The 55,961-nt window shown below is 71.5% G+C and carries 52 protein-coding genes and 3 pseudogenes (1 of these 55 running past the window's edge); 25 read left to right on the plus strand and 30 right to left on the minus strand.

Annotation, left to right across the window (positions count from 1 at the left end; all coding sequences use genetic code 11):
• On the plus strand, positions 1 to 333 hold a 333-nt coding region (locus tag G412_RS0127595), incomplete at its 5' end, for an IS5/IS1182 family transposase (protein WP_028814902.1).
• Positions 334 to 348: 15 nt separating this feature from the next.
• Here G412_RS0127595 and G412_RS0127600 read toward each other — a convergent pair.
• The 3 genes and pseudogenes from G412_RS0127600 to G412_RS0127610 all read right to left on the minus strand — a co-directional run bounded on the left by G412_RS0127600 (position 349) and on the right by G412_RS0127610 (position 2,526).
• Positions 349 to 789 carry a hypothetical protein gene (locus tag G412_RS0127600; RefSeq protein ID WP_028814903.1) on the minus strand — a complete coding sequence of 147 codons (441 nt, stop codon included), beginning with the start codon at positions 787 to 789 and terminating at the stop codon, positions 349 to 351.
• Positions 790 to 829: 40 nt separating this feature from the next.
• A pseudogene (locus tag G412_RS36235) lies at positions 830 to 1,566 on the minus strand (ABC transporter permease).
• Between the two features lie 3 nt (positions 1,567 to 1,569).
• The gene (locus tag G412_RS0127610) at positions 1,570 to 2,526 is read right to left on the minus strand and encodes an ABC transporter ATP-binding protein (protein ID WP_028814904.1); all 957 of its coding nucleotides are present in this window, start codon (positions 2,524 to 2,526) and stop codon (positions 1,570 to 1,572) included.
• 108 nt (positions 2,527 to 2,634) lie between these two features.
• On the opposite strand from G412_RS0127610, the gene G412_RS0127615 reads away from it, so the two are divergent.
• The 3 genes from G412_RS0127615 (at position 2,635) to G412_RS0127625 (ending at position 5,742) form a co-directional block, all read left to right on the plus strand.
• On the plus strand, positions 2,635 to 3,807 hold the full coding sequence (locus G412_RS0127615; protein WP_028814905.1) for a sensor histidine kinase: 1,173 nt from the start codon (positions 2,635 to 2,637) through the stop codon (positions 3,805 to 3,807).
• Between the two features lie 4 nt (positions 3,808 to 3,811).
• Positions 3,812 to 4,462 carry a response regulator gene (locus tag G412_RS0127620; protein WP_028814906.1) on the plus strand — a complete coding sequence of 217 codons (651 nt, stop codon included), beginning with the start codon at positions 3,812 to 3,814 and terminating at the stop codon, positions 4,460 to 4,462.
• Between the two features lie 122 nt (positions 4,463 to 4,584).
• Positions 4,585 to 5,742 (plus strand): ROK family transcriptional regulator, encoded by a 1,158-nt coding sequence (locus G412_RS0127625; RefSeq protein ID WP_028814907.1) that lies wholly within the window; start codon positions 4,585 to 4,587, stop codon positions 5,740 to 5,742.
• Between the two features lie 32 nt (positions 5,743 to 5,774).
• Here the strand turns inward: G412_RS0127625 and G412_RS0127630 are convergent, their stop codons facing one another.
• The gene (locus tag G412_RS0127630; RefSeq protein ID WP_028814908.1) at positions 5,775 to 6,557 is read right to left on the minus strand and encodes a GntR family transcriptional regulator; all 783 of its coding nucleotides are present in this window, start codon (positions 6,555 to 6,557) and stop codon (positions 5,775 to 5,777) included.
• A gap of 137 nt (positions 6,558 to 6,694) precedes the next feature.
• Positions 6,695 to 7,576 (minus strand): RNA polymerase sigma-70 factor, encoded by an 882-nt coding sequence (locus G412_RS0127635; RefSeq protein WP_028814909.1) that lies wholly within the window; start codon positions 7,574 to 7,576, stop codon positions 6,695 to 6,697.
• Positions 7,577 to 7,706: 130 nt separating this feature from the next.
• Here G412_RS0127635 and G412_RS0127640 point away from each other — a divergent pair, with 130 nt between their 5' ends.
• The 3 genes and pseudogenes from G412_RS0127640 to G412_RS36240 all read left to right on the plus strand — a co-directional run.
• On the plus strand, positions 7,707 to 8,546 hold the full coding sequence (locus G412_RS0127640; RefSeq protein WP_028814910.1) for an alpha/beta fold hydrolase: 840 nt from the start codon (positions 7,707 to 7,709) through the stop codon (positions 8,544 to 8,546).
• Between the two features lie 281 nt (positions 8,547 to 8,827).
• Positions 8,828 to 10,477 (plus strand): alkaline phosphatase D family protein, encoded by a 1,650-nt coding sequence (locus G412_RS0127645; protein WP_078607440.1) that lies wholly within the window; start codon positions 8,828 to 8,830, stop codon positions 10,475 to 10,477.
• Positions 10,478 to 10,584: 107 nt separating this feature from the next.
• Positions 10,585 to 11,947, plus strand: a pseudogene (locus tag G412_RS36240) (GNAT family N-acetyltransferase); the annotation flags it as partial.
• On the opposite strand, the gene G412_RS38560 reads toward G412_RS36240, so the two are convergent.
• Entirely contained in the window at positions 11,927 to 13,180 is a 1,254-nt protein-coding gene (locus tag G412_RS38560; protein ID WP_078607441.1) for an aminotransferase class I/II-fold pyridoxal phosphate-dependent enzyme, read from the minus strand. The pseudogene G412_RS36240 and the gene G412_RS38560 overlap by 21 nt on opposite strands.
• Before the next feature lie 59 nt (positions 13,181 to 13,239).
• Here G412_RS38560 and G412_RS0127665 point away from each other — a divergent pair, with 59 nt between their 5' ends.
• Both G412_RS0127665 and G412_RS0127670 read left to right on the plus strand, forming a co-directional pair.
• The gene (locus G412_RS0127665; RefSeq protein WP_028814913.1) at positions 13,240 to 13,761 is read left to right on the plus strand and encodes an Lrp/AsnC family transcriptional regulator; all 522 of its coding nucleotides are present in this window, start codon (positions 13,240 to 13,242) and stop codon (positions 13,759 to 13,761) included.
• Between the two features lie 58 nt (positions 13,762 to 13,819).
• Positions 13,820 to 15,511: a DUF885 domain-containing protein gene (locus G412_RS0127670; protein WP_028814914.1), complete on the plus strand. Its 1,692-nt coding sequence runs from the start codon at positions 13,820 to 13,822 to the stop codon at positions 15,509 to 15,511.
• Between the two features lie 153 nt (positions 15,512 to 15,664).
• On the opposite strand, the gene G412_RS0127675 is transcribed toward G412_RS0127670, so the two are convergent.
• Entirely contained in the window at positions 15,665 to 16,171 is a 507-nt protein-coding gene (locus tag G412_RS0127675) for a rhodanese-like domain-containing protein (protein ID WP_028814915.1), read from the minus strand.
• A 94-nt stretch (positions 16,172 to 16,265) separates the two neighbouring features.
• Between G412_RS0127675 and G412_RS0127680 the strand changes: the two genes are divergently transcribed.
• Complete coding sequence (locus G412_RS0127680; RefSeq protein ID WP_028814916.1) at positions 16,266 to 16,712, plus strand: Lrp/AsnC family transcriptional regulator; 447 nt, start codon at positions 16,266 to 16,268, stop codon at positions 16,710 to 16,712.
• On the opposite strand, the gene G412_RS0127685 is transcribed toward G412_RS0127680, so the two are convergent.
• From G412_RS0127685 to G412_RS0127700, 4 genes are all read right to left on the minus strand, one after another.
• On the minus strand, positions 16,702 to 20,283 hold the full coding sequence (locus tag G412_RS0127685; protein ID WP_028814917.1) for an AAA family ATPase: 3,582 nt from the start codon (positions 20,281 to 20,283) through the stop codon (positions 16,702 to 16,704). The genes G412_RS0127680 and G412_RS0127685 overlap by 11 nt on opposite strands.
• Positions 20,280 to 21,446 carry an exonuclease SbcCD subunit D gene (locus G412_RS0127690; RefSeq protein ID WP_028814918.1) on the minus strand — a complete coding sequence of 389 codons (1,167 nt, stop codon included), beginning with the start codon at positions 21,444 to 21,446 and terminating at the stop codon, positions 20,280 to 20,282. Before G412_RS0127690 ends, G412_RS0127685 begins: the two co-directional genes overlap by 4 nt.
• Positions 21,447 to 21,595: 149 nt before the next feature.
• Positions 21,596 to 22,222, minus strand: coding sequence for a YigZ family protein (locus tag G412_RS0127695; RefSeq protein ID WP_028814919.1), 627 nt, complete (start codon positions 22,220 to 22,222; stop codon positions 21,596 to 21,598).
• 30 nt (positions 22,223 to 22,252) lie between these two features.
• Entirely contained in the window at positions 22,253 to 22,807 is a 555-nt protein-coding gene (locus G412_RS0127700; protein WP_078607443.1) for a DoxX family membrane protein, read from the minus strand.
• A 205-nt stretch (positions 22,808 to 23,012) separates the two neighbouring features.
• On the opposite strand from G412_RS0127700, the gene G412_RS0127705 reads away from it, so the two are divergent.
• On the plus strand, positions 23,013 to 23,420 hold the full coding sequence (locus tag G412_RS0127705) for a CoA-binding protein (protein WP_028814921.1): 408 nt from the start codon (positions 23,013 to 23,015) through the stop codon (positions 23,418 to 23,420).
• A gap of 27 nt (positions 23,421 to 23,447) precedes the next feature.
• Here G412_RS0127705 and G412_RS0127710 read toward each other — a convergent pair whose 3' ends face one another.
• Both G412_RS0127710 and G412_RS0127715 read right to left on the minus strand, forming a co-directional pair.
• Positions 23,448 to 24,002, minus strand: coding sequence for a YbaK/EbsC family protein (locus tag G412_RS0127710; RefSeq protein ID WP_028814922.1), 555 nt, complete (start codon positions 24,000 to 24,002; stop codon positions 23,448 to 23,450).
• Positions 24,003 to 24,098: 96 nt separating this feature from the next.
• Positions 24,099 to 24,854 carry an acyltransferase gene (locus G412_RS0127715; protein ID WP_028814923.1) on the minus strand — a complete coding sequence of 252 codons (756 nt, stop codon included), beginning with the start codon at positions 24,852 to 24,854 and terminating at the stop codon, positions 24,099 to 24,101.
• 143 nt (positions 24,855 to 24,997) lie between these two features.
• Between G412_RS0127715 and G412_RS0127720 the strand changes: the two genes are divergently transcribed.
• Entirely contained in the window at positions 24,998 to 25,552 is a 555-nt protein-coding gene (locus G412_RS0127720; protein ID WP_028814924.1) for a gamma carbonic anhydrase family protein, read from the plus strand.
• 16 nt (positions 25,553 to 25,568) lie between these two features.
• Here the strand turns inward: G412_RS0127720 and G412_RS36245 are convergent, their stop codons facing one another.
• Together G412_RS36245 and G412_RS0127730 are read right to left on the minus strand one after the other, a co-directional pair.
• On the minus strand, positions 25,569 to 26,276 hold the full coding sequence (locus G412_RS36245; RefSeq protein ID WP_037650055.1) for a DedA family protein: 708 nt from the start codon (positions 26,274 to 26,276) through the stop codon (positions 25,569 to 25,571).
• Positions 26,277 to 26,420: 144 nt separating this feature from the next.
• The gene (locus tag G412_RS0127730) at positions 26,421 to 26,858 is read right to left on the minus strand and encodes a DUF4442 domain-containing protein (RefSeq protein WP_028814925.1); all 438 of its coding nucleotides are present in this window, start codon (positions 26,856 to 26,858) and stop codon (positions 26,421 to 26,423) included.
• A 109-nt stretch (positions 26,859 to 26,967) separates the two neighbouring features.
• Between G412_RS0127730 and G412_RS0127735 the strand changes: the two genes are divergently transcribed.
• Together G412_RS0127735 and G412_RS0127740 are read left to right on the plus strand one after the other, a co-directional pair.
• The gene (locus G412_RS0127735) at positions 26,968 to 27,966 is read left to right on the plus strand and encodes a DUF8017 domain-containing protein (RefSeq protein WP_028814926.1); all 999 of its coding nucleotides are present in this window, start codon (positions 26,968 to 26,970) and stop codon (positions 27,964 to 27,966) included.
• Between the two features lie 35 nt (positions 27,967 to 28,001).
• Positions 28,002 to 29,342 carry an MFS transporter gene (locus G412_RS0127740; protein WP_106964178.1) on the plus strand — a complete coding sequence of 447 codons (1,341 nt, stop codon included), beginning with the start codon at positions 28,002 to 28,004 and terminating at the stop codon, positions 29,340 to 29,342.
• Here G412_RS0127740 and G412_RS0127745 read toward each other — a convergent pair.
• On the minus strand, positions 29,304 to 30,149 hold the full coding sequence (locus G412_RS0127745) for a spermidine synthase (protein ID WP_028814928.1): 846 nt from the start codon (positions 30,147 to 30,149) through the stop codon (positions 29,304 to 29,306). The two genes, G412_RS0127740 and G412_RS0127745, sit on opposite strands and share 39 nt — an antisense overlap.
• Before the next feature lie 262 nt (positions 30,150 to 30,411).
• The gene (tuf, locus tag G412_RS0127750; RefSeq protein ID WP_028814929.1) at positions 30,412 to 31,599 is read right to left on the minus strand and encodes an elongation factor Tu; all 1,188 of its coding nucleotides are present in this window, start codon (positions 31,597 to 31,599) and stop codon (positions 30,412 to 30,414) included.
• 367 nt (positions 31,600 to 31,966) lie between these two features.
• Here tuf and G412_RS0127755 point away from each other — a divergent pair, with 367 nt between their 5' ends.
• Both G412_RS0127755 and G412_RS0127760 read left to right on the plus strand, forming a co-directional pair.
• On the plus strand, positions 31,967 to 32,692 hold the full coding sequence (locus G412_RS0127755) for a TVP38/TMEM64 family protein (RefSeq protein WP_028814930.1): 726 nt from the start codon (positions 31,967 to 31,969) through the stop codon (positions 32,690 to 32,692).
• Positions 32,693 to 32,942: 250 nt separating this feature from the next.
• Positions 32,943 to 33,818, plus strand: a complete 876-nt coding sequence (locus tag G412_RS0127760) for an undecaprenyl-diphosphate phosphatase (RefSeq protein WP_028814931.1) — start codon at positions 32,943 to 32,945, stop codon at positions 33,816 to 33,818.
• Between the two features lie 13 nt (positions 33,819 to 33,831).
• On the opposite strand, the gene G412_RS0127765 is transcribed toward G412_RS0127760, so the two are convergent.
• Positions 33,832 to 34,695 (minus strand): pentapeptide repeat-containing protein, encoded by an 864-nt coding sequence (locus G412_RS0127765; RefSeq protein WP_028814932.1) that lies wholly within the window; start codon positions 34,693 to 34,695, stop codon positions 33,832 to 33,834.
• A gap of 124 nt (positions 34,696 to 34,819) precedes the next feature.
• Between G412_RS0127765 and G412_RS40340 the strand changes: the two genes are divergently transcribed.
• Together G412_RS40340 and lnt are read left to right on the plus strand one after the other, a co-directional pair.
• On the plus strand, positions 34,820 to 34,993 hold the full coding sequence (locus G412_RS40340; protein WP_167546496.1) for a hypothetical protein: 174 nt from the start codon (positions 34,820 to 34,822) through the stop codon (positions 34,991 to 34,993).
• A gap of 173 nt (positions 34,994 to 35,166) precedes the next feature.
• Positions 35,167 to 36,753, plus strand: a complete 1,587-nt coding sequence (gene lnt, locus G412_RS0127775) for an apolipoprotein N-acyltransferase (RefSeq protein WP_028814933.1) — start codon at positions 35,167 to 35,169, stop codon at positions 36,751 to 36,753.
• Here the strand turns inward: lnt and G412_RS0127780 are convergent.
• Both G412_RS0127780 and G412_RS36250 read right to left on the minus strand, forming a co-directional pair.
• Positions 36,674 to 37,582 (minus strand): Gfo/Idh/MocA family protein, encoded by a 909-nt coding sequence (locus G412_RS0127780; protein WP_028814934.1) that lies wholly within the window; start codon positions 37,580 to 37,582, stop codon positions 36,674 to 36,676. The two genes, lnt and G412_RS0127780, sit on opposite strands and share 80 nt — an antisense overlap.
• A gap of 11 nt (positions 37,583 to 37,593) precedes the next feature.
• Positions 37,594 to 38,850 carry an FAD-dependent monooxygenase gene (locus G412_RS36250; protein WP_051338654.1) on the minus strand — a complete coding sequence of 419 codons (1,257 nt, stop codon included), beginning with the start codon at positions 38,848 to 38,850 and terminating at the stop codon, positions 37,594 to 37,596.
• A gap of 77 nt (positions 38,851 to 38,927) precedes the next feature.
• Between G412_RS36250 and G412_RS0127790 the strand changes: the two genes are divergently transcribed.
• From G412_RS0127790 to G412_RS0127800, 3 genes are all read left to right on the plus strand, one after another.
• Positions 38,928 to 39,539: a TetR/AcrR family transcriptional regulator gene (locus G412_RS0127790; protein WP_028814935.1), complete on the plus strand. Its 612-nt coding sequence runs from the start codon at positions 38,928 to 38,930 to the stop codon at positions 39,537 to 39,539.
• A 41-nt stretch (positions 39,540 to 39,580) separates the two neighbouring features.
• Positions 39,581 to 40,093 (plus strand): DinB family protein, encoded by a 513-nt coding sequence (locus G412_RS0127795; RefSeq protein WP_028814936.1) that lies wholly within the window; start codon positions 39,581 to 39,583, stop codon positions 40,091 to 40,093.
• 134 nt (positions 40,094 to 40,227) lie between these two features.
• A complete protein-coding gene (locus tag G412_RS0127800; RefSeq protein ID WP_078607447.1) occupies positions 40,228 to 40,731 on the plus strand; it encodes a flagellar biosynthesis protein FlhF in 504 nt (167 codons plus the stop codon).
• Between the two features lie 60 nt (positions 40,732 to 40,791).
• On the opposite strand, the gene G412_RS0127805 is transcribed toward G412_RS0127800, so the two are convergent.
• The 7 genes from G412_RS0127805 to G412_RS0127835 form a co-directional block, all read right to left on the minus strand.
• Positions 40,792 to 41,265, minus strand: coding sequence for a hypothetical protein (locus G412_RS0127805; RefSeq protein ID WP_028814938.1), 474 nt, complete (start codon positions 41,263 to 41,265; stop codon positions 40,792 to 40,794).
• 276 nt (positions 41,266 to 41,541) lie between these two features.
• Complete coding sequence (gene ung / locus G412_RS0127810) at positions 41,542 to 42,225, minus strand: uracil-DNA glycosylase (protein ID WP_028814939.1); 684 nt, start codon at positions 42,223 to 42,225, stop codon at positions 41,542 to 41,544.
• Between the two features lie 69 nt (positions 42,226 to 42,294).
• Positions 42,295 to 43,875 carry an ABC transporter substrate-binding protein gene (locus tag G412_RS0127815; RefSeq protein WP_028814940.1) on the minus strand — a complete coding sequence of 527 codons (1,581 nt, stop codon included), beginning with the start codon at positions 43,873 to 43,875 and terminating at the stop codon, positions 42,295 to 42,297.
• Positions 43,876 to 43,993: 118 nt separating this feature from the next.
• The gene (locus tag G412_RS0127820) at positions 43,994 to 44,761 is read right to left on the minus strand and encodes an SDR family oxidoreductase (RefSeq protein ID WP_028814941.1); all 768 of its coding nucleotides are present in this window, start codon (positions 44,759 to 44,761) and stop codon (positions 43,994 to 43,996) included.
• Between the two features lie 16 nt (positions 44,762 to 44,777).
• Positions 44,778 to 45,539, minus strand: coding sequence for a 3-oxoacyl-ACP reductase FabG (gene fabG, locus G412_RS0127825; protein ID WP_028814942.1), 762 nt, complete (start codon positions 45,537 to 45,539; stop codon positions 44,778 to 44,780).
• Positions 45,540 to 45,696: 157 nt separating this feature from the next.
• Positions 45,697 to 46,083, minus strand: coding sequence for a DUF3037 domain-containing protein (locus tag G412_RS0127830; protein ID WP_028814943.1), 387 nt, complete (start codon positions 46,081 to 46,083; stop codon positions 45,697 to 45,699).
• Positions 46,084 to 46,103: 20 nt separating this feature from the next.
• Complete coding sequence (locus tag G412_RS0127835) at positions 46,104 to 46,958, minus strand: HipA family kinase (RefSeq protein ID WP_028814944.1); 855 nt, start codon at positions 46,956 to 46,958, stop codon at positions 46,104 to 46,106.
• Positions 46,959 to 47,251: 293 nt separating this feature from the next.
• Between G412_RS0127835 and G412_RS0127840 the strand changes: the two genes are divergently transcribed.
• Genes G412_RS0127840 through G412_RS0127855 form a run of 4 tightly spaced genes read left to right on the plus strand, consistent with a single transcriptional unit; the run spans position 47,252 to position 52,188 of the window.
• On the plus strand, positions 47,252 to 48,742 hold the full coding sequence (locus G412_RS0127840) for an ABC transporter substrate-binding protein (protein WP_028814945.1): 1,491 nt from the start codon (positions 47,252 to 47,254) through the stop codon (positions 48,740 to 48,742).
• 13 nt (positions 48,743 to 48,755) lie between these two features.
• Positions 48,756 to 50,543 (plus strand): ABC transporter permease subunit, encoded by a 1,788-nt coding sequence (locus G412_RS36255; RefSeq protein ID WP_078607449.1) that lies wholly within the window; start codon positions 48,756 to 48,758, stop codon positions 50,541 to 50,543.
• Positions 50,531 to 51,508 (plus strand): ABC transporter ATP-binding protein, encoded by a 978-nt coding sequence (locus G412_RS0127850; RefSeq protein WP_028814946.1) that lies wholly within the window; start codon positions 50,531 to 50,533, stop codon positions 51,506 to 51,508. Before G412_RS36255 ends, G412_RS0127850 begins: the two co-directional genes overlap by 13 nt.
• The gene (locus tag G412_RS0127855) at positions 51,505 to 52,188 is read left to right on the plus strand and encodes an ATP-binding cassette domain-containing protein (protein WP_028814947.1); all 684 of its coding nucleotides are present in this window, start codon (positions 51,505 to 51,507) and stop codon (positions 52,186 to 52,188) included. Before G412_RS0127850 ends, G412_RS0127855 begins: the two co-directional genes overlap by 4 nt.
• Before the next feature lie 67 nt (positions 52,189 to 52,255).
• Here the strand turns inward: G412_RS0127855 and G412_RS36260 are convergent.
• From G412_RS36260 to G412_RS41825, 3 genes and pseudogenes are all read right to left on the minus strand, one after another.
• A pseudogene (locus G412_RS36260) lies at positions 52,256 to 54,028 on the minus strand (ABC transporter permease subunit).
• A gap of 6 nt (positions 54,029 to 54,034) precedes the next feature.
• Entirely contained in the window at positions 54,035 to 55,558 is a 1,524-nt protein-coding gene (locus G412_RS0127865) for an ABC transporter substrate-binding protein (protein ID WP_028814948.1), read from the minus strand.
• 382 nt (positions 55,559 to 55,940) lie between these two features.
• Positions 55,941 to 55,961, minus strand: the final stretch of a protein-coding gene (locus G412_RS41825; RefSeq protein ID WP_425274520.1) for a hypothetical protein. Its footprint extends 129 nt past the window's final position; 21 of the gene's 150 nt are visible here — the last part of the coding sequence; its start codon lies off the right edge, out of view; the stop codon is at positions 55,941 to 55,943.

Here is a 55,961-nt window from a genome sequence, read left to right on the forward strand (position 1 = left end):
AGGGTGGCACGGCCGGGTCCCGGACGCCCCCGGACACGGCCCGACCGGGTCGTCGCGGACAAGGGCTACTCGGCCCGGAAGATCCGTGCCTACCTCCGCCGGCGCGGCATCGCCGCGACGATTCCCGAGCGGATCGACCAGATCAACGGCCGCATCCGCCGTGGCAAGGCACGCTGCCGGCTCGACCGGACCGCCTACCGACGACGCAACGTGGTCGAACGCTGCTTCAGCCGACTCAAGCAGAACCGGGCCCTGGCCACCCGATACGACAAACGCGCCGTCCACTACCAAGCCATGGTCACCCTCGCCTGCCTCAGGCTCTGGCTCCCATGACTTTCCGGACAGCCCCTAGGGCGGATCGACCTCGGTGACAACCGCCATCAGCTCGTACGACGGGCCTTCCGCTTCCCCGAGCGCCAGTCCCAGCGCGATCCATCTGCCGTCGGCCCACCAGATGTGCAAGCAGTCGAACCTGGCGCTCAACTCCTCCCAGGGCGCCGGTATCTCCTCTCCCGCGATGCTCCGTTCCAGCAGACTCCAGAGGCTGAAGACCTGGGGCTCGCCCCATTTCGCCCGGAGCACGGCCAGCAGCGCGTCGTGCTCGGCCACGCACTGCTCCCGCATCTCCAGAGCCTCTGCGGCGTCGTCGTCCCCCAGCTGATCTGCCGCGCTCAGCTCCGCGGTGTGATAGCCGGGCCCGCTGAAACCGGTGTCCGACCTGCCGCGCTGTGCCGGAAACCCCTGTGCGCGCAGCAGGTCTATGAGGGCGAGATACCGTGCGGTGCTCATGTCGTCAGTAAACCTCCCTGCACTGACAACTGGCCGCCTGTCAGGCGTCGCGGCGCCGCAGCGCCCACCATCCGGCCAGCACCGCCGCCCCGGCCCACGCCGCGGTGACCGCGAGCCCCGTCCATGCCCCGAGGTCGCCATGCGGGTTCAGGTGCAGCACCTGCTGCCCCGCGCGGTCCGGCAAGTACTGGGCGGCTCCGCCGGCTATGTCCCGACCACGAACGAGACAATCAGGATGAAGGGGATGAGCAGGCTCAGCACTGCGACGCCGCTGCGCAGCAATGCGGTGAGGCCCGCGGCGAGGAGCGCCATGAGCGCGAGATAGATACCGCTGCCGACGCAGGCGCGCAGCGCGCCCGGGTCGCCGAGGCCGATGGCGTACTCCCCCATGAATGCCTGACCGGTCAGGAAGGAGGCGAAGCTGGTGGCGAATCCGACGGCGAGCGCGAGCCCGCCGACGACCGCCATCTTCGCCGAGTAGAAGAGGCCTCTGCGCGGTACCGCCGAGAGGGAGATCCGCAGGGCGCCGTTGAGGTACTCGGAGGACAGCGCCGTGGCTCCGAAGCTTATGGCGGCCAGCTGACCGAAGTTGAGGGCATAGAACGCACCGAAGACGGGGTCATATCCGTCGTTGTCAGCCTCGGCCTGGCCAACGGTGGCATAGGCGAGCACCGTGATGGCGAGTGTGACCGCGAAGACGGCTACGAGGGAACCGGCCGATGCCCGTACCGACTTGATCTTGATCCACTCGGAGTGGAGGACTGCGGTGGTCGACATGATTCAGGCCTCCTGGCCGGTGGTCGAGGGAGTGGCCGGGGGAACAGGGGTCGCGGCGGACGCGAACTCGGTCTCCTCGGCCGTGAGATCGAAATAGGCCTGCTCCAGCGTGGCGTGTTCGTCGGAAAGTTCGAGAATCGGAATGCCTTCGTGTGCGGCGATCACGCCGATCTCCTCGGCCCTCACCCCGTCGACGCCCCAGCGCCCGTCGTCGCCACGAACCGGCGTGTATCCCCTGCGCGTCAGGGCCTCGCCCAGTCGGCTCGACTCAGTGGTGCGCACCCGGACCCGGAGGCGGCTGCGGGCGTCGAGGAACTCCCGCATGGGGGTATCGGCGAGCAGCCTGCCCTTGCCCAGGACGACGAGGTGGTCGGCGAAGGAAGCGGTCTCGTTCATCAGGTGGCTGGAGACGAGCACAGTGCGGCCCTCACGGGCGAGCCGCTTCAGCAATTCACGGATCCAGACGATGCCTTCGGGGTCCAGACCGTTCGACGGCTCGTCCAGCATCACCACCTCGGGGTCACCGAGCAGCGCGGCGGCGATACCGAGCCGCTGCCGCATACCGAGCGAGAACGTCTTGATCCGCTTGCCCGCGAGCTCCGCGATGCCGGCCTCGTCCAGCACCTCGCCGACTCGGCGGGCGGATATTTTGTTGCTGACGGCCAGGGCCAGCAGGTGGTTTCGGGCGGTGCGCGAGCCGTGGGCCGATTGGGCGTCGAGCAGAGCTCCCACCTCGCGCAGCGGGTCGTCGATTCGCGTATAGGGGCGTCCGCCGATGGTGGCCGTGCCCGAGGTGGGCCGGTCGAGGCCGAGGACGAGCCGCATCGTGGTGGACTTGCCGGCGCCGTTGGGGCCGAGGAAGCCGGTCACCCGGCCGGGCCGCACACTGAACGTGAGCCGGTCCACAGCCCGCTTGGTGCTGTACTCCTTGGTCAATTCTCGTACGTCGATGCTGTTCATGGGTCCAGACTCGCTTTCGCCCCCTACCCGTGACCTCCCCCGTCCGTGGGGACCATCTCCCCCGTGCGGGGGAGCCGTTGCGGCGCGGACCGCTGACACGATGGCCGCATGCTCCGCTATTTCCGCCGGCTGACCCACGGGGTCACCTACACACGATGGCTGCACCTGTGCATCCCGGCCTTCCTCTTCAGTGTGTGGATGTTCATCTCGATGGACACGTGGTATGTGCCGGCGCTCGTGATGCTGCCAGTGGGCCTGATCCCTGCGGTACGGCTTGAGGAAGGGCTGCAGGCACAGCTGCTGTTGACGCCCGAGGAACGAGGCCGGCCCGACGCCGGGATCGCCGCCGCGGCGGCCGGCACCTGGACCGAGCGCCGACGGGTGGTGCTCTGGATCCAGGTGAGGCTGGCCCTCTCGGCCCTGGCCACGGTCATCACCGCATGGCTGCCGATCGTCACCGTCGATCTGCTCACCCTGTCGTTCCGCGGCGCCGGGGGAAACGTCGGGCTGCTGGGAAACCTTGAACCGCACTGGTGGTACGCGCTGCTCGCGCCGCTGCCCGTCCTGGTCATGCTCTCCTGCATGCCGGCTCTCGGTGACTTGGTCACCGCCATCGCCCGTCGACTGCTGGGGCCGTCCCCCAAAGAGCGGTTGCTGGCCCTGGAGGAGCGCACCGAGCAGCTCTTGGAACGTAATCGCATCGCGCGCGAACTGCACGACTCCATCGGGCATGCTCTTACCGTGGCCGTCGTCCAGGCGGCGGCCGCACGAACGGCGAACGACCCCGACTTCACCGAACGGGCGCTGACAGCGATCGAGGAAACCGGGCGTGAGGCGCTGGACGACCTGGAGCGGGTACTGCGCGTGCTGCGGGAACAGCGGACGCCGTCCACCCAGCGGCCGACCCTGGTCGAAGCAAGCCGTCTGTTCGACTCGGCCCGCGCGTCGGGGGTGAAACTCGACATCGGCGCGGCGGGGCCCCTGGCGAAGGTGCCCGGCCCGGTCTCGCGCGAGGGCTACCGCATCCTCCAGGAGTCGCTCACCAACGTGCTGCGCCACTGCGGTGCCGTCCCGGTCCGGGTCCGGATGTCCGTCGCGGACGACTGGCTGGAGCTGGAGGTGTCCAATCCGCTGTGCCCCTCGGCGGGTTCTCCCGGCGCCGGCAGTGGTCTGCGCGGCATCAGAGAGCGCGCCGCGCTGCTCGGCGGCAAGGCCAAGACCGGCCCGTACAACGGCGAGTGGGTGGTGCACGCGAGCCTGCCGCTGGACCGAATACGCTGATCGGATGCCGGTTACCGTGCTTCTGGTCGACGACGAGCCTCTTGTACGCGCGGGACTGCGCGCCGTCCTGGAGGCACAGCCCGATATCGAGGTGGTGGGCGAGGCCGCCGACGGCGCCGCGGTCATACCCCTCGTTCGCCGGTTGCGGCCCGACGTCGTCGCCATGGATGTACGGATGCCGCTGATGGACGGCATCGAAGCGACCCGGCTGGTGCTGCGCACCGTGGACTCGCCGCCGAAGATCCTGGTGGTGACCACCTTCGAGAACGACGAGTACGTGTACGAGGCGCTGCGGGCAGGAGCGGACGGTTTTCTGATCAAGCGGGCCCGGCCCTCGGAGATCGTGAACGCGGTGCGGCTGATCGCCGAGGGCGAGTCGCTGCTGTTCCCCGCGGCGGTCCGTGCCCTGGCCGCCGAGTACGGCAGCAACAAGGCACGTGCGGATCTCGACCGGGCCGCGCTCACCGAACGGGAGGAGGCGGTGCTCCGGCTGATGGCCCGCGGTCTGTCCAACGCGGAGATCGCCGAGCGGCTGATCGTCGGCACGGAGACGGTGAAGTCGCATGTCAGCGCGGTGCTGGCCAAGCTGGGCGCTCGCGACCGCACGCAGGCGGTCATCGCCGCGTACGAGTCCGGATTCGTCTCTCCAGGCTGACGGGAGCCCGTCTCCCGGCTGACGGGCTCCCGGCGCATCCGTGGACCGAGGCACGGCTCGCAGTGCTCCGAACCAACGAGTACGATCCGGCAGAACAAGCGCGCGAGCTGGGAGGACACACCGTGGGGCGGTTGACCGGTGGGGACCCCTCTCTGCTGCGGCGGATCAACTCCGCGGTGGTGCTGCACGCGCTGCGCGGCGCGGATTCCCCCACCCTCACCGACCTGACCCGCGTGACCGGGCTGTCCCGGCCCACGGTCGAGGGGGCCGTCGAAGGCCTCATGGAGACCGGGCTCGTCGTCGAGGCCCCGCCCGAGGACGTCGAGACGCGGCGGCAGGGACGGCCAGCGCGGAGGTTCCGGTTCCGCGCCGAGGCGGGATATCTGCTGGGTGTCGAGATCGGTCCGCATCGCATCGCCGCCCTGCTGTCCGGTCTGGACGGCCGCGTCATCGGCGCCGGTTCCCGCACGGTGTCCGAGAGGGCCTCGGCGGACGAGCGGCTGGAGCGGGTACGGGCCATGGTCGCCGACGTACTGCGCCGGGCCGGCGTCCCGCGCAGTTCACTGCGCGCCGTCGGGGTCGGCGCACCCGGCATCGTGGAGGCCGACGGGACCGTACGGCTGGGGACGGCGCTTCCCGACTGGACCGGTCTGGCGCTCGGTGAACGGCTCCGCCGGTCGTTCCGCTGCCCCGTACTGGTGGAGAACGACGCCAACGCGGCGGCGGTCGCCGAGCACTGGAAGGGCGCCGCCGTCGACTCCGACGACATCGTGTTCGTACTGGCCGGGCTGAGCCCCGGCGCCGGCTCACTGATCGGCGGGCGGCTGCACCGGGGGTTCGGCGGCGCGGCCGGTGAGATCGGAGCGCTGCATCTGCTGGGCCGGGAGGTCACGCCGGAGACGCTGCTGTCGACGACGGACGAGCCGGTGCTGCCACTGGACGAGCAAGCGGTGGCCACCGTCTTCGGGCGCGCCCGGCAGGGTGACTCCGCCGCGCAGGAGGCCGTCGAGCGGTTCATCCAGCGGCTGGTGCACGATGTGGCGGCGCTGGTCCTGGCGCTCGACCCCGAACTGGTCGTGATCGGCGGGTGGGCGGCCGGGATCGACGGCGTACTGGAGCCGTTGCGCGGCGAGTTGGCGCGGTACTGTCTGCGTCCGCCGCAGGTGGCGCTGTCGCTGCTCGGTGAGGCGGCGGTGGCGACGGGTGCGCTGCGCCTCGCTCTGGACCACGTCGAGGAGCAGCTGTTCGCCGTCGAGGGAACGGTGACGGCCCGCCGCTGAGCGCGACGGGCCGTACCGTACGACGGCGGATATCAGGAGGCTCTTCGCTCCTGGGTGTGGTGGCTGATCTCCAGGTCGCCCGAGTCACCGAAGGTGAGCCTGCAGGTGTCCGCGCGGTAGGTGGCCACGGAGACGGCGGCGGTCCGGCCCTCGGCGAAGTAACGCGTGGTGACGACGAGGACGGGCGCGCCCGGCAGGCGGTCGAGTTCCTTCGCGTCGTCCGCGCGGGCCGAGCCGAGCTCGACGGCGCGGTCCTGACCCTCCATGGCGAGGCGCTGCAGTTCCCGCAGCACGCTGCGCGCGCGGGCCGACCCCGAGGGCGACTCGATGGCCGCGAGGTCCGGCACGGACGCGGCCGGGACGTACAGCAGCTCGGCGGCGACCGGCTGGCCATGCGTGACGCGGATCCGGCGCACGGTGTGCACCTCGTTGCCGGAGTTGCCGGGGGCGCCGGAGTCGACGCCAAGCATGCGGGCCACCGCCGCCGGGGGCACGGCACTCATGCAGTCGACGGGCTGCCAGGTGTCGCCGGCGGCGCCCGGCCAGCCGTGCTGCGAGGTCCCGACGTCCACGCCCACGCGCGGCGGGGCGACGGTGGTGCCCACGCCGCGACGGCGCTGCAACCGGCCTTCGAGCTCAAGCTGTTCGAGCGCCTGGCGGAGCGTGGCGCGCGCGACGCCGAAGCGCGCGGCGAGTTCACGCTCGTTCGGCAGGATCTCACCGACCGCGAAATCGGAGTCGAGTGCCTCGCTGAGCACGGTCTTGAGGTGCCAGTACTTGGGCTCCGGCACCGTATCGAGCTGCGTGGTCCCCACCCTGATCCTCCGCAATCGGCCTGGTCCCGGGCGAGTTTCCACGCCCTTGTTTATTAAAGGTTCCTGCACTAACTCTGCGACCATAAGTCCGGGGTCTGCCTTGGTCAAGACCAATCAACGCAGGACAGGCGTCGCGTCTACGGGGCGAGTGAGGCGAGTTTGTCGGGGTTTCGCACGATATAGACACACTGGATGAGGCCGTCCGCGACATCCAGCTGGAATACCGCGTCGGGCTTTCCGCCGGACAGGACCAACAGCGCGGGTCCGCCATTGAGTTCCACGAACCGGAACTCGCTCTCGGGAATGGGCCGCCTGGCCGCCCCGACCAGGAAACGGCCCACCTTGTCGGCGCTCTCGATGACGCGCACGGGCGCCTTCGCCTTGCCGCCGCTGTCACCGACGAGCCTGACGTCCGGTGCGAGCAGCGAGAGCAGCGCGTCCAGGTCTCCTCCCGACGCGGCGGCGAGAAACCGTTCGGTGAGGTCCCGCCGTTCGGCGGGATCCACGTCGAAGCGGGGCCTGCGTTCCGCGACATGCCGCCGAGCACGTCCCGAGAGCTGCCGTACGGCCGATTCCGAGCGCTCCAAAGTGGCCGCGATTTCGCCGTACGGAAAGCCGAAAGCCTCACGCAGTACGAACACCGCGCGCTCCAGCGGGGAGAGCGACTCGAGAACGACGAGAACAGCGAGCGAGACGGAGTCGGCCAGCACCGCGCGTGCCGCGGTGTCTTCGACGGCCGGACCGAAGTCGGTCTCCAGCGGCTCCGGGAGCCACGGCCCGACGTACGCCTCGCGCTGCGCCCGCACCTGCCGCAGTCGGTCGATGGCCAGCCTGGTGGTGATCCGCACCAGATAGGGACGTGGTTCCCGTACGTCGTCGCGCGGCCGGCCCGACCAGCGCAGCCACGCTTCCTGCACGACATCCTCGGCGTCGGCGACCCGGCCGAGCATCCGGTACGCCACCCCGGTCAGCAGGGGGCGGTGCTCTTCGAAGACTTCGGTAACGGTGTCGGCAGTCACCCCTCCATCCCAGCACATCGAGGGAAACGGGAACCAGCCGGAGGTGCCCGGCCCCTTGAACTCCAAGGTACCCAGCGGTAATTGTTGCTGACACGATGTCTAGCGCGACCCCACCCCAGGGAGCAGCAGCATGGCCGCGAAGGTCTCCTTCAGCATCGAGTCCATCGAGTCCCCCACGGGCAGTCACACGCTCTCCGTCGCGTACGAACGAGCGGGCGCCGGCGAACCGCTCCTGCTCCTGCACGGGATAGGCCATCACTGGCAGGCGTGGCAGCCCGTGATGTCCGCGCTGGCCGCCGAACGTGACGTGATCGCCGTGGACCTGCCCGGTTTCGGCCGCTCGGCCGCGCTGCCCGACGGGTTCGCCTACGACCTGTCGACGGTCGTTCCCGTACTCGGTTCGCTGTGCGAGGCGCTGGGCATCGAGCGCCCGCACGTCCCGGGGAACTCCCTCGGCGGCCTGATCGCCCTGAAGCTGGGCCACGAGAAGCTCGTACGGTCGGTGACGGCGCTTTCGCCGGCCGGTTTCTGGACGGAGAGCGAGCGCCGCTACGCGTTCGGCACGCTGCGCGGGATGCGGTTCGGAGCGCAGACGCTCCCGCTGCCGGTCATCGAGCGCCTGGCGCGCACGGCCGCCGGCCGGGCCGCGCTCACGAGCACCATCTACGCGCGGCCCGGGTGGCGTTCACCGGAAGCCGTCGTCGCGGAGACGCTCGCGCTGCGCGAGGCGACCGGGTTCGCCGCGACTCTGTCGGCGGGCCGTTCCGTCCTGTTCGACGACGAGGTTTCCGGCATACCCGTGACCGTCGCCTGGGGCAGCCGTGACCGGCTGCTGCCGCGCCGCCAGGGCGTCAGGGCCAAGCGCGTGATCCCCGGCGCCCGGCTGGTCAGGCTGCCCGGCTGCGGCCACGTTCCGATGAACGACGACCCCGCGCTGGTGGCTCGGGTCATCCTCGACACGAGCAGCTGACACGCCGGGGGTGGCGGTGCGCCTGCTGAGTGATTACGGCGCTACGGGTGGGGCGCAGGACGGGAGCGTACGGCTGGTGCTCGGGTACGCGCATCTGGCGCCGTCCGCGATCGCTCACGGAGTGCGGCTGGTGGCGGGTGCGGCGCGGCCGTAGCGGAGCGCGTCGAACCGGTTCCCCGGAACGGGGGCCAGTTGTTCACTTGTGGTTTGTGTGGTTGCCGTGACCGGCCACTAGGCATGGCGTCGCACGCCCGGACCACACCGTCACTGGAGGCGCATCGATGCCGTACCGCCGACCGCAGAGCGAACCACAGAGCCAGTCGCAGAGCCAACCACAAAGCCAGTCGCCCGACCGGCGCACCGTCCTGCGCGGCTCACTGGCCGCCTCGGCCGCACTCGCCCTGCCCGCCGCAGCGGTCGGCGCAGGCGCGGCCGCCGCAGCGCCCGCCCGGGCACTCTCCGGCCGTCCGCGCGCCGCGTGGGGCGTGCAGACGGGTGATGTCACCTCGTCGTCGGGACTGGTGTGGGTACGCTCCGACCGCCCGGCCCGCATGATCGTGGAAACGTCCGCGACCGAGTCCTTCCGCCACTCGCGCCGATGGCACGGCCCCCTGCTGGGCCCCGGTACGGACTTCACCGGGACGACGTCACTGCGGGGCCTGCCCGCCGGCGAGCAGGTGCACTACCGGGTGACCCTCGCGGATCCCGACGATCCCCGGCGCACGGGGGAACCGTTGCGGGGAACGTTCCGTACGGCGTCCGTGAAGCGACGCGACGGCGTGCGCTTCCTGTGGTCGGGTGACATCGCCGGACAGGGGTGGGGCATCAACCCGGACATCGGCGGCTACCGGGTGTACGAGGAGATGCGCCGCCTCGACCCCGACTTCTTCCTGTGCAGCGGCGACACCGTCTACGCGGACGGCGTCATCCAGCCGAGCGTGACGCTGCCGGACGGGCGGGTGTGGCGGAACATCACCACACGGGAGAAGTCGAAGGTCGCCGAGACCCTGGACGAGTTCCGCGGAAACTTCCGCTACAACCTGCTGGACGAGAACGTGCGCCGCTTCAACGCGCAGGTGCCCTCGATCGTGCAGTGGGACGACCACGAGGTACGCAACAACTGGTACCCGGGTCAGATCCTCGACGACGCCCGCTACACGGAGAAGAACGTCGACGTACTGGCGGCGCGGTCGATGCGCGCGTTCAGTGAGTACTTCCCCATCTCCACGCTCCCCGCGCGCCGGGAGGGCCGAAAGGACGACGGCCGGGTCTACCGGGCCGTCAGGCAGGGCCCCCTGCTCGATGTCTTCGTGCTCGACATGCGGACGTACCGCAACGCCAACTCGCCCGGCCGGCAGCCCGACGACGCGACCGGGATCCTCGGCGCCGAGCAGCTCGCCTGGCTGAAGCGGGAGCTGTCGCGCTCCCGCGCGGTGTGGAAGGTGATCGCCTCCGACATGCCGCTGGGCATCGTCGTCCCGGACGGGGCGGCCAACTTCGAGGCCGTCGCGCAGGGCGACCCCGGAGCGCCGCTGGGCAGGGAGCTCCAGATCGCGGAGCTGCTGCGTCACATCAAGCACGCCCGTATCACCGGCACGGTGTGGCTCACCGCCGATGTGCACTACACGTCGGCCCAGCACTACGACCCGTCCCGCGCGGCGTTCAAGGACTTCGCGCCCTTCTGGGAGTTCGTGTCCGGGCCGCTGGCCGCCGGCGGCTTCCCGGCGGGCCGGCTCGACGCCACCTTCGGCCCGGACCAGGTCTTCGTGAAGTCACCGACGCGCGCCAATGTGTCGCCCATGGAGTCGCCGCAGTACTTCGGCGAGGTCGAGATCGACGGCGGCAGCGGTGAACTGACGGTGCGGCTGCGGGCGGAGGGAGGCGTGGTGCTGTTCAGCAAGGTGCTTCAGCCGGGTCGGGTAGGCCTCTGAAGTGATTGAAAATGACCCCTAATTACCCAGAAGCGCACTTAACCCATCAGTCACAAAGCGTTCGTGATCGCGCAACAACACTCGGTCACAGTGGTGCCATGACCGACATGACTGAAGTGACGAAGACGGCGGCCACGGCGAGTGCGACGAGGACCCGCCGTGCGCACCACTGGCGGCGGGACCTCGTCGAACTCGCCGCGCTGTTCACCGCGGTGGCCGTCGCCGACGCCGTGGCGAACACGGTCGTGCACGGACCCGACGGACCGTACCTCCTTGTGATCTCGGCCGTGGTGCTGACCGCCACGGCCGGGTTCCACACCTGGTGGGCGCGGCGGCACAGCCATGCCCCGCCGCCGGCCTTGGCCCGTACGAGTGCGGATCCGAAGACCGGCGGCAACGGCGCCGCCGCGGCGGCCGCCTCCGAAACCGCCCTGTGGCGGATGCGTACCACCGTCAAGGACGAGCCCGGCAGCCTCGCGCTGCTGTGCACCGCCCTGGCCCGGCACCAGGTGGACATCCTCACCCTGCAGACCCACCCGCTCGCCGAAGGCACCGTCGACGAACTGCTGCTGCGCGCCCCCGCCGCCCTCCAGGCCGGCCGGCTCAGCCGTGAGATCGCCGCCGCCGGCGGCAGCGACACCTGGCTGGAGCGGGCCGACGCCCACGACCTGGTCGACGCCCCCACCCGGGTACTCGGCCTCGCCACGCGTACCGCCCTCGACGCCGCCGAACTGCCGCTGGCTCTGCGTCAGTTGCTGGGCCGCTGCACCATCCATTCACTGCCCGCGACGAGCCTCACCGGCCGCCCCACCGGCGAGAGCGCTCCGGTCGAAGGCGTACTCGACGGTACGGTCATGAAGCTCCGCGACCCGTCCGGCGGGGTGATCACCATGGAGCGCCACTACCTGCCCTTCACCCCGACCGAGTTCGCCCGCGCCCGCGCTCTCGTCGAGCTCGACGCCCGCCTCGGCCCGCGCATCCCGCGCAGCGAGGACGTCCTGACGCTCCCCGAGGGCAACGAGATCACCGTCCGCAGGGCCGGACTCGACGACCTCGAAGCCGCCCGCGCCATGCACGACCGCTGCGGCGACCGCACGCTGAGCCTGCGCTACCACGGCCCGGTGGGCGACGCCGACCGCTACCTCAGCCATCTCCTCAGCCCGCGGTTCGGCCGCACCCTCGCCGTCCAGACCGCCTCCGGCCGCCTCGTCGCCCTCGGCCATCTCCTGTGGGACGGCGACGAGACCGAGGTGGCGCTGCTCGTAGAGGACGCGTGGCAGCGCCGCGGCATCGGCTCCGAGCTGCTGGAACGCCTGGTGGCGCTCGCCGTGGAGGCGGGCTGCGAGAGCGTCTACGCCGTCACCCAGTCGTCCAACACCGGCATGGTCGCGGCCATGCGCGGCCTGGGCCTGCCCCTCGACTACCAGATCGAGGAGGGCACGCTGGTGGTCACCGCGCGGCTGGCGAAGCCTGCCGGGCGGCCGCGTCCCGCCCATGCGGCGGCACCGGGACAGGCACAGGGGCAGGCGCCGGTACAGGCGACGACACCGGCCGGGCGGCCCCAGCAGCGCTGAGGGCCTCGCACAGGTCCCGCCACAGATCCTCCACGTCCTCAAGACCGGCGGACATCCGCAGCAGCCGGTCGCTGACCCCCGAGGAGCGGCGGTCTCCCTCGGCCACGATGCGGTGGCTGATGGAGGCCGGGTGCTGGATGAGCGAGTCCACGCTGCCGAGGCTGACAGCCGGCGTGATCAGGCGTACGCCGCCGATCACCGCGTGCGGATCGCCGTACACCTCGAAGGCCACCATCGCGCCGCCGAGCTTCGGGTAGTGCACGCGCGCCACCCGCGGATCGGCGGCCAGCCGCCGGGCCAGCTCGGCAGCGGTGGCCGAGGCCGCCCGCATCCGTACGGGCAGAGTGGACAGCCCGCGCAGCAGCAGGTATCCGGCCAGCGGATGCAGTACGCCGCCGGTCGCGAACCGTACCTGGCGCAGCAGCCGCGCGAACTCCTCGTCGCAGGCCACCACCCCGCCCAGTACGTCGCCGTGCCCGCCCAGGTACTTGGTCGCGCTGTGCAGGACGATCCGTGCGCCGTGCTCCACGGGCCGCTGGAGCACGGGGGTCGCGAAGGTGTTGTCGACGAGCAGCGGTACCGACCCGCAGGACTGGGCGACCGCCCGGATGTCGACCTCGGCGAGGGTCGGGTTGGCCGGGGTCTCGACGATCACGAGGCCGGTGTCGGGGCGTATCGCGTCCGCGATTCCGGCCGGGTCGACCCAGGTCACCTCGGTGCCGAGCAGCCCGGCGTTCAGCAGGTGGTCGCTGCATCCGTACAGCGGCCGTACGGCGACGACATGGCGCAGGCCGGCGCTCGCCCGAGCGAGGAGCACGGCGCTGAGCGCCGCCATGCCGCTGGCGAAGGCGACCGCGCTCTCGGCACCCTCCAGCCGGGCGAGGGCGTCCTCGAAGCGGGCGGTGGTCGGGTTGTCCAGCCGTGAGTAGACGGGTGGGCCGTCCGGCCGGGCGCCGGTGGCGGCGAACGCGTCGATTCTGGCCGCCTCCCCCCGGCTGTCGTACGACGGATAGGTGGTCGACAGGTCGAGGGGCACGGCATGCACGCCCAGCGCGGCGAGGTCTTCGCGGCCGGCGTGCACGGCTTCGGTGGCCAGGGCCCAGGGTGTGGTCGCGGCGTCGGTGTTCATGACATGACTCTGAACAACTACCGGGAAGTAGCGACCGCACCCCGTGTTACGTTCGGCACATGGCCGAATCTGTCGTACTTGACGCGGTCGATCTGCACATACTGCGCCTTCTGCAGAACGACGCGCGGACCACCTACCGCGACCTGGCCGCCGAGGTCGGGGTCGCGCCCTCCACCTGCCTGGACCGGGTGACGCGACTGCGCCGCTCCGGGGTGATTCTCGGCCATCAGCTGCGCCTGGACCCGGCCAAGCTCGGCCGCGGCCTCGAAGCTCTGCTGCTGGTCCAGGTGCGCCCGCACCGGCGCGAGCTCATCGGCCCGTTCGTGGAGCGCGTCAGGGCGCTTCCCGAGACACGCGCGCTCTTCCATCTGACCGGCCCCGACGACTACCTCGTCCACGTGGCGGTGACGGACACGGCGGACTTGCAGCGACTGGTTCTGGACGAGTTCACGTCGCGGCGCGAGGTGGCCCGTGTGGAGACCCGGCTGATCTTCCAGGCGTGGGACTGCGGACCGCTGCTCCCTCCGGCCGCCGGGGCGCGACGGGGCGCCGATATCAAGCCGCCGGGGTCAGGTCACTGATCACGGACGGTCCGGGCAGTAGTGACGCGGAGCCCTTCGCCGTACGAGGATGTTCCGCATGTCAGTCACTCCGAGCAGCCGGCTCGCCCTCCCCCGCCAGGTCGCCGACGCGTACGTCGACGCACTCATCGCCCTCGACCCGATCACCGGTACGTACTTGGGAGTGCGGGAGTGCTCCAGCAGGCTGCCGGACTTCTCCCCCGAGGGGCAGAAGGCACTGGCCGCGCTCGCCCGCACCACGCTTGCCGAGCTAGACAGGGCGGAGGCGCTGGCCGGGGCGGACAGTGACGTCGAGCGCCGCTGCGGCAGGCTGCTGCGCGAGCGGCTGACCGCCGAACTCGCCGTACACGACGCCGACGAGGGCCTGCGGGCCGTCAGCAACATCCACTCCCCCGCGCACAGCATCCGCAGCGTCTTCACGGTGACGCCCACCGAGACCGCCGAGGACTGGGCGGCCGTGGCGGAGCGGCTGCGCGCGGTACCCGGCGCCTTCGAGGGCTACCGGGAGTCGCTCGCGCTCGGCCTGGAGCGGGGACTGCCCGGCGGGCCGCGCGCCACGGAGACGTTCACCGGCCAACTGGCCGAGTGGGCGGGCGACGGGCGCGGCTGGTTCGAGGAGTTCGCGGCCGCGGGACCCGACGCGCTGCGCGGCGAGCTGGACGAGGCGGCCCGCGGCGCCACGGCGGCGGTCGCGGCGCTGCGCGACTGGATGCGCGACGTGTACGGCCCGGCCGTGAAGAGCGCGCCCGACACGGTGGGCCGCGAGCGGTACGCCCGCTGGTCGCGCTACTTCAACGGCACCGACCTCGACCTGGACGAGGCGTACGCGTACGGCTGGTCCGAATACCACCGCCTGCTCGGCGAGATGAAGACGGAGGCGGAGAAGATCCTGCCGGGCGCGGCCACTCCGTGGGAGGCGCTGGCCTGGCTCGACGAGCACGGTACGCACATCGAAGGGGTCGAGGAGACCAGGGCCTGGCTGCAGGCCCTGATGGACGAGGCGATCGAAGCGCTCGACGGTACGCACTTCGAACTCGCCGAGCGGGTACGGAAGGTGGAGTCCCGCATCGCACCTCCCGGCAGCGCGGCCGCGCCGTACTACACCCCTCCGTCCGAGGACTTCTCGCGCCCGGGCATCACCTGGCTGCCGACGATGGGCGAGACCCGCTTCCCGGTGTACGACCTGACGTCGACCTGGTACCACGAGGGCGTTCCCGGGCACCACTTGCAGCTCGCGCAGTGGGTACACGTCGCTGACCGGCTGTCCCGCTACCAGGCTTCGGTCGGCATGGTCAGCGCCAACGCCGAGGGCTGGGCGCTGTACGCGGAGCGGCTGATGGACGAGCTGGGCTTCCTCGGCGACGCCGAGCGCCGGATCGGCTACCTGGACGCGCAGATGATGCGCTCCACGCGGATCATCGTGGACATCGGCATGCACCTGGAGCTGGAGATTCCGGCGGACTCGCCGTTCCACCCGGGCGAGCGCTGGACGCCGAAGCTGGCGCAGGAGTTCTTCGGCATGCACAGCGGGCGACCGGCGGACTTCGTGGAGAGCGAGCTGACCCGCTACCTGTCGATGCCCGGCCAGGCGATCGGCTACAAGCTGGGCGAACGTGCCTGGCTGCTGGGCCGCGAGAACGCCCGCAAGGCGCACGGCGACGCCTTCGACGCGAAGGCGTGGCACATGGCGGCGCTGTCACAGGGCTCGCTGGGCCTCGACGACCTGGTGGAAGAGCTGTCGAAGCTCTGACGACCGGGTACGCGGGTACGGCGGCCGGGCTCAGTTCGCCGGGCCCGGCCGCCGCCACGCGGTGCTGCGGGCGGCGCGTCCGGCGGCCGAGGTGGGGCGCGGGACGCGCGGTTCCTGCGGCCCGTGCGTCACGTCGTACGGTGAAACCGGCCGTCAGCAGCCGCAGTTGTCCGGGCCGACGGGCGCGGTGAGGGGGTCGGTGTCGCGCCGCTGCCGGCCCTGCGAGGTCTCGACCTCGAAGCCCTCACGGATCCAGTACTCGATGCCGCCGAGCATTTCCTTGACCTGGTAGCCGAGTTCGGCAAGGGCGAGGGCGGCGCGGGTGCCGCCGTTGCAGGCGGGTCCCCAGCAGTAGGTGACGACCGGCACGGACGTGTCCAGGAGTCGCTCCGCCTGGGTGGGGATCAGCGCCGTGGGGAGGTGCAGGGCGCCGGGGATGTGGCCCTGGTCCCAGGACTCGGTCGAGCGGGAGTCGATCAGGACGAAACCGGGGTCCTCGCCGGACGCGAGGGCCGAGGCGACGTCGGACGGGTCGGTGTGGAAGGCGAGGCTGGCGCCGAAGTACGCGGCGGCCGCGGCGGGGGTGGCCGGCGGGACGCGCAGGACGGCGTTCGCGGTGGTGGAGGGGGCCTGGGCGGTGTCGGGCTGTGTCGTGGTCATGAGTAAAAATCTACGACGCGTGATCATCGGGCTGAAGTGAGATTCCCCGGCTCTTCTCTTGATCTGCCGGTGGATTCCCTGTTGTCTCTCCCGCATGACCGGATATTCACCGGACGCCACCGACTGGCGCATCCTGGAAGCCCTGCAACGCGAAGGCCGGGCCACTTTCGCCGAGCTGGCGCGCACCGTGTCCATGTCCGCGAGCGCCGTGACAGAGCGGGTGCGGCGGCTCGAAGAGGCCGGGGTGATCTCGGGCTACACGGCCGTCGTCGAGCAGGAGAAGCTGGGGATGCCGATCCTGGCGTTCGTACGGCTGCGCTATCCGCACGGCAACTACAAGCCGTTCCACGACCTGCTCGAAGTGACGACCGAGGTGCTGGAAGCACATCACGTCACGGGCGACGACTGCTTCGTCATGAAGGTCGCGGCCCGCTCGATGAAGCACCTGGAAGAGGTCTCCGGCCGGTTCGGCACGCTCGGCTCGGTCACCACCAGCGTCGTCTACTCCTCGCCGCTGCCACGGCGCGCGCTCAGCCGCTGACCCCGAAGGCGGTGCGGTGGCGCACCACGGAGCCGTGCCGGTCCTTGACGACCTCGAGCTGGGTGGTGACGCGGCGCCGCAGGTCGGCGACGTGGCTGACGATGCCGACGCTGCGGTCGCGTTCGCGCAGGGAGTCCAGTACGTCGAGGACCTCGTCCAGGGTCTGGTCGTCGAGGCTGCCGAAGCCCTCGTCGATGAAAAGCGTGTCGAGCCGTACGCCGCCGGCCTCATCGGTGACCACGTCGGCGAGGCCGAGCGCGAGGGCGAGCGAGGCGAAGAACGTCTCGCCGCCGGACAGGGTCGCCGTGTCGCGCTCGATGCCCGTCCAGGCGTCGACGACGTGCAGCCCGAGCCCGGAACGGCCGCGGCCGCCGGACCTGGCGTCGGAGTGGACAAGCGTGTAGCGGCCGGACGACATGCGCTGGAGGCGGGCCGTGGCGGCTGCCGCGACCTGCTCAAGGCGGGCCGCCAGGACGTACGACTCCAGCCGCATCTTGCGTTCGTTGTCGACGGAGGTGCCGGCTGTGAGCGAGGCGAGGCGGGCCACCCGTTCGTACTGCTCGCGCAGTGGACCCAGGCGCCTTGTCTCCTCGGCGGCCTGCCGCGACAGGGCGGTGAGGGCGGCGCAGCGCTCGCGGGCGGCGTCCAGGGCCGACGCGGCGTCGAGGAGTTGGCGCTCGGCGGCATCGAATGCCGCTTGGGCCTGCTGCGGTACGGCCTGGGGCCGGCGGGCGGCCGCGGCGGTCTCCGGCTCCGCGAGCCGGTCGGCCACGGCGGCCTGTTCGCGCTGCCAGTCGTCGATCCTGTGCTGGAGGTCGCGCTGCTCCGCTTCCCCGAGCAGCGCCTGAGCCGCGGCGTGCGGGGTGTCGAACCCGGCCTTGAACGCGGCGTCGGCGACCCGGTCGTGTGCCTCCTTGAGGCGCTGGGCGGTGACGTCGACCGCGCGCACTGCCTCGGCGGCTTCACCGAGCACGCGAACGCGGCGCTCCAGCAGCGCGGCGTGCTCGGCGACGCTGCGCGCTTCGCCGCGTGCGGCGGTCAACTCCGCTTCGAGGGAGGCCTGCTCGCGGTCCAGTGCCTCGCGCTGCGAGGTACGGGCGGCGGCCCGGCGCTCGGCCTGCTGCTGCGCGTCGACGCGTCGCGCGTACTCGCGCTCGGCACGGTCCAGCGCCTCGCGGGCGGCGTGCAGACCGGCGGCGGCGGTGCGCGCTGCCGCGTGCTCGCGGCGCAATTCCTCGACGAGGCGGGCCAGTTCGCGGACGCTCACGTCACGAGGGCCGCCCGCGCGCGGGGCCGTACCTCCGCCGAACGCCGAGCCGTCACACGCCTCATCCAGCGGGTCCGACTCGGCCGCCGGTCCCGCGTACTGCGCCGGGACAGCCGGCCCGGCCTCCTGAGAGTCCTCAAGGCGCGCACCGGCGCCGCCTCCGCCCGGCCCCGCACTACGGCCCGCTGCCCGGTCCGGGAGGCCGGAGCCCGCCACTTCGCCCACACCGGAGCCGACAGCGCGGCCGACACCGGCCGTTCCCGTTCCGTCCCGCCCCGCATCGCTGCCCGCCACTGCGCCCAGCAAGCCGGAAACCGCCCCCGGAGCCCCGTCCGCCGCGCCGGTCCGGGCTCCGGACGCGTCCTGCCGGGCGGCCGCCGTCCCGGTGGGGTCTTCCGCCGGGGACGTCGGGGAAGGCACGGCAGCGGAAGCCGCCCCGCCGGCCGGTCCCGCACCGGCGCCGTCCCCCGCGAAGCCGGACGCCTGCGCCGGGTGAGATGCGGTGCCGGCGCCGGTCCGCGCGGTGGGCCTCGTCGCCTCCGAAGTCACGCTTTCGGCGTCGGAGCCCCGCGCCTCGGCGCGGGCCGCCGCGTGGTCCTCCCGTACCGCTGCCAGCGCGCGCTCCGCCCTGCCGCGCGCCGCCTCGGCGTGGGTGTGGGCCTCGTACGCCGCCTCTTCCGCTGTACGGTCCACCTGGTCCGCAGCCGCCCGCGCGGGCTTCGGGTGCTCCGGCGAGCCGCAGACCGCGCACGCTTCACCGTCGCGCAGGCCCGCCGCCAGCTCCGCCGCGATGCCCCGCAGCCGGCGTTCCTTCAGGTCCAGCCACCTCTCGTGCGCCGCGGCTGCCCCGTCGCGGGCCGCCCGCAGCCGGTCCTCGGCGGCTGTGACCTGCTCGGCGAGTACGTCGCGCCGGCGCGCGGCGTCGAGTCTGCGGCGGGCCGGTTCCAGCCTGCCCGCCAGGTGCTCCGCGCGGGTCACCGCGTCCTGCGCCGCCTCGATGCGCTCCTGGCAGCGGCGGCGGGTCGCGTCCCAGCCGCCCAGCCAGTCGGCGGCGTCCCGCAGCAGCTCGTCGTCGTCGCGGGCCTGGCGCTCCAGCGCCGCCCGCTCCCGGCCGATCTCCTCGCTCCGCCGCTCCGCCCTGCGCGCGGCTTCCAGGCCCCCGAGGTCCTGGCGCAGGGTGCGTTCCAGCGCGGCGAGCTGTTCGGCTCCGGCGTCGGCGAGGTCCGCCGGCAGTTCGGCCCGCGAGCGCTCGCGGGCGCCGCTCGCCGCGCGGTGCTCCCGCTCGGCGTCGTCGCGCAGTGACAGGGCCGGGGCGACGCGCTCGGCCCGGCGGGCGCGCTCGTGCCGCTCACGCAGCCGCTCGTACTCGGGGCGCCGCGCTTCGAGTGCGTCGGCGCGCCGCCGCGCGTCGGCGTAACGCTGCTGGAGGGCGGCCAGTTCGCGCTCGTCCTCCAGCGTGCGCCGGGCCGCCGCCCGCCGGCTTCCCGCCGCGGCGACCGCCGACTCCGCGATGTCCAGGCGCTCGCGCGCACCGCTGCGCGCGATCGCGGCCCATTCCCGTACGGCTTCGGCGAGTCCGGGCTCGCCCGGCTGCGCGCCGGGCAGGGGCCAGGCTCGCGCGTCCGCGCTGTCGCCCGCCGCCTGTGCCATCCGCTGCGCGACGGCGAGGAGCCGCTCGTCCCCCGCGCGCACCTGCTGCTCCGCGGCGCGGCGCAGTTCGGCGAGCCGTTCCTCGACGGCGGCGAAGCGGCGGGTGTCGAAGAGCCGGCCGAGGAGCTTGCCGCGTGCCTCCGCGTCGGCGCGCAGGAAGCGCGCGAAGTCGCCCTGGGGCAGCAGCACCACCTGGCAGAACTGTTCCCGGCTCATGCCGAGAAGCTGCGTGATCTCCTCGCCGATCTCCTGGTGGGAGCGGCTGAGCGCCTTCCACCCGGTGTCGGGTACGTACTCGCGCAGCCAGCTCTGCGCCTTCTCCGTGGTGAAGCCGGTGCCCTTCTTCTTGGGGCGCGGCTGTGCGGGCCGCCGGGTGACCTTCAGACGCCGTCCGCCCACCGTCAGTTCGAGGCGTACTTCCGTGGGCAGGTCGTGCGGTGCGTGGTCGCTGCGCAGCGAGGCGCCGGGGCTCTGCCGGGCTCCGGGCACAGCCCCGTACAGCGCGTAGCAGACGGCGTCCAGGACGGACGTCTTGCCCGCACCGGTCGGTCCGTGCAGGAGGAAGATCCCGTCGGCGCTGAGCGCGTCGAAGTCGATTTCCTGGGTGGCGCCGAAGGGTCCGAAGGCCGTGATGTCCAGCGAGTGCAGTCTCACCGGGCGACCTCACGCGTCATGTCGTCCACGCGTACGTCGTCGAAGGCGTCGTGCAGCACTGTGCGCTCCCGCTCGTCCGGTCCGCTGCCGCCGCGCACATGGGCCACGAAGTCCGCCGCGATCTGCCGGTCGTCGCGCCCCCTGAGCCGCTGGGCGTACGACGCGAGGGGGTCCTCGGGGGCCCGCTCGGGGTCGAACACGAGGCTGATGGTGTGCGGGAAACGCGCGCAGAGCCGCGCCATGGGTTCCGTGGGACGTACGGGATCGGTGAGCGTCGCCTCGATCCAGGAATCCTCGTGACGTTCCAGGGAACGGTCTTCGACGAGTTCCTCCAGGCGCCCCCGGATCCGGGCGACCCGCCTCGGCACGGGGCAGTCGAGCCGCTCCGCCTCGATCTCCCCGCCGGGCCCGAGATCGAGCAGCCACATCGTCTTGCGGTGGTCCGCTTCGGAGAAGGAGTACGCGAGCGGGGAGCCCGAGTACCGCACCCGCGTGGTGATGGTCTGCGAGCCGTGGAGGTGGCCCAGCGCCACGTAGTCGACGCCGTCGAAGACACCGGCGGGTACGGACGCCACGCCGCCGATCGTGATGTCGCGTTCACTGTCGCTCGGTTCGCCGCCCGCTACGAAGGCGTGTGCGAGAACGACCGACCGGGTGCCCTCGGGCCGTCCGGCGAGGTCCGCTCGTACGCGGTCCATCGCCGCTCCGATGACCGCCTCGTGGCCCACCTTGGTGACCTTGAACTCTTCGCGCACCAGGGCGGGCTCCAGATACGGCAGCCCGTAGAAGGCGACGTCGCCGTGCGCGTCGCGCAGTACGACGGGCGTCGTACAACCGGCAGGGTCGGTACGCAGGTGGATTCCGGCCCGGTCGATGAGCCCGGCGCCGACTCCCAGCCTGCGCGCGGAGTCGTGGTTGCCGGAGATCATGACCGTCGGCACACCGGCGGCGGCGAGCTGGTGCAGAGTCCGGTCGAAGAGTTCGACGGCGGCGAGCGGCGGCACCGCCCTGTCGTACACGTCACCCGCGACGAGTACGGCTTCCACGTCGCGTTCGCGGACCGTCGCCACCAGGTGGTCGAGGAACGCGGCCTGGGCGTCGAGCAGGTTCACCCGGTGGAAGGACCGCCCCAGATGCCAGTCCGACGTGTGCAGAATCCTCAAGAGACGGCTCCGGCCCGCACTTTTACTTCCTCCGCCCCTGAGCCCGCACCGAATCGGCGCGGACCTGACTGTCAGCACTGTCAGCACCGACCACGTTAGCGCCGCCCGGCACCTCGCCCACCACGGACCTCGTTTTTGCCATGGCCGTCTCAGGCGTCGCCGTACGCCTCTCCGCCGACCTCGAATCCCGCCGTGCCCGCCGTGGTGTCGGCGAGCCAGGCACGGAACGGCTCGACGTCCGCCTCCGGCAGCCCGACCTCGATGGTGACCGCCTCGGCGTACCGGACGTCGCGCACCGCGCGGCCGGTGGCCCGCAGGTCGTTCTCCAGCTTTCCGGCCCGCTGGTGGTCGACGGTGACGGTGGCGAGCCGGAAGCGCCGTCTGGTGATCGTGCCGACGGCGTCCAGGGCTTCGCCGACCACTCCCCCGTACGCCCTGATCAGCCCGCCCGCGCCGAGTTTCACACCGCCGTAGTAGCGGGTGACGACGGCGACGGTGTACCGGACCTCGCGGCGCGTCAGCATCTGGAGCATCGGTACGCCCGCCGTGCCGCCCGGCTCGCCGTCGTCGCTCGCCTTCTGCACGGAGGCGTCCGCGCCGATGAGGTACGCGAAGCAGTTGTGCGACGCCGTCGGGTGCTCCTTGCGGACGCGCGCGATGAAGTCCTGCGCCTCGCGTTCGGTAGCGGCGGGCGCGAGCGCGCAGAGGAAGCGCGACCTGTTGATCTCGGCTTCGTGCACGCCCGCGCGGGCGACGGTCCGGTACTGCTCCTGCATTCGGCCCACCCTATGCGCAGGCCGTGGCGGCTACTTCCGGATGAGCAGGATCACGGCCGCGGCCACCACGCCGGTCACCACGGCGGTGACGCCGTACGCGAGACGGTGGGTGCGCAGGCCGGGCAGGAAGCGGTCTACGGCGTACCGGCCGGGACCCGCCAGGGTGAGCGCGGTGGCGGCCGCGGTGAGGAGCACTTCGTACTCCACGCCCTCGGGGGCCAGGAAGCCGCCGCCCCACTTCACCGCGAGCACGTTGACCATGGTGCCCACGACGGCCGCACCCGCCAGGGGGGTGAGCAGCCCGAGCGCGAGCCCGAGACCGCCGAGGGTCTCGGTGAGACCGGCCACGACGGCCATCGCCTCACCGGCCGGGTAGCCGCTCGCGGTGAAGAACTTTCCGGTTCCTTCGATCCCGCCGCCGCCGAACCAGCCGAAGAGTTTCTGCGCACCGTGCACGGCCATGGTCAGCCCGAGGGCGAGACGGAGCACGAGGAGACCGGCGTCGTAGCCGTGAAGCGAGGGCGTACGGCCGGTCGAGGTGCCGCTGATGACGGGTACGCCGAGGGTGCTCGTGGGGGGAGTCATTGAGGGGCTCTCTCCTGTTGCCTGTTGGGGGACGGGCTCGCGTTACTTGAAACTTCAAGTCGCACCTCGCGACGATACACATCGGTACAACGTTGAACAACAACGCACATGTGAACAGTTCGCGCGTCATCGCGGGAATGCCCGCACGACACCGCCTGTTGGTCAGGGTCACAAGCAGTGACCTTTCGACTCCAGGAGGCAGGGCGTGTACGGCGACCCGGCAACGATCCGCAGGATCCTCACGCAGTCCGGCGACACGTGGGCGGTGGTGGGCCTTTCCGGCAACCGGGCGCGGGCCGCGTACGGCGTCGCCGAGGTGCTCCAGCGCTACGGCAAGCGCATCGTCCCGGTGCACCCCAAGGCCGAGACGGTCCACGGCGAGCAGGGGTACGCCTCGCTGGCCGACATCCCGTTCCCGGTCGATGTCGTGGACGTATTCGTCAACAGCCACCTCGCGGGCGGCGTCGCGGACGAGGCGGCGGCGATCGGCGCCAAGGCGGTGTGGTTCCAGCTCGGGGTGATCGACGAGGCGGCGTACGACCGCACCCGCGCGGCGGGCCTTGACATGGTCATGGACCGCTGCCCGGCGATCGAGATCCCCCGGCTCGGCTGAGGGACGACCCGGCCGCGACGGACCGGCTCAGACGCCGAGCCCGTCGATGACGACCGCGCCCGGCAGGCCCGCGAAGGCCTTGCCGGGCACGATGAGCTTGCCCCTGCGGCGGCCGCTGCCCACCAGGACCCACGGGACGCCGGTGACGGCGGAGTCCACGAGGAGCGGCCAGCCGGCGGGGAGCCCGATCGGCGTGATGCCGCCGTACTCCATCCCGGTCTCCCCGACGGCCGTGGCCATCGGGGCGAACGACGCCTTGCGCGCGCCGAGCTGCCTGCGGACGGCGCCGTTCACGTCGACGCGCGTACGGGAGAGGACCACGCAGGCGGCCAGGGTGCTCTCGCCGCCCCGCTTGCCGGCGACGACCACGCAGTTCGCCGACGCGTCGAGAAGCCCGGCGCCGTAGTGCGCGGCGAAGGCCGCCGTGTCGGCGATGCCGGGGTCGGTGTCGACGTAGATCAGCTCGTCGGCGGGTACGTCGTTGTTCCATGCGCGCACGGCGTCCGCGACCGGCGCGGTGAGCTGGTCGAGGCAGTCGGGGGCCGGGGTCGCGCTGTCGAAGTCTCCGAGAGGTGTGCGCATGGATCCGACGCTAACAGCCGCCGCCCCGAAGCGTGTTGGGTGTCTCGGCGTACGGGCGGCAGGGACACGGCCCTCGCCGCCGGGAGACCGGGCGGCTCACTCGGCGCTCTCCGCCTCCAGCTCGGCCAGCGCCAGCAACTGCTCCGGAGTGACACCCTCCGGAATCGGTACGGGCGGGGGCGTCCGCAGCGGCGGCTGCCAGCCCTTCGCCGCGTCCCAGCTGCGTACGACACGGGCGGGCGCCCCGGCCACCACCGCGTGGTCGGGCACCTCTCCCCGTACGACCGCACCCGCCGCGACGACGACGTTACGGCCGAGCCGGGCGCCCGGAAGTATCACGGCGCCCGTGCCGATCCAGCAGCCGGGGCCTATCTCCACCGGGTCCATGCGGGGCCACTGCTTGCCGACGGGGACGTCCGGATCGTCATAACTGTGGTTGGTGGACGTCACGTACACGAAGGGGCCGAAGTAGCAGTCGTCGGCGATGCTCACCGTCGTATCGGCGATGACATGACTGCCCCGGCCGAGGACCACACCGTTGCCCAGCCGCAGGATCGGGTCCGGGCCGAGGTCGAGACCGGGCATCATGCCGGCGGTCAGCGTGACCTGTTCGCCGATGATGCAGTGGTCGCCGAGGTGGATCCACTGCTCACCGAACACGGTGCCTTGCGGGAAGGCGAGTTTCGTTCCGGTGCCGATCGCACCGAAGCGCAGCCGCCCCGGATGCTCGGCGCTGACCGCTCCGGCCTGCTGGAGCCAGCGCCAGCCGCCGTGCACGGCGCTGCTCACCAGGCGGCGACGGCAGGCGGCCAACGCGGACAACGCAGAGAACGTGTTTCTGTTCTTCGGCACCCGCACACGGTAGTCGGCGGGACGCGGGCGCTCCGCCGCGGCCTGCTGTGACGTTCGCCCCACCCGGCACCCCAGGGGCCGGAGGCGTCGCTTACGGTTCCCCTGGCGCGACCGACCGGCACAGAAGCACCAAGGAGCACGCGATGGCAGAGCAGGCTTTGATCACCGGCGTGGGCGGCAAGAAGCCGAAGATCGACCCGTCGGCCTTCGCCGCCCCGACGTCCGTCGTGATCGGAGACGTCACGCTGGGCGCGGGCGCCAGCGTCTGGTACCACACCGTGCTGCGCGCCGACTGCGGGCCGATCGTCCTCGGCGCCGACAGCAACATCCAGGACAACTGCACCGTGCATGTGGATCCGGGCTTCCCCGTCACCGTCGGCGATCGTGTCTCGGTCGGGCACAACGCCGTACTGCACGGGTGCACCGTCGAGGACGACGTCCTGGTCGGCATGGGCGCAACGGTGCTCAACGGCGCGCACATCGGCGCCGGTTCCCTGATCGCCGCGCAGGCGCTGGTGCCGCAGGGCATGCGCGTGCCACCGGGCTCGCTCGTCGCGGGCGTACCCGCCAAGGTGAAGCGGGAGCTGACGGACGAGGAGCGCGAGGGCATCAGGCTGAACGCCGCGATGTACCTGGAGCTGGCCAAGGGCCACCGCGAGGCGCACGCCGGCCGGCAGACCGGCGGACCGGCGGACTAACCGCGGCGTGGAGCGGTCACTCGGCGGTCGCCGCGACCTTCTCCGGTGCGGCGGCCGCCGGCCGGCCCACGGCCTCGGACCGCGCCTCTGCCGCCGCCTCCGCCTGAGCGGCAGACTGAGCGGCGGCCTTCTTCGCGCGGTTCTTGAGTACGAGCATCGAGGTGAGGCCGAACAGTACGGCGACCACCAGCCCCAGCCACGAGAAGCGCTTGAGCCACGCCTCCGCGACCACACCCACCGAGTAGACGACCGCCGTGGTGCCGCCCGCCCACAGGATGCCGCCGAAGACGTTGGCGATGAGGAACTTCCAGTACGGCATGCGCAGTACGCCCGCGAGCGGACCCGCGAAGATCCGCAGCAGCGCCACGAAGCGGCCGAAGAAGACCGCCCACATGCCCCACTTCTCGAACGAACGCTCCGCCATCGCGATGTTGGATGCGCTGAAGTGCTTGGGGAACCTCCGGCCCAGTTTCGCCAGCAGCGGCCTGCCGCCCCTGCGCCCGATCGCGTAACCGATCGAGTCACCGATGATGGCGCCCGCCGTGGCGCAAGCACCGAGTACGTACGGGTTGATGTCGCCGTGCTGCGAGGCGAGCAGGGCCGAGCTCACGAGAACGATCTCGCCCGGCAGCGGAATGCCCAGACTCTCCAGCCCGATGACGACCCCCACCAGGAGGTAAATGCTGACCGCCGGGATGGTCTCGAGCCACTCCGTGATGTGCAACGCCGGTTCCTGTCGTCGTAAGAGTCGTCGTAAAAAAGGTGCGGTCTGTCCGCCGTGCGCCCCCGTGGCACACGGCGGGCAGCCTACCCGCACCTCGTCACCCCGTGACGGCGTCCGGACGGTCGCACCCGTCACACGGGCAGGTCAGCCATTGGGGCGCAGGGTCCATACGACCGTCATCTCGCCGGTCACAGCGCCGTCCTCGCGCTGGATGGAGATCACGACGGGGAACTCGGGACGCTGTCCGGCGTCGAGCTCCGCGACCACGTCCGCCACCGGGCGGCCGAGCGTCGCGGTAGCGGTGACCACGCCCATGGCGAGCTTCTTGTACCCGATCTCGGCCTTGACAGCGAGCGGCACGGCACGCGATAGCTGGTCGCCGAAGGCGGCGATGACGATGGCGCCGCTCGCCGACTCGGCGAGGGTGAACATCGCGCCGGCGTGGGGGCCGCCCACGTGGTTGTGGTAATCGGCCTGGTCCGGCAGGCGGACGACGGCGCGCTCCGCGGTGGTCTCCAGGAACTCGAGGTTGAGGGTACGGGCCATGGGAACCGTGGCGACGAGCATGTCGCCGACGGACATCTGATCTGCGCTCATGAAGCGCGAGGTTACCCGTGAGTAGGCAAGCTTGGCCATCCCCTCAGGGGGCGGACGCGGCGACCGTGGCCACGCACCTCTATCGTTACGGGCCATGTGGCCAGGACAGCAGCCGCCCGGGGGCGAGCAGAACCCGCAGGACGCGCATCAGAACCCGTACCAGCAGCCGGGTCACCAGCAGCCGGGATACCCGCAGCCCGGCCAGCAGCAGCCTGGGTACCAGCAGCCCGGTTACCAGCAGCCCAACCCCTACCAGCAGCCGGCCGCGCCGCAGTACGCGCCTCCGGTGCCGCCGGGCGGTCCCCGTCCGCCGGACGGCAACCGGAAGAAGACCACCGTCGTCGCGATCGTCGTGGCCACCGCCGTCGTCGCGGCGGCCGTGATCGCCGGGGTGGCGGTCCTGGGTAAGGACGACGACGAGGGCGGCGGCGGCACGCGGGCAGATGGCCGGAAGACCTCGTCGTCGCCCACCGCCACAGCCGAGGAGCCCACTACTCCGCCCTCCCCTGCCGAGAATCCGCGCGGCGGCTCGGTCGAGGAGAGCAAGCCGACGATTCCCGGCTGGAAGGTCGTCACCAACCCGAAACACGGCACGCGCTTCGACGTACCGCCGGATTGGGAAGTGAAGCCGCCCGGACTGAGCATCAGCTTCACGGACGACAAGGACAAGCCCCTCATCGGGATGTCGGCACCGGCGTACTTCAAGCCCGACTGGTGCGACAACGGAGTGCTCGGCGCGGCCGGGACGCGGGGTGCGAACGGCGCCGGCAAGGCGGGCCCCGAGGCCGAGAACGTGGCCGCCGGGTGGGTTTTCGCCGGGTTCGACCAGGAGGAGACCGGCACGTTCAAGATCTCCAAGGCCACGCCGTTCACCGCCACGTCCGGGCTCAAGGGCAGTGTTTCCGTCGCGACCGTCACGGGCGTCAAGAAGAAGGAGAAGTGCGACACCGACGGCAAGTCGATCGCCTTCGCCTTCAAGAACGCCAACGGTGACTTCGCCGTCTGGTCCCTGTTCACCTCGAAGGGCGTCAAGGACGAACTCCCCGACGCGACCATCAAGCGGATCCTCGGCACCGTCCGGCTGGCCGACTGAATCTGGCCGGAATCTGTCGCCCGACCGGTTTGGCAATGGCGGGCGACGACAGCGATAGTCCCCGAGTGACCTTCCCTGCCGCCGCTCCCCGCCGCGTCCGCCGCCCCGAATGGGCAGGCCGCAACTACGTTCTGCTGACCGCCGCCGCGATCGTGACGAACCTGGGTACCCATGGTGCGTTGATCGCGGCGGCGTTCGCGGTCCTGGAGGCGGGCGGGGACGGCGGGGACGTGGGTCTGGTGGCCGCGGCCCGTACCCTGCCGCTCGTCCTGTTCCTCCTCATAGGCGGCGCGATAGCCGACCGGGTGCCGCGGCACCGCGTGATGGTCGCCGCCAACACCCTCAACTGCCTTTCCCAGGCCGCCTTCGCGTTCCTCGTCCTGACGGGCGACTCCCAGTTGTGGCAGATGATGCTCCTGACCGGCCTCTGCGGCGCGGGCCAGGCCTTCTTCAACCCGGCGGCCGAGGGCATGCTCCTGTCCAGCGTCAGCGGCGAACAGGCCAACCGCGCCTTCGCCCTCTTCCGTATGGCCATGCACGGCGCCGCCATCGGCGGCGCGGCGCTCGGCGGCGCACTGATCGCCGCGGTCGGCCCCGGCTGGGTCCTCGCCGTCGACGCCGCCGCGTTCGCCCTCGCCGGCGCGCTGCGCGCCTTCCTCGACGTGAGCCACATCGCGCCCCGCGAACCGGGCGGCGGGATGCTCTCCGATCTGCGCGAAGGCTGGCGCGAGGTCATCGGGCGGCCCTGGCTGTGGAGCATCGTGCTGCAGTTCTCGGTGGTCGTTGCGGTCGTGGGAGCCGCCGAGGCGGTGTACGGGCCCCTGGTGGCCGAGGACGAACTGGGCGGCGCCGCGCCCTGGGGCCTCGCCCTGGCCGCCTTCGGTGCCGGCACGTTCGGCGGCGCACTGGTGATGATGCGGTGGAAGCCCCGGCGCCTGCTGCTCGCCGGAACGCTGTGCGTCTTCCCGCTCGCCCTGCCGTCGGCGGCGCTCGCCGTGCCGCTGCCGGTGGCCGGTCTCGCCGCGGTGATGTTCTTCAGCGGTATCGCGATCGAGGTGTTCGGCGTCTCCTGGATGACAGCGCTCCATCAGGAGATTCCGGAGGAGAAGTTCTCGCGGGTGTCGGCGTACGACTGGTTCGGTTCGGTAGCGATGCTGCCCCTGGCCACGGCGGTCGCGGGGCCCGTCGAGAGCCTCGTCGGACGCCACGAGGCGCTGTGGGGGTGTGCGGCGCTGGTGGTCCTCGTCACGGCCGCGGTGCTGTTCGTGCCCGACGTACGGAATCTGACGCGCCGTACGCATGAAGTGGCGAAGGGGGAGGCGGCGGCTCTCGCCGTGTCAGCCGATGCCGAAGGCCCCGCCGGGCGGCTCGGGTGACTCGACCGCGTCCGCGTCGCGTACGACCGTCGCGCCTGCGGTGAAGCGCGCCAGCGAAGGGCCGCTCTCCACGCGCGCGGGGAAGACGTCGGCGGCGGTCCTGCGGGCCAGGGCCGCCGTGTCGATGGGCGCGTGCGATGCGACGAGCACCGCGTTGCCGAAGCGCCGGCCGCGCAGCACACCCGGTTCGGCGATCAGGGCGATCTCTTCGAAGACGGCCGCAAAGTTGGCCACTTGGGAGCGCAGGAAGGCGAACGGCGCGCCGTCCGCGAGGTTGGCGGCGTAGATCCCGCCGGGGCGCAGGACGCGTCCGGTCAGCCGGGCGTACTCGACGGACGTGAGATGCGCGGGCACCCGGGAACCACCGAAGACGTCGGCCACGATCACGTCGGCGGAAGCGGCGGGTGCGTTTTCGAGCCACTCGCGCGCGTCGGCGCCGTGCACGCGTACACCGGACCCGTCCGGCAGCGGCAGATGCTCGGTGACCAGCGCCAGCAGGCCCCGGTCGGCCTCCACCACGTCCTGGAGCGAGCCCGGCCTGGTGGCGGCGGTGTAGCGGGGCAGCGACAGGCCACCGCCGCCGAGGTGCAGTACGTCGAGGGGTACGCCCTCTTCGGCCGCGCAGTCCACGACGTGGGCGAGCCGCCGCGCGTACTCGAACTCCAGGTGGGTGGGCTCGTCGAGATCGACGTACGACTGGGGCGCGCCGTCGACCGTCAGCAGCCAGGCCCGCGGGCGGTCCACGTCGGGCATCAGCTTGGCGGTGCCCCAGTCCACGTCCCGGATCACGGGCATCGGCTCGTCCACCCCACCATTGTGCGCCGGGCAGGCGGAGTGGATTTCGCCCCCACGGCAACCATCCCGCCCGCCTTGCGGCAACATCCCGCCTGCCCCGCGCAGCCCATCCACCCCGCCCTGCGGCAACCATCCAGCCCGTCCGGCGTTTGAGGACACGCCCGGAGGGCGTCCGGGGGTCTGGGGGGTTGGCCCCCCACGCGGCGGAGCCGCAAATGTCACAGCCGGGAAGGGGCGGGTAGGGGAACAGCTCCCCAGGACCCGCCCGACCCGCTCAGGCCACGACGCTCGCCACCGTGCCCGCACCCACCGTGCGACCGCCTTCCCGGATCGCGAAGCCGAGCCCCACCTCCAACGGCACCTCGCGGCCCAGCTCCACAGTCACCATGACCGTGTCACCAGGGCGCGCGACAGCCGTGTCGCCGAGGTCGATGTCGCCGACGACATCCGCGGTACGGATGTAGAACTGCGGCCGGTACCCGCTCGTGACGGGCGTCGTACGGCCGCCCTCCCGCGCCGACAACACGTACACCTGCGCGGTGAACCGCCTGGTGGGCACGGTGCTGCCCGGCGCCGCCACCACGTGACCGCGGCGCACCGCGTCACGCGGCATGCCGCGCAGCAGCAGCGCGACGTTGTCCCCGGCCTCGGCGGACTCCATCGGCTTCCCGAACGTCTCCAGTCCGGTCACGACCGTCTCGACCGCTTTCAATGTCACAGTCGCGCCGAGCACTTCCACCCGGTCACCGACCCTGATCGTGCCGCGCTCGACCGCACCGGTCACGACCGTGCCGCGCCCGGTGATGGTCAGTACGTTCTCCACCGGCATGAGGAACGGCGCGTCCGTGTAGCGCTCCGGGATCGGTACGTACGTGTCCACCGCGTCCAGCAGCGCCTCGATCGCCGCCGTCCAGCGCGGGTCGCCCTCCAGCGCCCTGAGCCCCGACACCCGTACGACCGGCACGGCGTCGCCGCCGTAGCCGTGCGCGGAGAGCAGGTCGCGTACCTCCAGCTCGACCAGGTCGGTCAGCTCCTCGTCACCCGCGTCGGCCTTGTTCAGGGCGACGACGATGTGGTCGACGCCGACCTGGCGGGCGAGCAGGACGTGCTCCGCGGTCTGCGGCATGATCCCGTCGAGCGCGGACACGACGAGGATCGCCCCGTCGAGCTGCGCGGCTCCCGTGACCATGTTCTTGACGTAGTCGGCGTGGCCGGGCATGTCGACATGGGCGTAGTGCCGGGTGTCGGTCTCGTACTCGACGTGCGCGATGTTGATGGTGATGCCGCGCAGCGCCTCCTCGGGGGCCCGGTCGATGCGGTCGAACGGCACGAACGTGCCCGTCCCGCGCTCGCTCAGGACCTTGGTGATGGCGGCGGTCAGGGTGGTCTTGCCGTGGTCGACGTGGCCCATGGTGCCGATGTTCAGGTGCGGCTTGGTGCGTACGTATGCCGTCTTGGGCATGGTGATCTTCCTTGGAAGGTCGAAGCGTGAGGGGACCCCTGGGCCTTGCCGACCCTCCCCCTGTGGGGTCCGCCGGACGATCCGGGAAGGGTCAGCTTCGGGCGCCGCCGAAGGGCGCTGCCGCAGCGGCGACTGCGGCCGCTGCCGGGGGCATCGCGGCAGCCTTCGGCGCGGCCGCGACTGCGGTCCGTGCTGCGAGGAAGGCGTGCCTGAACATGAGTTGATCCTCGCCGAGGGGCCTCGCTGCGTCGAATGATTTATCGCGACACGCTGAAAGCGCTCAACGCATTGGACGCGTTGTCCGCGCGACCGGGTCCCCCGCTGCGCGTTACGGCGATCACACGCACTTGTCGGTTAGTCTCCCCGGATGCTCGACACCGCCGCCCCGCCCGCACCCGCGCCCGCGGGGCTCGCCGTTCGCTGCACCAGGACGCTGCTCTCACCGCGGTCACGGCTGTCGCTCCTCGTCGTGATGCTCGCGGCAGCGGTGACGGCGGTGCTGGTCTTCGAGCCGCAGCGGCTGCTGAGCGCGGGCTGGCCGCCCCAGCTCAGCGGCGCGGCGGCCGTGGTGCTCTTCGGTGTCGCGTACGGGCTGTGCACAGCGGCGTTCGTACCGCGCCCGATCCTCAATCTGGCGGCCGGCGCCCTCTTCGGCTCCCAGGCGGGTCTCGCCGCCGCCGTCGCGGGAACCGTCATCGGTGCCGGGATCGCCTTCGGTCTGGGCCGCGTGCTGGGCCAGGACGCGCTGCGTCCGCTGCTGCGCGGGCGGGCGCTGCTCGCGGCGGACGGTCAGCTCAGCCGGCACGGTTTCCGTACGATGCTCGCCATCCGGCTGTTCCCGGGTGTGCCGTTCGCGGCCGCCAACTACTGCGCCGCGGTTTCCCGCATGGGATGGTTTCCCTTCCTCCTGGCGACGGGGATCGGTTCGATCCCGAACACGGCGGCGTACGTCATCGCGGGGAGCAGCGCCTCTTCCCCGACGTCGCCCGCGTTCCTGCTCGCCATGGGGTTCATCGCGCTGTCGGGGCTCGCCGCGGCAGTGGTCGCCTGGCGCAAGCGGCACCGCCTGCGCGGCGAGCGGTCCGGTGCCTGAACGCCTCAGTCACCCGCGCCAGTCACCCGCGCCACCCTGCGGCGAAAAGGTCGAGCACGACGTCCTGACCCCGCACTTCCGCGCGCCCGGCCGGACACCCGCGAGGCCGGTCTCCGCCTGATCGGGTACGCAGTCGGGGGCTTCCCGCAGGGCCGACATCTTCGGGCGATACGCTGCCCACCAACTGACCTTGACTGCATCTGCACGCTGCACGCCGCTGCACCAATACATCCGGGACGGCATTAGCCCCATGAGTTGGTTCGAATCATTCATCCTCGGACTCGTCCAGGGGCTCACCGAGTTTCTGCCGATCTCGTCGAGCGCCCACCTGCGACTGACAGCCGCCTTCGCCGGCTGGCACGACCCGGGTGCCGCGTTCACCGCGATCACTCAGATCGGTACCGAAGCGGCCGTACTCATCTACTTCCGCAAGGACATCGCGCGGATCATCTCCGCGTGGTGCAAGTCGCTCGTCGACCGGTCGATGCGCGGTGACCACGACGCCCAGATGGGCTGGCTCGTCATCGTCGGCTCCATTCCCATCGGCGTACTCGGCGTCACCTTCAAGGACCAGATCGAGGGACCGTTCCGCGATCTGCGGCTGATCGCCACCACGCTGATCGTCATGGGCATCGTCCTCGGCGTCGCCGACCGCCTCGCGGCCCGTGACGAGGCCGGCGGGAAGCACCGCGCGATCAGGGAGCGCAAGACGCTCAAGGAGCTGGGTGTCAGGGACGGCCTGATCTTCGGCGTCTGCCAGGCCATGGCCCTGATCCCCGGTGTCTCGCGCTCCGGCGCGACGATCAGCGGCGGTCTGCTGATGGGCTACACCCGCGAGGCGGCGGCGCGCTATTCGTTCCTGCTCGCCATTCCCGCGGTGCTGGCTTCCGGGGTGTTCGAGCTCAAGGACGCGAGCGAGGGCGGCCATGTGTCGTGGGGTCCGACGGTCTTCGCGACGATCATCGCGTTCCTGGTCGGTTATGCGGTGATCGCGTGGTTCATGAAATTTATTACGACCAAGAGCTTCATGCCGTTCGTGATCTACCGCATCGTGCTCGGCATCGTGCTGTTCGTCCTGGTCGGCACGGACACGCTGAGCCCCCACGCGGGCGAGTCGGCGGGCTGATCTCTGCCGCAGCTCACCAGTGCGAAGGGCGGGTCAGCGCGGGCGGGAGCCTGGTGCCGGGGTCGCCCTTCGCCGCGTTCAGCTGCGACTGGGTGAGGAAGAAACTCCCCGTGAGGTCGGCGCCCGAGAGGTCGGCGTCGCGGAAGTCGGCCCCGATCAGGTCGGTCACCCTCAGGTCGGCGCCCCTGAGGTCGGCGCCTATCAGGTACGCCCCTCTGAGGTCCGCGCCTCGCAGGTCGGCGCCTTTAAGGTTCGCGCCGATGAGGTCGGCGCCTCTGCGGGCCTTGTTCCTGGCGCCCTTCTTGCCCTTGGCGCCCTTCGTGACGCCTGCTCGCACCAGTTCGCTCGTACGCAGCAGGAGAGCGTTGACGTCCTGCCGGTGGGCCGCCACGTCCAGGGCGAGGAGCTCGTCGGGACTGCCCTGCACGAGGCGCTCGATCTTGGTCAGCTCGCCGCGGAGGTCCCCGTGGAGGGCGCGGGCCGGTCGCAGCTCCAGCGCCTCGGTCAGGTACCAGAGCAGCTCATGGAGCTGCCGCACGACCGGGAGCAGCGCGAACATCTGCTGCGCGGTTCCGGGTGCCTGGCGCCAGTCCTGTCCGGCGTACGTCACCTGGGAGATCTGCTGCCCGGCGCCGAAGCAGTCGTACACGGTGCAGCCCTGGTAGCCCTGTGACCTCAGACGATCGTGGATACCGCAGCGGAAGTCCGTCCGGAGATTGGTGCAGGGCTGCCCCGCGTCCTTGTCGGCCGCGAAATCGGCGGAGGCCGTGAAGGCGAGTGCGACACAACACAGTCCGAAGCAGTTCGCGCAGTCGGCCCGCAGTGCCAGGGCGCCTCGGCCGATGTCGGATTTCGCATGAACGCGCTGCTCGGACAAGGTGTGGGATCTCCTGATGCGGGTAAGAGACACCGCCGTCCGGTGCCCGGCGATCAACCTTAGTGCGAGGAAAGCCACTGCCGTTCTGGTGCTCACTGTCAGTGGCTGGCCGTAGTCTGGTCGCATGTACCGCTCACCCCCGCCGGTCGGTTCCGTGCGGCCCCTGACCGAGGCGAACGAGGCGATCCGCGCCCTCGTCGACTCGCGCGCGGACGATGCCTGGCCTGCGGACGAGTACGAGCTGCTGCTGCTTCAGTGGGCCGCGGCCGTACGCGGCGAGATCGCCGAAGCGGCCTAGCCGACCCGCCCGACGCTGCTCGAAGCCGCGCCCGGCGACTGGGCGGTGCCTGTTACGCCTGGGACTCGGCGGGCACACTGTCCGCGATCGCCGCGCTGCCCCACACTGGTGGCAGGGACTGCTCCCGGATCCCTCACGGGCGCGGGGCAGGCGGCAGGACGAGGAGGCGCAGCATGCGGATTCCGGCCGGCCGGTGGGACCGGCTGTCGTCGCCCTGGTGGCGCGGCGCCGCCGCGGTGGCGCTCGGAGCTCTGCCCGCGCTTGCCTTCCCCGCTCCCTCCCTCTGGTGGTTCGCGTACGTCGCCCTCGTGCCGTGGATGCTGTTGATCCGCTCCGCGCCGAACGGTCGGCGAGCGGCTCTGGACGGCTGGCTCGGCGCCACCGGGTTCATGATCGCCGTACATCACTGGCTGATGCCGAGCCTGCATGTGTTCATCGTCATCCTGGCGGCTCTGCTGGCGCTTCTGTGGCTGCCCTGGGGCTGGCTGGTGAGGTGGATGCTGGGCGGAGCCCCTTCGGTCCTTCGCGTGACGGCCGCGCTCGCCGTCATCCCCTCCGGCTGGCTGATGGCGGAACTCGTCAGGTCCTGGCAGGGACTGGGCGGCCCGTGGGGGCTGCTGGGTTCCAGCCAGTGGGAGGTCACCCCCGCGCTGCGGCTGGCCTCGGTCGGCGGTGTCTGGCTGGTGAGCCTGCTGGTGGTCGCGGTGAACACCTGCGTCGTCGTACTGGTGGCCGTGCGCCGGGCCCGTAGGCCCGTGGTGGCCGCGCTGGTGGCCTGCGCCGTCGCGGTGGGCGCCGTGTGGGCGTGGGCGCCGCGCCCCGAGCCGTCGGGCCGGGTGCGCGTGGCGGTCGTACAGCCGGGTGTCGTCAGCGGCCCGGAGCGGCGGTTCGACCTCAGCGAGGCCCTTACCCGCGACCTGGCGGGACGGGATCTCGACCTGGTGGTGTGGGGCGAGAGCAGCGTCGGCGCGGATCTGACCGAACGCCCGGACCTCGCGGCCAGGCTCGCCGCCCTCTCCCGGCAGGTGGACGCGGAAGTACTGGTGAATGTGGACGCCCGCCGCCCCGACCGGCCCGGCATCTTCAAGAGTTCCGTGCTGGTCGGCCCGGAGGGCGTCACCGGCCGGCGCTACGACAAGATGCGCCTGGTCCCCTTCGGCGAGTACGTCCCCGCGCGTTCCCTCCTCGGCTGGGCGACCGCGGTGGGCAAGGCCGCGAGCGAGGACCGCAGGCGCGGGACGAGCCCCGTGGTGATGACGCTGTCCGGCGGCGGCGCCACCGGCGGGCTGCGGGTCGGTCCGCTGGTGTGCTTCGAGTCCGCGTTCCCCGACATGAGCAGGGAGCTGACCCGGCGTGACGCGCAGGTGCTGGTCACCCAGTCGGCGACGTCGACGTTCCAGGAGAGCTGGGCGCCCGAGCAGCACGCCTCACTCGCGGCGCTGCGGGCCGCCGAGAACGGACGCCCGGTGGTGCACGCGACGCTGACCGGCGTCAGCGCGGTGTTCGGTCCGGGCGGCGAGCGCGTCGGCGCGCCGCTGGGGACGGACGAGAGCACTGCCGCCGTGTACGACATCCCGCTGGCCGAGGGCACGACGGCGTACGTCCGGGCGGGCGACTGGGCCGTCCACGGCGCGCTCGCCGTCCTGGTCCTGCTGGGCGCGGCGCAGGGCGTACGGACCCTCAGGCGGCCTGCTGCTCCTGCGCCGCCCGGACCACCCGCTCGCACAGCTCGTGCGTCAGCAGCGCGTCCTGGGCGCTGAGGAGCTCTCCGGCCCGTACGGCGTCGAGGAAGGTGTCGACGGACTGCTCGATGCCGCGCTGGCGGGCCACCGGCACCCAGTCGCCGCGACGGCGAATGGTCGGCTGCCCCTTGTGGTCGACGATCTCGGCGAGGTTGACGACCTGGCGCTTCGCGTCCTGTCCGGAGACTTCGAGGATCTCCTCGGTGGAGCCGTTCCTCCGGTTCATGGTGCCGATGGCGGTGAACCCGTCGCCGGAGAGCTGGAGGACGACGTGGTGTATCAGGCCCTCGACGACCCTGGCGCGTACGTCGATGTGGTCGACCGTGCCGGGAACCAGGAAGCGCAGGGTGTCGACGACGTGGATGAAGTCGTCGAGGACGAGGGTACGCGGATCCTCGGGCAGGCCGACGCGGTTCTTCTGCATGAGGATCAGGTCGCGCGGGTGCTCGGCGCACTGCGCGTAACCGGGGGCGAGACGGCGGTTGAAGCCGACGGCGAGGCTGACGCCACGCTCCTCGGCGAGCCGCACGAGCCGCTCGGACTCGGCGAGTTCGTACGCGAGCGGCTTGTCGACGTACGTCGGTACGCCTGCCTCCAGGAGCCGGGTCACGATCTGCGGGTGCACGGCGGTGGGCGCGTGCACGAAGGCGGCGTCCAGTCCCTGGTCGAGCAGCGCGTCGAGTCCGGTGTGGCACTGCGTGTCGGGGATGCGGTAGGTCGCGGCGATCCGCGCGAGGGTGGCGGGCGTGCGGGTCTGCAGGTGGAGGTCGATCCCCGGCCGGGTGGTCAGTACGGGCAGATAGGCCTTCTGAGCGATGTCTCCGAGCCCGATGACGCCGACCTTCACAGAGGGTCTCCCTAACGCTGTGCCTGATGAGCCTGTTGATCGCGGACCTGGCGGTCCCGTGCCCCGGCAGCATACGTGCGCTGCGGCGGCAGCCAGTCGGCGATGCCGTCGAAGGTGCGCAGGGCGAGACCGGGGCCGAAGCCGGCGAGGGTCATCACGGTGTCGCGCAGGGCGACGGCCGGGGCGCTGCGGACCGACATCAGGCGGGCGATCCTCGCGGACTTGCGGACGATGCCGGTGGTGCGCGGCAGCCGGTCCGCGGAGTACGACGCCAGGCCGGTCGCGACATCGCCCGCGTCCGGGAGGTGGTGGGCCAGCACGATGCCGTCCTCGATGGCCTGGTTGCCGCCCTGGCCCATGGTGGGTGCCATGGCGTGCGCGGCGTCACCGAGCAGCACGGTCCTGCCGCGGTGGAAGGCGGGCAGAGGCGTGATCAGGTGGTGGACGTCGTGCCGCAGGACCTGGTCGGGGGCGGCCGCGTCGATGATGCGCGGCACGGGGTCGTGCCAGTTCCCGAATCTGCGCAGGAGTTCGGCCTTCTCACCGTCGGCCGACCGGCCTCCGGCCGGGGCCACGGCAGCGGCGTACGCGTAGACCCGGCCGTCCTTCAGCGGCTGACTGCCCCACAGCGCGCCACGGCCCCAGCTCTCGTGGGGCTCGAAGGGGGCGACGGGGGCCGGTATGACCACGCGCCACGTGGTGATTCCGGCGTAGACGGGGCCGGGGTGGTCCGGGAAGAGGGCGCGGCGCATCGCGGAGTTGATGCCGTCGGCGCCGATGACGAGGTCGGCCTCGATGTCCCCGCCGGGCGTGGTGACCACGGCGGGGCGCCCGCCTGCCGCTCCGGGATCGGCCAGGGTCGCGGGCGATCCGGTGCGTACCGCGCCCTCGGGCAGCCGGGCGGCGATGCGGTCGACGAGGGTGGAGCGGTGGACCAGGACGAGGGGGCCGCCGAACCGCTCGGTGGCGGCGGAGCTGCTCGTACGGGCGAGCCGGCGGCCGCTGGGGGAACGCATGCCGCCGTCGCCCTGCCAGGCGGCCAGTTCACGGATCTCCTCGCCGAGGCCGATGACGTCGAGGGCGTGGTGCCCGTTGGGGGCGAGACCGATTCCGGCACCGACCGCTTCCACGGCCGCCGCGCGCTCCAGGACGGTGACGTGCCAGCCGCGCTGGTGGAGGGCGACCGCGGCGGTCAGTCCGCCGATGCCGCTTCCTACGACGACGGCGTGGGGACGGCCTTGGGGCTGCGGCTCGGGACGTGCGGCCATGACTCCTCCTCGGCAACTACACCTGTAGTGACTTCTTGAGCGTACTACAGGTGTAGTCGTCGCGGTAGATTGGGCCCATGACCGCACGCGCCGCCACGGGCCGCTCCCGCCCCGAGCTGATCACCGACGCCGCCCTGGCCCTGCTCGTGGAGCGCGGCATGCGCGGGCTCACCCACCGGGCCGTCGACGAACGCGCCGGGCTGCCCCAGGGCTCCACGTCCAACTACGCCCGGACGCGGCAGGCGCTGCTGGAGGCAACGGTGCGGCGGCTGGCCGAGCGCGATGCCCAGGTGCTCGCCCTCGACGAGATGCCCGCGCCGTCCGCCGGCCTCGACGGCGTCATCGGCGCCCTCGCAGTGGTCCTCCACCGCTATGTGACGCACCACCGTGAGCTGCTCGTGGCCCGCTACGAACTGGGCCTGGAGGCGACGCGCCGGCCCGAGTTGCGCGAGTTCTACGACGCTACGGGCCGCCACCGCTTCCGCGAGCCGCTCAACGCGCTGATGGCCTCGGCGGGTTCGCGGGAACCGGAGCGGCACGCACTGTCGCTGGTGGCCTGGTGTGAGGGGCTGATGTTCTCCTGCGCGGCCGGTTCGTACCACTCCGCGGTGCCCAGCGAGGAGGAACTGCGCAAAGGATTCGGCGAGTTGCTGCGCGGCATGCTCGGCCAGCGGGACGTCGGCGCATAAGGGTTGGCGGTGACGGGAGGGGGTGGGTGACGATGACCGTCATGACGATTCCTGAGCGCATCGATCCCTCGACCACCGCCGGTGAGCGGGAAATGCTGGAGAGCTGGCTGGAGTTCCACCGTGAGACGCTGGCGCTCAAGTGCGCGGGTCTGGACGAGGAGCAGCTACGGGAGCCGGCCGTGCCACCGTCGGACCTGTCACTGCTCGGACTCGTACGGCACATGACGGAGGTCGAACGGGGCTGGTTCCACAGGGTGCTGAGCGACGAGCACGCCCCGCCGCTCTACTTCAGCGACGAGAACCCCGACGGGGACATCCACGTCACCGGCCAGGACACCTGGGAGGAGGCGCACGCCGCCTGGCGGGCCGCGATCGACCGGGCGCGCGAGCTTGCCGCGCCGCACTCGCTCGACTACATCGGCGAGGGCAAGCACCGCAGCGGAAAGCCGTACAACCTCCGCTGGATCTACGTCCACATGATCGAGGAGTACGCCCGCCACAACGGCCACGCCGACCTGCTGCGCGAGCGCATCGACGGCACAACGGGCGACTAGGCCTCACTCGTTCCCGGCGCTCGGCCTCTGGGCTGTACGCGCCGGGGCGCTGGGCTCGCGCCGGATCACTCGTGTGGGCCAATCATCCCCCGCCGACCCCCCAGAACCACTGCGCGCCCCCCAGAGTTGCGCGGGTGCACCGAACAAGAACCACAGTGAAGATCCTCATGGGGGTGGCGGTTTCGGCCGTCTCCGCCACCGTCACCGGATGCGTGGCCGTGGAGCCGCGACCGGACACCGACCCCGTACCGTCGGCGGACGCCGCACCGCTCTCCCCGGGCCAGGACGTGAAGCCGCAGGTCGTGCAGGCGCCTGCCCGCGAGGCCCTGGACGCCGCGCTCCGGCCGTCAAAGAGAGCCGCGCCCCGGACCGAGCCGCGAGAGACCCCAGCGGTACGCCGAACCGCACCGCCCGCACCGCCGCGCCGCCCGGCCGAGGTCCCGGCCCCCGTACGGCCACGAGCCCCCGCCGTCCCCGTACCGCCCGAGGCCGCCGTACCGGTGCCGCGTGTCCTCCCGTCCCTGCCGGCTCCCCCCGCGGGTGCGGGAGGGGACGTCTGCGCGCTCGGCGAGGGGTACGGCGGCTGGCAGCATGACAGCACCCAGGCCCGCATCTGCCGCCAGACGTACGGGCCTTGACGCGGAGGTTGACGCGCGGGCGCGGGCGCTGACGCTCACCCACCGGCCCGCAGCCGCCGGTCAGCCCCCGTCCGCCAGCCTCCGCTCAAGCCGGTCGATGGCCGCCCGCACCCCGTCCCCGTACCCGTCGTCCCCCAGCGCGTCCGACGCCGCCCGCGCCCGCCCCAGGTGGGTGCGGGCGGCTTCCGGACGATGCAGCTTCAGGTAGTCGGCCGCGAGGTTGAGGTGGAGCGAGGGATAGAACCCGCGCACCGCGACCGAGGAGTCGTGCCGGGCCACCCGCTCGTCCGTCAGCCCGTCGGCGGCGGCCAGCGCCCGCAGGTCCCAGGCCAGTTCGTCTCCGGCGTCGTCCTGCGTGTCCGCCATGTAGTGCGCGAGCGTGCAGCGGTGGAAAGGATCACCGTCCTCGCCGATCTCCGCCCACAGCTCACCGAGGCGGTTGCGCGCCTCCTCGCGGTCGCCTGCGTGGAGAAGCATGATCGCCTGCCCGATCCGCGTCATCGTGACGTCGTCGGACGTCTCCTGCTGCCCCATCGCCGTGGTCTCCTGTCCGCCCGCACACCCAAGCCAATACCGACAGTCCTGACGCTAGACCCCGCCACTGACAATCGGGCTCAGGCTCGGGCCGCGCCCCGGTAGCGCTGCGCCAGCCCGGTGACCGTACGGGCCACTCCGCGCGCAGCCCCGGCAGGCCCAGCACTCGCGCGCGCGGTGAGGCGGAGGAGGGCCGGGCTGAGCGGGACGGGCGGCTGCACCGCGCGGCGCGGCGAGCCGGCCGTCCCGTACACCTTCCGCTACGACCTGGGCTGATCAGCCCAGGTTCGGCACGGTCCAGTCGATGGGCTCGTGGCCCTGCGCCGCGACCGCCTCGTTGATCTGCGTGAACGGCCTGGACCCGAAGAACTTCTTCGCCGAGAGCGGCGAGGGGTGCGCGCCCTTCACCACCACGTGCCGCTCCTCGTCGATCAGCGGAAGCTTCTTCTGCGCGTAGTTGCCCCAGAGCACGAAGACCGCCGGGTCGGGCCGCGAGGCCACGGCGCGGATCACCGCGTCCGTGAACGTCTCCCACCCCTTGCCCTTGTGGGAGTTCGCCTCGCCGGCCCGCACCGTCAGTACGGCGTTGAGCAGCAGCACGCCCTGCTCGGCCCACGGCATCAGATATCCGTTGTCCGGGATCGGGGTGCCCAGCTCCGCGTTCATCTCCTTGTAGATGTTCCGCAGGGACGGGGGCACCTTGACGCCCGGCCGCACCGAGAAACACAGCCCGTGGCCCTGTCCTTCGCCGTGGTACGGGTCCTGGCCGAGGATCAGGACCTTCACCCGGTCGTACGGTGTGGCCTCCAGGGCGGCGAAGACCTCTTCGCGCGGCGGGTAGACCGGCCCGTTCGCCCGCTCCTTCTCGACGAATTCGGTGAGCTGCTGGAAATAGGGCTTCCGCAGCTCGTCCCCGAGGACGCCGCGCCAGGACTCGGGCAGCATGTCGGTGTCGGTCACGTCAACAACCTCCGGTAAACGATCAGTTCTTCATCAAAGAACCTACCTGCGGCCACTGACAACGGACTCCTACCAACTGGTCTTCTTGTGCAGCTGCCACACCTGCATGATCGTCTGCGGGTCCAGCGCCCGTTCGGCGCCCGCGATCTCGTCGGAGGCGGCGACGTACAGCTTGCCCTGCCACAGCGGCAGCAGACGGACGTCCTCGAGCAGGATCTCCTGGGCGCGCCCGAACTGGTCCCCGACCGCGGCGCGGTCGCTCTCCTGCCGCGTCTTCGGCAGCAGGCTGGCCGTGATCTCCGGGGTGTTGTACGGCGTACCGACGGCGTTGTTCTCGCCGACGAACGGGGCGACGAAGTTGTCCGGGTCCGGGAAGTCCGGGGACCAGCCACGGCCGAAGACTGGGTACTCGCCCTTCTGGTAACCCTTGTAGAACGCGTTCCAGGGGCGGTGCTTCAGCGTGATCTTGAACAGTCCGGACGCGTCCAGCTGCCGCTTGAGCTCGGCGAACTCCAGCGCGGTGGCCGATCCGTACCGGTCGGAGGTGTACCAGAAGGTCAGCGGGACCGGCTCGGTGATGCCCGCCTCGGCGAGAATGTTCCGCGCCTTCGGCACGCTCGGCTCACCGTAGGTGTCGAAGAAGCTGGTCGCGTGGCCGGCGACACCGCTCGGAATCATCGAGTACAGCGGCTCGGCGGTGCCCTTGTAGACCTTGTCGACGAGGGCTCCCCGGTCGACCACCTGAGCGATGGCCCGGCGGACGGCGGGCTTGCGCGCGTTGGGGTCCTTGGGGTTGAACACCAGGTAGCGGATCTCGGCTCCGGTCGCCTCGACGACCTGGAGTTCCTTCTCCTTCGGCTGGCCTTCGAGGTCGATGACCTGCTCGGCGGTCAGACCGCGGAACGTCGCGTCGATCTCCTTGTTCTTCAGCGCCTCCACCATGACGGCGGAGTCCTGGTAGTAGTGGATCGTGACGGCATCGTTCTTGAGATCGGCGAACCCTTCGTACTTCTGGTTCTTCACCAGCTCGGCCGTCTTGTCCGGCTCGTACGACGCGAGGGTGTACGGACCCGATCCGGTCAGCTTGTTGTCCGTGCGGAGCTTGTCCTTCGGGTAGTCCGCGGGGCTCACCATCGACATGGCGGGCGTCGCCAGCACGAACGGGAAGGTGGCGTCCGGCTTGTTGAGGCGGAAGGTGATCTTCCGGTCGCCGCTCGTCTCCACCTTGTCGAGACTGGAGAGAAGCCCGGCCGGACCCCCCTTCTGCCCAATCGTGACAATCCGGTCGATCGAGTGCTTCGCCGCCTTCGCGTCCAGCGCCGTCCCGTCGGAGAAGGTGAGGCGCTCGCGGAGCGTGCAGGTGTAGACCCGGTTCGAGCTGTCCGAGAAGGAGCACTTCTCGGCGGCGTCGGGCTCAGGCGTGGTGCTCCCCGTGGGGTAGCTCACCAGCGTCTGGAAGACATTTCTGTACAGCTCCCAGGAACCGTCCCACGCGCCGGCCGGGTCGAGGGTGCTGGGCGTGCTCGTCGTACCGACAGCGAGCTTCTGCTCGGTGTCGGACTGATCACTGGACAGCATCCCGCACCCGGTCAGCAGGGATATGGACGCAAGGGCTGCAGCGGACTGCAGACATCTGGTCCGGTTGAACACGTGCACGCTCCTCGATCAGCCATGGGTCGGCAGACCATACCGCAGCGCCCTGCCGGGTCAACCGGCAGTCTCGACAGGGCGCTTGGGCGTAATCCACAGTAAAAGCGGGTAAAGCGACTCAGCCGACGCCGGCGTTCAGGAAGATACCGCCGTCGACGACCAATGTCTGCCCCGTGATCCAGTCCGACTGGTCCGAGGTGAGGAAGGCGGCCGCTCCCCCGATGTCCTCGGGAACGCCGAGCCGTCCCAGCGGGTACGCCGCGGCGGCCTCCGCCTCGCGGCCCTCGTAGAGCGCCTGGGCGAACTTCGTCTTCACCACGGCGGGCGCGATCGCGTTGACCCGTACACCCGGCGCGAACTCGTGCGCCAGCTGGAGGGTCAGGTTGACCATCGCCGCCTTGCTCATGCCGTACGCGCCGATGAAGGGCGAGGCGGAGATGCCGGCGACCGAGGCGATATTGACGATCGCCCCGCCGTTCTCCTTCTGCCACGCCTTCCAGGTCTGCTGCGCGAACCCGAGCGCGGAGATCACGTTGGTCTCGTACGTCTTGCGGGCGACGCCCAGGTCCAGCTCGGCGATCGGCCCGAAGACCGGGTTCGTGCCGGCGTTGTTGATCAGGAAGTCGACGCGGCCGAACGCCTCCATGGTGCGTTCGACGGCGATCGCCTGGTGCGCCTCGTCGTGGGCCTTGCCGGCGACGCCGATCACCCGGTCCGCGCCGAGCGCCGCCACGGCCTCCTTGAGCGCGTCCTCGTTGCGCCCCGTGATGCACACCCGGTCGCCGCGGGCGACGAGCGCCTCGGCGACGCCGTAACCGATTCCGCGGCTCGCGCCGGTGATGAGCGCGACCTTCCCGCTGTCCCGTACCTCTGCCTCAGCAGCCATGTCTCTCAGTCCCTCGTCAGTTGAGCGGGCCGCCGGCGACGTACATGACCTGCCCGGAGACAAAACCGGCGTCCTCGCCCGTGAAGAAGGCGATGACGTTGGCGATGTCGTCCGGCGTGCCGACGCGCTGCACCGGGATCTGGGTGGCGGCGGCGGCCTGGAACTCCTCGAAGCCCATGCCGACGCGGGCGGCGGTCTGCGCGGTCATCTCGGTGACGATGAAGCCGGGCGCGACGGCGTTGGCGGTGATGCCGAACTTGCCGAGCTCCTTGGCGAGGGTCTTGGTGAAGCCCTGCAGACCGGCCTTGACGGCGGAGTAGTTCGCCTGGCCGCGGTTGCCGAGCGCCGAGCTGCTGGAGAGGCTGACGATACGGCCGAACTTGGCGTCCACCATGTGCTTCTGGCACGCCTTGGCCATCAGGAACGCGCCCTTGAGGTGCACGTTCATCACGGTGTCCCAGTCGGACTCGCTCATCTTGAAGAGCAGGTTGTCGCGCAGGACCCCCGCGTTGTTCACCAGGATCGTCGGCGCACCGAGCTCCGCGACGACACGCGCCACGGCGGCCTCGACCTGGGCGCTGTCGGAGACGTCGCAGCCGACGGCGAGGGCGGTGCCACCCGCCGCGGTGATCTTCTCGACGGTGTCCTTGCACGCGGCCTCGTCGAGGTCGAGTACGGCGACGGCGCGACCCTCTGCCGCCAGCCGGACCGCGGTGGCGGCGCCAATGCCGCGCGCCGCCCCGGTCACGATCGCGACACGCTGCTCGGTGGTGGACATGCTGTTCTCCTCGCCCTTGGATGCGGCCGCCGAGTCACCGGGAGTGAGTTCCCGATCGCTGAGCAACCGCTTAGTAGCTTCAGCAGACGTGACGCTAGAAGCCATGGCACGCGGTGTCAACGGCCCACGGAACGACCCGGTGCGTCAGTAGCGCGGATCACCGCACCAGCAGGTCGAGCAGACGCTCGACCTCGGCCTCCGGATCAGCCGTCAGGCCGGTGTGCACGGGCCCCGGCTGTACGACGGTGCTGCGCGGCGCGATCAGCCAGCGAAAGCGCCGCCCCGCGTCGTCGCCCGCCGCCTGGCCCGCCGCCTCCCCCCCGCCGCACACGCCCTCGACGGCGCGCAGGGCGGCCCGTACACCCGCCACGTCGGCACCGGGGTCCAGCGCCCTCAGCTTCGCCTCGTCCAGGTGGGTCCTGGCGGCGACGAAGGACTTGGCGCGGCAGTAGACGAGCACGCCCGCGTTGAACATTTCGCCGCGCTCCACGCGCGGCACGACGCGCACCAGCGCGTATTCGAAGACGTCCCGCTCAGTGCTCACTTGCCGCCGTCCTTCGGTGCTCACTTGCCGCCGCCCTTCGCGTCCTGCCCGGTCGTGCGCGGCCGCGGCGTCAGGCGGTCCGCCAGCCAGCCGGGTGCCTGCGACGGCTTGTCCTTCGTCGGCGCGCTCAGCGTGATCCGCTCGTGGATCGTCGCGGCGCGCGGCAGCAGCGCGTCGACGTACGCACGGCGCAGCGCGTCGGTGCTCTCGAAGCCCGGCTCGTCGACCAGCCACTCGGCGGGGACCTGGGCGGCGACCTCGGTCAGCAGCTCCTCGGTGACCAGCGGCGCGAGCTCGGCCGCCGCGGCCGCGATGTCCGGGCCGAAGGGCGCGAGGACGTGGTCCGAGGCGTTGTACGGCTTCGCTGACGCGGTCGGCGCGGTCGGCCAGTTGTGGTGCCAGATCATGGTGGCGCCGTGGTCGATGAGCCACAGGTCGCCGTGCCAGACGAGCATGTTGGGGTTGCGCCAGGAGCGGTCGACGTTGTTGATCAGCGCGTCGAACCACACCACCCGGCCCGCCTCGGCCGGGTCCACCTCGTACGCGAGCGGGTCGAAGCCGAGTGATCCGGGGAGGTAGTCCATGCCGAGGTTCAGTCCGCCGCTCGCCTTGAGCAGTTCCTGGACCTCCTGGTCGGGCTCGCCCAGACCGATGACCGGATCGAGCTGGATGGTGACCAGTTGGGGAACGCGCAGACCGAGTCTGCGGGCCAGTTCTCCGCAGATGACTTCGGCGACCAGGGTCTTGCGGCCCTGCCCGGCGCCGGTGAATTTCATGACGTACGTACCGAGATCGTCGGCCTCGACGATCCCGGGAAGCGAACCGCCCTCACGCAACGGCGTGACATACCGGGTCGCTGTCACTTCTGTAAGCACTGTCCCAGGCCATCCATTCATTCACCCTTGCCACCAAAGGGACACACCCCTTCCCCTTCACCCCTCCGACTTCACAGCCTGAAGCCCTGGGGAGGATCTGGGGAGTTTCGGTCAGCGCCCCGCCCCCCGACAAGCGCCGAGGGGTACCGCCAGCGTAGGCGCCACGATCGTTTCGCCCCACCGAGATTCGCATCGGCCCGGAGGGGCGCCTGGCGCCTTGTCGAAAACGATTATCATCATGCTATCGTCGTTGCACGCTCAACCATTGACCCCACCTTCACCCGGAGTGCCCTGTGCGCGTCCCCGCCCGCCTGCTCCCCCTCCCCGCGGCCTTCGCTGCCTCCGCCCTGCTCACCGGCTGTTTCTCCGGCACCGGGTCGACCACGGACGCCGGGGCGGAGGGCAAGCGGGTCCGGATCGCGATGATGCAGCCCCCGCGTTCGGGGCTCTCCCCGCTCTCCGACGACGCGTTCAAACTCTCGCGCTGGTCCATGGCCGAGACGCTGGTGAGGCTGGACGCGGACGGCGACGCCGAGCCCGCGCTCGCCACCAAGTGGAAGCAGTCGGGCCGCGACTGGACCTTCACCGTCCGCGACGGCGTCACCTTCCACGACGGCACGGAGCTCACTCCCGAGGCCGTCGTACGCTCTCTCACCCAGGCCGCGAATGCCGCCCCCAAGCCGCGCATCCTCGACGGCGTGGAGATGACCGCGAAGGCCGAGAGCGACACCGTGGTCGTCACCACCGCCGAGCCGGATCCCCTGGTCCCGCAGCGGCTCAGCTCCCCGCAGCTGTCGATACTCGCGGCGAAGGCCTACGAGGGGAAGACGGTGAACCCGGTCGGCGCCGGCACCGGCCCCTTCGAACTGACGAAGGTCAACGGCACCGCGTCCGCCGCCCTCGACCGCTATGACGCGTACTGGGGCAAAAAGGCCAAGGCCCCCGGCATCGACGTGAAGTTCGTCCCCGACGGAACCGCCCGCGCCGCAGCCCTGCGCAGCGGCGAGGCCGACATCGTGGAGGCCGTCCCCGTGTCGCAGGCGGCGCTGCTCGACGAGAAGCTGATCACCGAAGTCCCGATGCCACGCACCAACACCCTCTACCTCAACACCGAGAAGGGCGCCTTCAAGGACGCCTCGCTGCGGGCGGCGGTGCGGGAGGCGATCGACGCCGAGTCGATCGTCAAGGGCGTGTACGAGGGACGCGCCGACGTCGCCGGGGGGCTGCTGGGGCCCGCGCTGCCGTGGGTCGCAGGCCTGCGGCCGACGGTCGAGCACGCCAAGGCCGGTGACCCGGACGGAAAGGCCATCACCATCGGCACCTTCACCGACCGCGCCGAGCTCCCCGAGGTCGCGGCGGCGCTGCAACAACAGCTCCAGAAGGCCGGATTCAAGGTCAAGCTGGACATCCGCGAGTACGCCAACATCGAGTCGGCGGCGCTTGCCGGCGAGTTCGACGCGTTCATCCTCTCCCGCGCCACCGTCCTGGACTCCGGCGACCCGGCCGCCTATCTCTACAGCGACTTCGCCTCCGACGGCTCCTTCAACATCTCCCAGCTCGCCGACCCCTCCGTGGACCAGGCGCTGAAGAAGGCGGGCGAGACCGCGAGCGGCGAGACGCGGCGCAAGGCGGTCGTCGCCGCCGAGGCCGCCGTACTGGCCACGGACGCGGCCGTGCCGATGCTGCACGAGCGGGTGATCCAGGGCGACGCCGCCGGGGTCGTCGGCGCGGCGCACGACCCGCGCGAGCGGGAGCTGGTCACCGCCGAGACGTACGTCAAGTGAGGGTCGGCACCCCATGAGAGTGCCCGTCGCCGGGGTGACGCGGGCCGTCTGTCTCTGCGCCGTCGTCGGCGCGGTGGGTCTGCTGCCGTGGCTGTCCGGCCGGGACCCCGCGCTGACCGTCCTGCGCGCCCGTTCCGCCGAGCAGGAGCCCACACGGCAGGCCCTGGACGCCATCCGCGGCGCCCTCGGGCTGGACGCCGGTCCGCTCGCGCTGCTGGGGAGTTGGCTGCGGGGCCTGTTGCGCGGCGACCTCGGAACCTCCTGGGTGTCGGGCCACGAGGTCCTGCCGTCCGTGGGCGCCGGGCTCCAGGTGTCGCTCGCGCTGATGGGCGCGGCGCTCGGCGTGACCGTGCTGCTGGCCGCCGTGCTCCTGGCGCCCGTACTGGCGTGCGGGCGCGGGGCAGCCGGTGCGGGCGCCGCGATGCTCGCCGCTGTACCGGAGTTCCTGCTGGCCACCGTCGCACTGCTGGTGTGCGGCGTGTGGCTGGGGTTGCTGCCGACGTCCGGCTGGGAGGGGCCGCGGAACATGGTGCTGCCGGCCCTCGCCCTCGGTATTCCGGCCGGCGGGCTGCTCGGCCGGCTGGTCGCGGACGCGCTGCCCGCCGCTCTCGACGAACGGTGGGCGGAGCTGTGGCGCGGCGCTGGGGTGGGCCGGGCGCGCATCGCGGCGGCCGGGCTCAAACGCGTACTGCCGCCGCTGGTGCCGCAGTTCGGGATGGTCGTCGTCGGGCTGACCGGCGGCGCGGTGGCGGTGGAGACGGTGTTCGCGGTGCCCGGCATCGGGCGTACGGCGCTGGGTGCGGCCAAGTCGCAGGATCTGCCGATGCTCCAAGGGGCGGTTCTCGCCCTGCTGCTGCTCGGCCTGGTCACCGGCGCGCTCGCCGCGCTCGTACGGCGCCGGCCGCTGGGGCCGGCGCTGCGGGACGCCGGGCTGTCGCTGCCGCCGCCCCGTCCGGTCCGGGTCCATCCGGCGGTGCCGCTGTCTCTGGCGGCCGTGCTGCTCACGGCCGTCGGCTGGGGGCTGCTGCGCGACCCGTACGCGGTGAACACGGTGGCGCGGCTGGCCGCGCCCTCCTGGGAGCATCCGCTCGGCACCGACGGACTCGGCCGGGACATGCTCGCGCGGCTCGGGTACGGTGCGGCGGCGACGGTCGGCACGGCGGCCGCGGTGTGCCTGCTCAGCCTGCTGGTGGGTCTGGCACTCGGTTTCCTGCCCGGCGTCGCGGCCGGTGCCGCGGACATCGCCAACGCCCTGCCCCCGGTCATCGTCGGCATCCTGGTCGCCGCGGTCTCCGGTCCCGGTGTCGGCGGTGCGGCGCTGACGGTCGCCCTGATCTCCTGGCCCCCGCTTGCCGCGCACGCGGCGGCGCTGGTGCAGGAGGTGCGGGCGTCGGCACACCTCACCGCCCAGCGGGGCATCGGCGCAACGCCCTTGTGGATACTGACCCGGCATGTGCTGCCGTCGGTGGCCGCGCCCGTGGGCCGGCACGCGCTGCTGCGGCTGCCCGGCATCGCCCTCGCCATGGCTTCCCTGGGCTTCCTCGGCCTGGGCGCCCAGCCGCCCGCCCCCGAATGGGGCCTGCTGCTTGACGAGTCCCGCGCCTACGTCGAACGCGCCCCCTGGGCCGCCCTCTCCCCGGCCCTCGCGCTGACCCTGCTGGCGGCGCTCGCGGTATCGGCGGGGGCCGTGCGGGGGGCGGGGAACGCGACGCGGGGCAAAGCCCACGCGCACGGCAAGGAAGGAAGCTCCCATGGAGAAGACCCCCCACGAGAAGGGAGCCCCCGCAGGTGTCTGACGTAGTGCTCTCGGTTCGGGATCTGCGGATCGCCTTCGACGGGGTGGCGGCCGTGCGCGGCCTCTCCTTCGACGTGTACGAGCGCGAAGTGCTCGCCGTGGTCGGCGAGTCGGGCGCGGGCAAGTCGCTGACGGCACGCGCGCTGCTGGGGATGGTGCCGCGCGGTGCGACGACGAGCGGGCAGATCCGGCTGCGCGGCTCGGACGACCTGGCCGCGCTCCGGGGCCGCCGCATCGCCCTGGTCCCGCAGGACGCGCTGTCCGCCCTCTCCCCCGTACACGCCGTCGGTGACCAGCTCGCCGCTGCCGTACGTTCGGTGCAGCGGGTGTCGCGCCGGCAGGCACGCGCGCTGGCTGTCGCCGCGCTGGACCGGGTCGGCATCCCGGATGCCGGTCGCAGGGCGCGGGCCTATCCGCACGAGTTCTCCGGCGGCATGCGGCAGCGTGCGGTGATCGCGATGGCGATGGTCAACGAGCCCGATGTGGTGGTCGCCGACGAGCCGACCACCGCGCTGGACACGGAACGCCAGGAGCAGGTGCTGCGGGTGCTCGCCGAGCAGCGTGAGGCGGTCGGAGCGGCGCTCGTGCTGGTCACGCACGACATGGACGCAGTACGCGCTCACGCCGACCGGGCGCTCGTGCTCTACGCCGGGCGGCTGAGCGAACTCGGCCCGGCGCCGGACGTACTGGAGCGCCCGCGTGCCCCGTACACCGCGAGCCTGCTGGCCTCGCTCCCGCGGTATGCGCGGGGTCGCCGGCTGCTCGCGCTGCCCGGCAGTCCGCCCGCGCCGGGGGCACTGCCGGCGGGCTGTGCGTTCGCCGCGCGCTGCCCGCTGGCGGCCGGCCGCTGTCACACGGAGGAGCCGGAGCCGGCGGACGTGGACGGGCGGCTGGTCGCGTGCCACCGCACGGACGACGTCCCGCATCCGGCGACTGATCTGTTCGATTTCCAGGAGAAACAGCCCGCATGAGCCCGAGCCCGCTACTCGACGTGCGTGAACTCGTCGTGCGTTACGGCGACTTCACCGCAGTGGACCGCGTCTCGTTCACCCTGGACGCGGGCGAGACCCTCGCCCTGAACGGCCCCTCCGGCTGCGGCAAGTCCTCCATCGCGCTGGCCATTCCGCAGCTCCGCCGTCCGCACAGCGGGGAAGTTCTCTTCGAGGGAAGGGATTTGACCGAGCTGTCCGAGCGGGAGCTGCGGCCCCTGCGCCCGCGTATGCAGCTCGTCTTCCAGGATCCCTACGGCTCCCTCAGCCCTCGTCACCGCATCCGGGACGCGGTGGCGGAGCCGCTGAAGGTGCAGGGCCGCTGGAACTCCGCCGACGGTCCCCTCCGGGTGGCCGCGCTGCTCGAACGGGTGGGCCTCGACCCGTCGTACGGGGACCGGCTGCCGCACGAGCTGTCCGGCGGCCAGTGCCAGCGGGCCGGAATCGCTCGCGCGCTGGCCTCGGAACCGCGGCTGCTGATCCTCGACGAACCGGTTTCCGCGCTGGATCCGTCGGTGCGGGCGGGCGTGCTGAACCTGCTCGCCGACCTCCAGGACGACCTGGGGCTCGGCTATCTCTTCATCTGCCACGACCCGGCGGTCGTACGGCACTTCGCGCACCGGGTGCTCGAGATGCGGGACGGCCGCCTCAGCGCCCCTTGAGACACCCTCAATCAGCTCTGTTTACATTCGCCCGGAAGCGAAGAGGCTCTGGCAGACCACATTGACCTCATCGGATGCCCAATGGCCGGGGCCTGCCCACTTCCGAGGCCTTACCGGACACGGCGAGAACGGAGAGCAGGACGAGTGCGCAGGCCGGGCCGAGCACGGTCCAGGGCGCCAGCTCCATGTACGGCTGATTCTCCGACAGCAGGCGGCCCCACTCCGCGGTGGGCGGCTGCTCACCCAGACCGAGGAAGCCGAGGGAGGCCAGCACGAGGACCGTGGTGGGCAGGCGCAGGAGGGCGTTGTGCAGTACGGCGGGCAGTACGGCGGGCAGCAGGTGGCGGCGGAGCAGATGCGCCGGTCCGGCGCCGAGTGAGATGGACGCGAGCATGTGGCCGCCGGCCCGTTCCTGTTCGAGCAGGGCGGCGGCCTGGGCGGCGTAGGGGGTCCAGCCGACCAGGCACACCGCGCACGCGGCGCCCCAGGCCGACGGGCCGGTCACCGCGGTCGTCAGCAGTCCGGCGAGGACGGCCGGCAGCGTCGCCACCACTTCGGTAAGCCCCGCGCCCACCTGTGCCGCCATGCCGAGCAACAGCCCGGTGACAGCGCAGACCGCCGTCACCGCGAGGGCCACGCCCGCCGTGCGCAGCGCCCCGTGGCCCAACCGGGCCAGCAGATCACGGCCGAGTGAATCCGTACCCAACGGGTGTGCCGCCGAGGGCGGGAGCAACCGGCCCGCCGTTTCCACGTGCAGGGGGTCACGCAACAGACCGGCAATGACCAGGGTGAGCAGGGAGACCGCACAGAATCCGGCGACCCAGCGGGTGGAGCGCCCTCGCGGGAGGGCCGGCGCGTGCAGGGCGGGCAGGGCCCCGTCCCTCAGGGCAGGGCCGAGCAGAGCGCGACGCAGGGCCCGGAGGAGAAGACCGGCGGCGATGCCCAGCAGAACGAGGACCAGTGTCGCGGTCTGCAGCGGTGGCAGATCCTGGGCCACCGCCGCATCCAGAGCGAGTCGGCCGAGCCCTGGAATGTTGAAGATCTTCTCCACCGCGACGGCGCCGCCGACCAGGGCAACGACGGTCGGCAGTAGTTGCGGGAGCACTCCGGCCAGCGTGCGACGCAACGCGTGCCGGGCGATGTGGCCGGGGGCGAACCCGTAGGCATGCCAGGTGCGCGCCCACAGCTCGTGGAAGGCGGCGGGCAGCGACTGGTCGAGCAGACCGCCGATCATCGCCCCGGACGGCACACCGAGGGCGAGCGCAGGCAGCACCATCGACCACGGTCCCTCCCACCCGCTGGACGGGAACCAGCCCAGCCATACCCCGCATACGGTGGCGAGCAGTGAGGCGAGCAGGAACTTGGGCAACGCGGCGAGGACGGCGGCCCCGGTGGCCGCCCTTCCCCGGCGCAGGCGTCTGCGGGATCCGAGATACAGGGTGCGGGCACTGACCAGCGCGGCGACCACGATCGTGACCACGAGCGCGCCGAGCATCAGCGTGAAGGAGACAGCGAAGGCGGCCGTCACCTGGGGCAGGACCGCTTCGCCCGACACCCAGGAGGTGCCCGCGTCGCCTCGCGGCAGCCCGCCCAGCCACTGCGCGAGGTGCGTGAACGGCCCCTCGTCCAGGTGCAGTTACTCACGCACAGCGGCCAGTTGACCGGGGGTCGGATTTTGGTCGGCGGAGCGGGCCCGCAGGACCGTAAGCGCGGGGTCGTTCCCGGACAGCCAGGGCAGCAGGGCCACGGCCGTCAGCAGCGCTACCCCGGCGGCGAGGCGGCCGAGGCCCGCGCGCCACTGGGCCGGGCCGGCAGAGGCACCGGCCGACGTGACACTCATCAGCTGCTACTTCAGGCGGGTGTCGACGTCGACGAGGGAGCGCTCGCGAGGGTCGAGGAGCACGCCTTCGACCTCGGTGGAGATTCCCTGGACGACCTTCTCGTGGACCAGCGGTACGACGGCATCGGTGCGCAGGATCTCTGCCTCGGCCGACATGATCTTCTGCTGTCGCTTCGCCGTGTCGCCTTCCCCGGCGGCGGACTTGATGGCCCGGTCCACCTTGGAGTCCTTGAGACCGGCGATGTTGTACACGCCGGCGCTCGTGTAGTCGCTCGCCAGGTATGCGACCGCGTCGCCGGTGTCGAGGAGCGTCACTCTGGAGAAGACGAGGGCGTCGTACCTGCCGGCGAGGAGGTCGGCCTCCATCTGCGTGTACTCGCGTACGTCCTGCTTCACGGTGAACCCGGCCTCCTCAAGCTGTTGCTGCAGGACGGTGGCGGCTTCGGGCAGTTCGGCGCGGTTGGTGTAGGTGGCCAGGCGCAGGGCCTTCCCCCCGGTCTTCGACTTGACCTGTACGGCCGTCGCGGCCTTGGCGCGGGCGGTCACCTCGACGCGCTTGCCGGCGGCCCAGGAGACGGCGGGCCCGAACAGGCCGTGCGCGGGGTCGGCGTATCCGCCGAAGACCGAGTCGACGAGGGCGGAACCGTCCACAGCCTCGCGAGCGGCGGCCCGCAGCGCCTCGTCCCTGAAGATGCCCATTCCGGTGTTGAGAACCAGGCTGTCGGTCCGTACGGAGGGCACTTCGTGGCGCGTGTCCTTGGACAGGAGCTTCGCCTGGGCGGTGGGGATCCACTCGGCGATGTCGGCATCGCCGCCGCGCAGGGCGTTGGCGCGGGCGGTGCCGTCGGCTATCCAGGTGACGTCGATCCCGGAAGCCCGGGCCATGCCACCCCAGTAGGCGTCGTAGCGGTCGAGTGTGGCCTTGGTCTTTCCGGTGAGCTTCGTGATCTCGAAGGGACCGGTGCCGGTGCCGACGGGGCTGACGGTGCCGTCCTTGCCGTACGCCTTCGGGGAGAGGATTCCCAGCGCCGGGCTGGCGAGCCGAAGCGGCAGCACCGGGTCGGCCGTCGCGGTCGTGATGGTGACGGTGCCGGCGTCCTCCGCCTTCGCGGTCAGGGTCACGTCGCTGAGGACGCGGGGCTTGGGCTTTGCCGCGCCCGCGCGGTCGAGCGCGTTGATCACGTTCTCGGCGGTGACCCGGGTGCCGTCGTGGAAGGTGGCCTCGCGCAGTTCGAAGGTCCAGGTGGTGGCGTTCTTGTGCGTCCAGGACTTGGCCAACGCGGGCGCGGCGGCTCCGTCCTCGTCCAGCACCGTCAGGCCCTCGGCGATGGAGAGCTTGCTCAGCACGGTGGCGTCGTTGCTGTACGGGGAGAGCGCCTGCACCGGTGGGACCGCGAGAGCAACCCTCAGCCGCCCGTCCGACGCGCCTTCGGCACCCGCGCCCGAGCCGCCCGCCCCGGACACGAAGCAGCCGGCCAGCAGCGGGGTGAGAGCAAGCACCGCGAAGAGGCCACGGGAGGTCCTGTGCATGGGGTTCCTGTCGTACGGGAGGGACGGCCAGGTCCCTTGCGGCACCAACTGGGGCGAAGGGACGACGACAGCTTATAAGGCAAGCCTTTCTTTACTTCGCCGGGATAGGTGAAATCTCAACCAATGAGATCCAATTCACGATGAGCAGCTGGACATCAAGGGCTGACGCCGACGCAGTGACCTTGCCCTCGCGGATGGGGTGCTTGGTGGAGCCGGACGGCTCCGGCTGTGTCGGTCCGGCCGTATCCGACGCGCGGGTTAAGGGCGGTGACCAGGCCGATGGATTCCCGACGCTCACGCGCAGCGCCTCGGTGTTGCGGCCCCGGAGAACAGCAGGCGCAGGTCGTTGGAGCTCTGGGGTGCGCGCTGATGGTTTGGGCGGTCAGCAGGAAGAGTTGGTCTG

It is taken from the genome of Streptomyces flavidovirens DSM 40150, assembly GCF_000429085.1.
GTDB lineage: Bacteria > Actinomycetota > Actinomycetes > Streptomycetales > Streptomycetaceae > Streptomyces > Streptomyces flavidovirens.

Coding starts and splice junctions, on each gene's coding strand:
- lnt (WP_028814933.1), top strand. CDS start 35,167: ATGCGGATTCCGGCCGGCCGGTGGGACCGGCTGTCGTCGCCCTGGTGG.
- G412_RS0127790 (WP_028814935.1), top strand. CDS start 38,928: ATGACCGCACGCGCCGCCACGGGCCGCTCCCGCCCCGAGCTGATCACC.
- G412_RS0127740 (WP_106964178.1), top strand. CDS start 28,002: ATGGCGGGCGACGACAGCGATAGTCCCCGAGTGACCTTCCCTGCCGCC.
- G412_RS38560 (WP_078607441.1), bottom strand. CDS start 13,180: ATGAACACCGACGCCGCGACCACACCCTGGGCCCTGGCCACCGAAGCC.
- G412_RS0127600 (WP_028814903.1), bottom strand. CDS start 789: ATGAGCACCGCACGGTATCTCGCCCTCATAGACCTGCTGCGCGCACAG.
- G412_RS40340 (WP_167546496.1), top strand. CDS start 34,820: ATGTACCGCTCACCCCCGCCGGTCGGTTCCGTGCGGCCCCTGACCGAG.
- G412_RS0127730 (WP_028814925.1), bottom strand. CDS start 26,858: ATGTCCGTCGGCGACATGCTCGTCGCCACGGTTCCCATGGCCCGTACC.
- G412_RS0127610 (WP_028814904.1), bottom strand. CDS start 2,526: ATGAACAGCATCGACGTACGAGAATTGACCAAGGAGTACAGCACCAAG.
- G412_RS0127620 (WP_028814906.1), top strand. CDS start 3,812: ATGCCGGTTACCGTGCTTCTGGTCGACGACGAGCCTCTTGTACGCGCG.
- G412_RS0127700 (WP_078607443.1), bottom strand. CDS start 22,807: ATGACTCCCCCCACGAGCACCCTCGGCGTACCCGTCATCAGCGGCACC.
- G412_RS0127865 (WP_028814948.1), bottom strand. CDS start 55,558: ATGCACAGGACCTCCCGTGGCCTCTTCGCGGTGCTTGCTCTCACCCCG.
- G412_RS0127665 (WP_028814913.1), top strand. CDS start 13,240: ATGGCCGAATCTGTCGTACTTGACGCGGTCGATCTGCACATACTGCGC.
- G412_RS36250 (WP_051338654.1), bottom strand. CDS start 38,850: ATGGCCGCACGTCCCGAGCCGCAGCCCCAAGGCCGTCCCCACGCCGTC.
- G412_RS0127710 (WP_028814922.1), bottom strand. CDS start 24,002: ATGCGCACACCTCTCGGAGACTTCGACAGCGCGACCCCGGCCCCCGAC.
- G412_RS0127855 (WP_028814947.1), top strand. CDS start 51,505: ATGAGCCCGAGCCCGCTACTCGACGTGCGTGAACTCGTCGTGCGTTAC.
- tuf (WP_028814929.1), bottom strand. CDS start 31,599: ATGCCCAAGACGGCATACGTACGCACCAAGCCGCACCTGAACATCGGC.
- G412_RS0127735 (WP_028814926.1), top strand. CDS start 26,968: ATGTGGCCAGGACAGCAGCCGCCCGGGGGCGAGCAGAACCCGCAGGAC.
- G412_RS0127675 (WP_028814915.1), bottom strand. CDS start 16,171: ATGACCACGACACAGCCCGACACCGCCCAGGCCCCCTCCACCACCGCG.
- G412_RS0127805 (WP_028814938.1), bottom strand. CDS start 41,265: ATGGGGCAGCAGGAGACGTCCGACGACGTCACGATGACGCGGATCGGG.
- G412_RS0127680 (WP_028814916.1), top strand. CDS start 16,266: ATGACCGGATATTCACCGGACGCCACCGACTGGCGCATCCTGGAAGCC.
- fabG (WP_028814942.1), bottom strand. CDS start 45,539: ATGTCCACCACCGAGCAGCGTGTCGCGATCGTGACCGGGGCGGCGCGC.
- G412_RS0127640 (WP_028814910.1), top strand. CDS start 7,707: ATGGCCGCGAAGGTCTCCTTCAGCATCGAGTCCATCGAGTCCCCCACG.
- G412_RS36255 (WP_078607449.1), top strand. CDS start 48,756: ATGAGAGTGCCCGTCGCCGGGGTGACGCGGGCCGTCTGTCTCTGCGCC.
- G412_RS0127720 (WP_028814924.1), top strand. CDS start 24,998: ATGGCAGAGCAGGCTTTGATCACCGGCGTGGGCGGCAAGAAGCCGAAG.
- G412_RS0127615 (WP_028814905.1), top strand. CDS start 2,635: ATGCTCCGCTATTTCCGCCGGCTGACCCACGGGGTCACCTACACACGA.
- G412_RS0127760 (WP_028814931.1), top strand. CDS start 32,943: ATGAGTTGGTTCGAATCATTCATCCTCGGACTCGTCCAGGGGCTCACC.
- G412_RS0127795 (WP_028814936.1), top strand. CDS start 39,581: ATGACGATTCCTGAGCGCATCGATCCCTCGACCACCGCCGGTGAGCGG.
- G412_RS0127820 (WP_028814941.1), bottom strand. CDS start 44,761: ATGGCTGCTGAGGCAGAGGTACGGGACAGCGGGAAGGTCGCGCTCATC.
- G412_RS0127695 (WP_028814919.1), bottom strand. CDS start 22,222: ATGCAGGAGCAGTACCGGACCGTCGCCCGCGCGGGCGTGCACGAAGCC.
- G412_RS0127645 (WP_078607440.1), top strand. CDS start 8,828: ATGCCGTACCGCCGACCGCAGAGCGAACCACAGAGCCAGTCGCAGAGC.
- G412_RS0127670 (WP_028814914.1), top strand. CDS start 13,820: ATGTCAGTCACTCCGAGCAGCCGGCTCGCCCTCCCCCGCCAGGTCGCC.
- G412_RS0127755 (WP_028814930.1), top strand. CDS start 31,967: ATGCTCGACACCGCCGCCCCGCCCGCACCCGCGCCCGCGGGGCTCGCC.